Genomic DNA, 57,671 nt, shown 5'->3' with positions numbered 1-57,671 from the left:
ACAATGCGTTTGCCTTCAACAGATTGAGTGGTGGTAATAATCATAATGGCCTCTTGTAAGCTTGCTGAGTTGTTACTTGCTTATTGATTGATAGTTTGGTCTTGTTCTCGAATGTCATCGTTCAGTGCTGTCTCTGAGCGTGTGAATTCATGCCTCAACCATGTTCTCAGTTTTAGCACACTTTCTTGTTTTAATTTGTTTTTTGGGCAAACAAAATAGAAATCTTGGTGTGGGTTCGCGACGGGTTCACCCAGCTCCACTAGCATCCCATGGCTGATGTCATCTTTCACAAACAAGCGATGTGTTACCAACACACCTAATGAACGAATCGCAGCTTGAACTGCTTGAATAGAGACATCGAACGTCAAGTTACTGTGGAACGTCGGCATTGGTATTTGGTAATGATCACACCACACCTGCCAGTCGTGTTGTCGCCTGAGGTTAAAAACGCCAATGGTCGGGTTTTGCTTGACGAGTTGTTGGACGTTTAATCCGGTCTGGTTTTTCAATAGAGCAGGGCTGCAGACTAAAACCAAATCATCGTCGCCGAGCTTTTCGCTGTAATATTGTTCCCATTCGTTTGGCTTGCCATGTACGAGGGCAATATCGACACCTTCTTGTTCGATATCGAAAGGGCCGGTTAATGTCGAAATACGGATATCAAGTGAGGGAGCAAATGCTTGGAATTCGGGGACTCGAGGGATCCACCAGTGCATCGCGAGTGAGTTCACCATGTTGAGAGTGATACGGTGATCGTTAGGTGTTCTGGCAAGCTCTTCGGTCGCCTCTATCACTTGCTCAAGTGCGGGAGCAACTTTGCGGTAATAACGCTTACCTGCGGCATTAAGAACAACACGACGGCCGACTCGTTGAAACAAAGGCTTGTTGACCAGTTGTTCTAACGACTTTATCGCTTGGCTTACCGCAGAGTGACTGACGTACAATACCCGCGCGGCGTCGGTCATGCTGCCAGTCTCAGCAACAGCAATGAAAGCGTAAACGGATTTAAGCGGAACGAGTTTTTTCATTGGTAAGTTTTCCTTACAGTTATAGTTAATATTACTCGCTATTTTTCATTACGTCACGCCTCTAAAATAGATGTCATAGGAGGTGATAATTATGTCTGATATTACCAAGGCGACGACTTTCATGTTGTTGTCGACGTTCAGTTTGTCTTTAAGCGGCTTAATGGCCAAGTATCTATCTGAAGTGATGCCCACTTCGTTGCTCAGTTTTGTGCGTTTTTTGTTACCCAGTCTGTTTTTATTTCTTTTTCTGACTTTTTACAAAATCAGCAAGCCGACACGAGAAATGTGGAAACCTTTGGTGATGCGAGCGATCTTTATGGTGGCGTGTCAGTGGTGTTTCCTTACTTCACTGCAAACCTTAACGCTGGTTGAAGGGGTTGTGTTATTCAGTACGGGTCCTCTGTTTATTCCATTGTTAGAAAAGTTAATATTTAGAACCAAGATTCATACAACGACGATCGTGTGTTTAGCTGTCACTTTTGTTGGCGTAGTGATGATGGCGGGGGATTGGTCGCAGTTTGAGTTGGGTTCTGAGTTCTTTAGACCTGCGCTTCTGCTTGGACTTCTCGCGGGGGTATTTAATTCTGGCTCGCAAGTGAGTTTGTACCGAGCGTCTAAAACTAGCCTGACACCAGCAGAGCTTAACGCGTGGACCTTTTTAGTTGCGGCAATCATTGTGATTCCTATGGTTGTGTTTACTTCAGTGTCTGCGGTTCCTGATGTAGTTGAAAACTCAGGTAGCTTATCGGCGTTGTGGTCTTTCGATGACTTACGTTGGATTGTTCTCGGAGCACTTGGTCTTGCAATGTTTACCATCAATACCCAAATCTTCCGTTCCAAGGCGTATAAGCTTGCAGACAGTGGCTCCCAGTTGGCACCTCTGATTTTTACTAACATGCTGTTTAGCGCGCTTTGGCAGGGCTTGTTCTTTGATGATGTGTTTTCTACACAGCAGATGATTGGCATTAACCTGATTGTCGTGGCGAGCATCACCAATACATTGCTGGCAAAAAGACACAGCAAGGCGAAAGCCAAACAAAAACCGCACACCACAGTGGCTGTAGCGACTGTAGTGGACGTTGCGGTATTGGACTCGGCAGCTAAAAGCTAACCATTGAGTTATGGCTTATCCTCTGAATGGTTAATTTAAAACTTAGAACAATGAGCGTATGTATTCTTTTACTCGGTCGATGTGTTCGTGCGGGTCAATCTCGCAGCGTTGGTTCATTTCTAGGAATCGCTCAGCGTATTTATCGTAGATTTTGTTTTCCAAAAACAGCAGATACAACCTGGGATCGATATGACCGCTGGTGGCCATGTCGGTCATGATGTTGAGTGATTCGCTTAAGAGTTTACCTTTCTTATAAGGGCGATCACTAGAGGTGAGCGCTTCAAAGACATCAGCAATTGCCATTGCTCTGGACGGCAGAGGTAACTGGTCTTCGTTTAAGCCTCTTGGGTATCCCTTACCGTCGATACGTTCGTGGTGTCCGCTGGCGATATCCGGAATGTTTTGAAGGTAAGGCGGGTAAGGCAACTTGTTGAGCATGGTGAAGGTTTGGATAATATGATCGTTGATCATGAAACGTTCTTCATCGTTTAGCGTACCACGGCGTACTTTCAAATTGTGCAGTTCACCTTGGTTGTATTTAACTTCTCCGGGCTTAAGTACAAACGCTTCTTGCCATACATAGGCAGGGTTAAAGCCATTGTCCCAAGGTATTTTATGCTCCGGTTTGTCTGCAAGCAGAGGCTCCATGACAGGCAAACCCTTTTCCTGACTTGTTGGCTCAGTTCTCTCTTTCTCAACCGACTCTTTTTGGGTGTTAAATCTCTCTTTTTCAGACCAAGACAAACCCAATTGATCATCCAGTGTACGTTTCCATTGGCGTTTGGCTATTTGATCTAAGCGTTCTAGCTGCTCTTCCGTCATAGATTCGCCGCCAAGATTACACTCAGCAACGAAGGCAAACTCCTCATCCAGTTCAGACAGGCTTTGTTCGAGTATTTTGAGTTGTTCTTCTTGTAGTGCACCGTTCGCCATCGCTTTCCAGTAATCGGTTTCCGCTTGCTGTTTCAACAACTCAAAACGCATTCGCACTTCGTGGATTCGGTCGTAAATGGTTTCCAGTTTTGTTGCCTTATCTACCACATATTCAGGCGTGGTCACCTTGCCGCAGTCATGAAGCCAAGCGGCGAGCATCAACTCTTCCCACTGTTTACTGTCCAATGAGAATTGCGGGTAATAGCGGTCATCATCTATGGTTGCTTGAGTTAGCCATTTGGTGAGCTCAGGCACTCGTTGGCAATGCCCGCCCGTATAAGGTGACTTGGTATCAATCGCCGATGCAATCAGCTCAATAAAGGCATTAAGCATGTCTTTTTGTTGCTGCATTTGGTCGATGTTGTCTTTCGCTATTTCCGCAAAGCTGAGCAACTCTCTTAAAAAGGCGTGCTTGTCTGCCTGCATCTTGGTAATTGGTCTCTCATAGCCAATTGCCACAATCCCTACCAACAGTTTCTCTCGGTTTAATAGTGGAAATAGGTACAGGTCTGAATTGAAGATCGAATCTTGGTAATAGTTGAGAACATTGTCTTTTCGGTTCAAATGGATCGTCTCACCAGACTTAAGCTGACACAGCAACCAAGGCGTGTGTTTGATGAAGTCATTGATGTCGGCTTTAAAAGGGAGAATGGCAAGGTTAGCTGCCGTATCAAACACGTCTTTCTCTTTGGACTGAGTGAAAAGGACAATGGTTTCTGCTTTGGTGATTAAATAGCTTTGATGAGCAATGTTCTTGGCTAAGATCGAAAACTCCTGATTCCCGGCGGTGTCTCGAAGTAGGGTAATCAGATCATGAAGCGTGTGTTCCATTAGCTCAATCGAGTGGGCAAGGTTAGCCACTTCTTGAATCATGCTTTTGGGATAATGAGTACGCCTGAAGTCAAATCGAGCGATGTTGTCGGTGAGTTGCACCAGCGTATTGAGTGGCTGAGACAGTCGATTAGCAACAAACCATACGATAGCGAAGCAGATGAACAACATCCCAATCGCGACCGCAACTTGCTTGTCTCGCATCGAGATAAGATCAGCGAGCAGCTCATTGTGTGGCGTCGCTTCTGCCAAGTGTAAGGTGACATTTTGAGTCAGTTGAACCGGCGTTAGCGTTAGTGCCCAAGTGTTTAAGTTGTACTCAACGTTTTTTAGATTGAGGTTAAACTTCTCTTCATCAGAGATAAGCGGCGCAATAACGGACGCTTTCAATGCTTCCATCTGTTCACGTTTGGGCACATTAAAGAAGCTTTGGTCTTGCTCACTGCCAGAGAGATTCCCCGTCGTTTGGTTGTTCGTTTGCTCAGTTTTACTTGTGTCATCAGATTGGGAGTCAGGCTTGGGTACTGATAGCTCAAGTTGATGCTGACCGAGAAGATTAAAATGTTGATCGAACAAGGCGAGTCGGGTTTGCGGAGAATAAGCTAATTCACTGATCTGAGAAGAGAGGGAACTCAACGTAAAGTCGGCACCAACCACATGCTTGCCATCGGCAGAACGCCTAGAGAGTGTAATGCCATTGGTTTGCAGGAAATAGAATAGATAGGGCTCAGAGAGTTGTATTGAGCCATCAGGCTTTGCGTTACGAAACCAAGGACGAGTTGTGGGGTTGAACTTACTCTCTGCTTGTCGAGTACTGATCACTTGATGTGCGCCATCAAGATAGGTAATAAAGTTTTCACCGTCTAGATTGGTGCTGCTGACCATCATGGTCGCTTTAGCGGGCGCGCTGTTTTCGGCTCTCTGTTTATTGGTGCTTAATGGACGAAAGATTCTGAAGTCACCATCTTCAGAACCATAAAATAGAGCGACCAAATTGGTGTTTTGCTTGAAGATGATATCGACCGAAGCAAGCCAAGAGTCTTTTTCGACAGCGGAAGCTTGATGAGCAACAAACGGGCTCACCGCCATCACATTTAAGGTTGTGATAACAGGGGCAATGGCTTGTTTAAATACTGATTCCAGTTTGTCGCGGTGCTCATTACTGATCTCGCGCACTGTGCCTAGCAGCAGCTCTTGGGAGTGCCGATAACTAATCGAAATCAATACCGCACCGACAAGTGTTGTCAAAATTAGGAAAAGGCTAGTGATGTGGATACTCAGCGGATATCGTCTTCTTCTCATCTAACACTCCAGTTTGTAGGCTGGTTTAAGTATTGACGAACTTGGGTAGGTTGCAAAAAATTGGCGCAATTACCGAGTGTGTGCGGTTCGACTTAGATAAGACCAAGCGCTGGCTGGCTCTGGTTAGCCACGTATTCCCGTGTCGTGTAAATGAACCAGTAATAAACCTTTATGTTTGGGTGCTAATTGTCACTTTCAGCTGATAAACTGGCCGAATTGTTGCCATTAGGCATTCATTTTCTGAAGTATTCTTTTCCTGAAAGAGATTCAGAGTTACTTTCTGAAAAACGTATTTTGACCGAGCGAAGAGGGCATTGATTCATGGAACTCAAAGTAGATACTCACACCCACACATACGCAAGTGGTCATGCTTACAGCACATTGATCGAAAACGCCAAGTCGGCAAAGCAAAACGGTTTAGCCATGTTTTGTACCACTGACCATTCAGAATCAATGCCGGGCGCGCCACACTATTGGTTCTTCAGTAACCAACGTGTACTTCCTCGTTTTATCGAAGAGGTTGCCATCATCCGTGGTGTTGAGTCGAACATCATGAACACTCAAGGCGAAATCGATATCCATCCGAGCGTTGATAAGAATCTGGATTGGGTGATTGCCAGCTTCCACGAGCCCGTTTTTCGCCCATCGGATGTCGCTACCCATACAGAGGCTCTCGTGAATGTGATTAAGGGCGGTCGAATTGATGCGCTTGGTCACTTAGGCAATCCTAATTTTGATTTCGATTTTGAAGCCGTTATTCAATGTGCGGTTGAACATAACGTGGCGATTGAGATCAACAACACCACACTCAAAGGCAATAGCCGAGTTGGCAGTGTTGACCGCTGCTATGAGATTGCAAGAATAGCGAAAGCGAAGGGGGCATTTATTACAACAGGCAGCGATGCGCATTTCTGTTTAGATGTCGGTGGCTTAGACTTAGTCGCAGCATTGTTAGATGAAGTGGGTGTCGATTCGAGTAAAGTGATTACCCATTCGCCAAAGCAGTTTCTAGCCTTTTTGGCTTTGCGCGGTCGTAATGAAATCCCAGAATACTCAGCTCTTGTTTAAGAGAATGTCGGCGGGTTTGCATTTCGACACAATCAATTTTTGTGCCTGACAGATTTTTGTATACACTAGCCGAAAATAATAAAGTCGAAGCGCCACAGTAATGATGGCTCTAACTTCAAAGACACCGCTTCACTTGGAGAAACAATGAAAACTCGCTCAATCCTTTTATCTGGTTTAATCGCTGCTTCAGTATTGTCTGGCAACGCATTTGCTAATGTAGACCTTAAGAAAAACATGCAAGAAATGAAGCTTGCGTTCAAACAAGCGGCAGAAGCTCAAAGCATTGAAGAGATGCAAAAGCCTATCGTTCGTTTAGATACGCTGGTGGCAGAGCTGAAAACGGGTGTTTACCCAGTCGAGAAAGAAGACAACTTCATGGAAGGCTTCAAAAAGATCAGTGCATCACTGGATAGCATTGAGCAGAAGCTAGACCAAGGTGACTTAGCGTCTGCGCAGCAAGAACTTCGTACTATTGACGGCCTTCGTGAAGAGTACCATGAGAAGCGTAACCCAAGCATCTGGAGCAAGATCTTCGGTTAATTCGTTAATCATGAACGTTTGCTAGATAGGTAACAAAGAACAAATCTCAAGATTCGATTTCTAAAACGCTGCCTTACATTCCCCTCTTTCGAGGACGGTGTAAGGCGGCGTTTTTTATTGTCTCTTTTATTGAAAGCCTAATGCAAAGTGTTGTAACCAGTATTTAACGAAAAAGAGTGTGCGTTAGCTTCAATTTTTTAACTTGCTGTTAATCTTTACGTTTACCTAAATTCCAAGTCCCTCATAATAAGGGAAATTTATAAAGACTTGGAATAATGCGCCGAACCTCGTTCAACTTCTCCATGTTACTTGCAACAGCATTAAGCTGGGCGCTAGTGACATTAATGCCTGTTATCAATGCTCATGGTAATAGTGCGGGAGTGTGGGCGTCGTTATGTACGGTCAATGGCTTTGAATTGGTTCAAATCGAAGAAGGCGAACCTAATACTCATAAAGGAAAGCCGTGTCCGTTTAGCCATTTTTCCACGTTTCACCAAGACGAACTTCCCACTACACTACTGACAACTCGACTGAGTTCTATTGTCTCCGACAGCTACGCTTTTTTGGCTCTAAGCGAACGCTATATGAGGCAAGCCCCGCGCGGCCCTCCCTTTGATATTGCTTAAACCTAACCCACTAAAATAATTAAAAATAAAGTATTAAGTAAAGTTAAACATGCTCAGATTACTTTCCGATTTTTCAGAAGGTATGTTTGCGTGTGTCAAAGGAAATAATAATGTTGAGAAATGAATCTCAAACCCCTGCGAAAGCACAAGCTATTTCGCAGTCTAAAAGCAGTGCAACAACCGGTTCGAAAACCAATATAAAAAGCAAAGACCGCAATAAAACCCTCTATTTCCTCACATGGCGCTGGCACTTCTATGCTGGGCTATTCGTTATCCCGTTTATGTTAATGCTGAGCATTACAGGCTTGGTGATGCTGTTTGATGATGAAATCGAGTTAGCTTTTCATCACGATGCGATCGAGATTGTTGCATCGGGCGACCCAATTAAAGTGTCACAACAGTTAACTGCAGTGCAGAATCAATACCCACAAGGTTCGGTTACCCAGTTCGTTCCGAGCAAAGCGCCTGATCTCGCTAACCGCTTTTCGGTAGCACTTGAAGATGGCACTTCCGTTTTCGCCACTGTGAATCAATACACTGGCGAAGTGGTCGGAGAGATTCCGCGTAGCGACAGCCTGTACCAACTGGCGAATGATATTCACGGCACTTTGTTGATTGGTGATTGGGGTGATTACCTAATTGAAGTCGCAATAAGCTTGTCTATTCTGTTGCTCGTCAGTGGCATTTACTTATGGCTACCGATAGACAACGCGAGCCGCGCTGGTTTTCTTAGGCTTCGATTTGGTTCAGGAGCGCGTATTTTAATGCGTGATCTGCATGCGAACATCGGTGGTACTTTATCGCTTATTCTGTTGTTGTTTATTCTGTCTGGATTGGCATGGACAGGTTTTTGGGGCGGTAAGCTTGTTCAAGCATGGAGCACTTTCCCTGCTCAAATGTGGGACGATATTCCATTGTCAGATAAGACGCATGCTTCCCTCAACCATGGCTCAGAAGAAGAGCTACCTTGGAACTTGGAGCAAACACTATTGCCTTTGTCTCAAGATAAGCCAACAGAACACGTTCATCATGTGGAAGAGGCTACGGAACCTCACGACCATTCTAAGATGGGTGAAGATCACTCTCAACATATGTTGTCAGCAAGCAACTTCAACATTGATGACGTTACTGAAAAAGCGTACTCACTTGGCTTTACGCAATACAAGGTCAATTTCCCGCGTTCAGAAACGGGCGTCTACACGGTCACAGCCAATACCATGGGCGGTGACATCATCGATCCAACGCAGGATCGTACCACACACCTCGACCAATATTCAGGTCGTATTCTTGGTGAGGTGACATGGCAAGATTATAACTTCATTGCCAAGACTTTAGCTGTGGGTATTTCATTGCATCAAGGTGACATCAGCATCATCAATAAGCTTCTAAATACCTTGTTTTGCTTGGCGTTCATTGTTGTGTCTGTGACTGGCGCTATGATGTGGTGGATGCGTAGACCTTCAGGACAAAGAAAGCTTGGTACGCCACCGAAGTTTGGTGATGCAGGGCTTTGGAAGGCAGGCTTGGTGACGGTCGTGGTTATTTCAGTACTGTTTCCGCTTGCGGGAGCAACGATCGTGACAGCAATGCTATTGGATTGGTTACTGTTTTCACGTGTTGAGAAATTCAAGACCGTATTGAGTTAATTGACATGCAAACGGACTTTCTCTACTTGAGAAGGTCCGTTTTATTAATCAGATGAGCTCTTCTTCTGTGAGGAAGACTTTTAGACTTGATTCAGCTCTAGATCTGATAAAGCTTTAGATCTGATACAGCTCTAGCGGCAGGCCGTCTGGGTCTGCGAAAAACGTAAATGATTTCCCCGTAAATTCATCAACTCGAATCGGTTCGACTTCAATGCCTTGTTCTTCCAAGTAGCTTTTGACATGTTGAACGTCATCAACACAAAAGGCCAAATGTCTCAGCCCTTGAGCTTCCGGAAAGCTTGGTCTTTCTGGTGCGTTAGGGAAGCTGAATAGTTCTATCTGAGCACCATTAGGTAGCGCTAAATCAAGCTTGTACGACTGGCGAGCCTCACGATAATTCTCTGCAATGATCTCAAGTTTTAAAATCTCAGTGTAAAAGTGTTTCGACAATTCGTAGTCTGAACAGATTATGGCCGCGTGGTGTATTCCTTTCAGCATCAGTTTATTTCTCCTGCCAACTTGTCACCTAAGTGCTCCATGGCGTAATCAATGAATACACGCAATCGAGCGGGCATGTACTTGGTTTGAGCAAACTGCATCGCAATCGCACCATGGTAATTACTCTTGATGGTCCAATCTTCCAACACTTGTACTACAGACCCTTCAGCCAACGCATCTTGAATCACGAAGTCATGGAAAATACCGACGCCTAGACCTTCTTTTACACCTTTTAGTCGCATCTGCGAGTGGTTAACTGCGTAACGTCCAGTGACGGGTACCGTGTGAAATTCATCATCTTTAAGAAAATCCCAAATGTGATCTTTGTCTGTCTCTGCAAGATACAAACAGTCGTGTTCAGACAGCTCGGTAGGGTGGTGAGGAATCCCTTTGGCATCTAAATAGTCAGGGCTTGCACACAACACTAGGTTAGTTTTGCCTAACTCTTTCAATACTAAGCTTTCGTCGGGCTTATCGGTCAGGCGGAAAGCGATGTCGATGCCTTGACGCAAAATATCGATGTCGCCGTCAGCCGCTCTTAACTTAAGTTGAATCTCTGGATACTGATTTAAGAAAGGCACAATAAAAGGCTGCAAAACCGAATTCAAGAAGGCTTCAGGCGCCGCTACCGTTATCGAGCCTGCAGGTTCGGTATGGTCGGAGGTAGACAGTTCAACGGCTTGTTGCGCTGCGTTGATCATCACCACACTCTGATCATAAACCAATTGACCCGCTTGCGTAATGATAAGGGTACGAGTGGTACGCTCAAACAGTTTCACTGATAGCGCTTTTTCCAAGCGGGTGATGAGCTTACTCAAGGCTGATGGTGTCACGCCTAACTGTTTTGCTGCAGCCGTAAAACTACCTTCGTTAACCACCAAAATGAACGAGGCGAGATCCGGAAGCAGGGCGATGAGTTTTGGGTTAATCATAAGTATCCAGTTAAGCTAGTTTCAACGATGAACTTAATGGTCATTGTGAGCGATTTACTTTGATTTGTGAATCAATTTCATTAATTGATTGACGTGATTGCTCTGATAGGTTGTTGTGTTTGAAGCTCATCTGTATAGCGGCGTTGCTGCTGCGCATTCTGAGATGAAAAATTGAGATTTGATATGAAAGCGAAATTAGACGGAAATTATAGCTAATTTGGCGTTTAAAAAAGCAGGTGAAGGGCGTTAATGTGCCCTATGTCACTGGGATGAACTATTATTAGTGCCTGTGATTCATTAATGTTTTTCCAACTAAAGGGATAATCGGAACGGGGATGTTCAACTAGAATATAGGCATAAGTTTTACAGTGTAAATGATCGTGTTGAGATCGTTTACATCCTACATAAAGCGGCGCGCGATGCTGCTAAATTATAACTAGGAAGGAATGAGACAATGTCTTCTGCATTTTACCAACAGATTCAAACTCAAATCGAAGAAGTTCAAGAAGAAGGTCTTTACAAGTCTGAGCGCATTATTACTTCTGCACAAAAAGCAGCGGTTTCTATCTCGACTGGTGAAGAAGTACTAAACTTCTGTGCAAACAACTACTTAGGTCTTGCTAACCACCCAGCTCTTATCGAAGCAGCTAAAGATGGTATGGATCAGCACGGTTTTGGTATGGCTTCAGTACGTTTCATCTGTGGTACTCAAGATTCTCACAAAGAACTAGAGCAAAAGCTTTCTACGTTCCTAGGTAAAGAAGACACTATCCTTTACACATCTTGTTTTGATGCAAACGCTGGTTTGTTCGAAACAATTCTAGGTAAAGAAGACGCAATCATCTCTGACGCACTAAACCACGCATCTATCATCGATGGCGTTCGTCTGTGTAAAGCAATGCGTTTCCGTTACTCGAACAACAACATGGAAGAGCTAGAGCAGCAACTTATCGCTGCTAAAGAAGCTGGCGCTCGTCACACACTAATCGTAACTGACGGTGTGTTCTCAATGGACGGCGTAGTGGCTAACCTTCCTGCTATCTGTGACCTTGCAGACAAGTACGATGCACTAGTAATGGTTGATGACTCTCACGCAGTGGGCTTCATGGGCGAAAACGGAGCGGGTACTCACGAGTTCCACAACGTTGTAGACCGTATCGATATCATCACTGGTACTCTTGGTAAAGCAATGGGTGGCGCTTCAGGCGGTTACACTTCTGGTAAGAAAGAAGTGATCGACTGGCTACGTCAGCGTTCTCGCCCATACCTATTCTCTAACTCTGTTGCTCCTGCAATCGTATCTGCGTCTATCCGCGTTCTAGATCTTCTTGCGGAATCTGGCGACCTACGTACTCAACTATGGGAAAACTCTGCTCACTTCCGTACTCGCATGGAAGAAGCTGGCTTCACTATGGGCGGTGCAGACCACGCAATCATCCCAATCATGCTTGGTGATGCAAAAGTAGCGGCTGAGTTCGCTGAGCGCGCACTAGAGAAAGGCATCTACGTTGTAGGTTTCTCTTTCCCTGTAGTACCAAAAGGTCAAGCTCGTATCCGTACGCAAATGTCTGCTGCACACTCTCGTGAGCAACTAGACCGCGCAATCGATGCGTTCATTCAAGTTGGTAAAGACATGGGTATCATCTAATTTTAAAGGGGTGCCACGAGCATCCTTTAATTAGATAGAGCAACACCCAGTAGAATATATAGATTTTTGATTCTCGCCTTACAGTTAGGCGAGATGAACTAGGTAACATTATGAAAATTAAAGCACTTTCTAAGCTAAAGCCTGAAGAAGGCATTTGGATGACCGAGGTTGAAAAACCTGAAATGGGTCATAATGATCTTCTTATTCGTATTAAGAAAACCGCAATTTGTGGTACTGACGTACATATCTACAACTGGGATGAGTGGTCACAAAACACAATCCCAGTACCTATGGTAGTAGGTCACGAATACGTGGGTGAAGTTGTTGGCATTGGCCAAGAAGTTCGTGGTTTTGAAATCGGCGACCGTGTATCTGGCGAAGGTCACATCACATGTGGTCACTGTCGTAACTGTCGTGGCGGCCGTACTCACCTTTGTCGTAACACAACAGGTGTTGGTGTTAACCGCACTGGTGCGTTCTCTGAGTTCCTTGTGATTCCTGCGTTCAACGCATTTAAGATCCCTGCAGAAATCTCTGACGATCTAGCTTCAATCTTTGACCCGTTTGGTAACGCAGTACACACAGCACTTTCTTTCGACCTAGTTGGCGAAGACGTGCTAATTACTGGTGCTGGTCCAATCGGTATCATGGCTGCAGCTGTTGCTAAGCACGTTGGTGCTCGTCACGTTGTAATCACTGATGTAAACGAGTACCGCCTAGATCTTGCTAAGAAAATGGGTGTGACTCGCGCAGTAAACGTGATGGAAGAGAAGCTTGAAGACGTAATGTCTGATCTTGGCATGACTGAAGGCTTCGATGTAGGCCTAGAAATGTCTGGTAACCCATCTGCGTTCAACAGCATGCTGACTAACATGAACCACGGCGGTAAGATCTCTCTACTAGGTATTCCACCATCAGACATGGCAGTAGACTGGAACCAAGTCATCTTTAAAGGCTTGGTTATCAAAGGTATCTACGGTCGTGAGATGTTCGAAACTTGGTACAAGATGGCTTCACTAATCCAATCAGGCCTAGATCTAACACCAATCATTACTCACCACTACAAAGTGGACGACTTCCAGAAAGGCTTCGACATGATGCGCTCTGGTATGTCAGGTAAAGTAATTCTTGATTGGGAATAAGCTTTAGCTGAGTAACAAGATATTAGAAAGGCGACAGTTTTTACTGTCGCCTTTTTTACATCTCGGAACTCAAGAAAATGGGCGATATGATCAAGGTTCAGTTGCCCATTTTTTACAGCAATGAGTTGTTAACCCAATGCAGCAGCCTGCATGATGAGGCCACATATGTAAGCGCCGTATGTACCGAGAGCGTAACCCAATACCGCCATTAGGATACCTACTGGAGCTAATGCTGGGTGGAACGCTGCCGCTACGATAGGAGCCGATGCAGCACCGCCGACGTTAGCTTGGCTACCTACAGCCATGAAGAACAATGGTGCACGAATTAGCTTCGCCATCATAATCATCAGAAGGGCATGGATAGTTAACCATGTGATACCAATGAAGAAGTAACCAGGGTTGTCAAAGATGGCTGTAACATCCATTTGCATACCGATAGTTGCAACTAGGATGTAGATGAACGCTGAACCTACTTTAGACGCGCCGCTGTGCTCAAGGCTGCGCGTTGATTTAAAGCACGAAGCGATCAACGCGAACGTTGTTACCATAACGATTAGCCAGAAGAAGCCAGATGTAAGGCTGTATTTCGCAAGTTCTGGAGCATTCGTTGAGATCCATGGTGCGATTAGGTCACTGAAGAAGTGAGCAAGGCCTGTTAGACCAAAGGCAATTGCAGCGATCTTCATTAGATCGGTAGTAGTTGTTGGTCGAGCGTTCTCTTCTTGGTATTTAGAAACCGTCTCTTTTAGCTCTTCGATAGCTGATGTGTCTGCTTTTAGCCATGCATCAATCTTCTTCTGACGACCTGCCATGACAAGTAATACGGCCATCCAAATGTTTGCACAGATAACATCAACAGTAATCATTGCAGAGAAGAGTTGGTCATCAACCTCGAACACTTCTTTCATGGCGGCTTGGTTTGCACCGCCGCCGATCCAAGAGCCAGCTACTGTTGTAAGGCCACGCCATACATCGCCAGATACAAGGTCAGGGTTGACTTGGTCGATAATCAGAATCGCCAAAGGCCCACCAATGATGATGCCGACAGTACCCGTTAGGAACATGATGACGGCTTTTGAGCCAAGGCCGAAGATTTTGCGTAGGTCTGCTGAGATGATCAGTAGAACGAGTGCACTTGGTAATAGGTAACGACTCGCAACGAAGTACAGCTTAGAGTTTGATGCGTCGATGATGCCTAAACTGTTCAATAGAGAAGGAACAAAGTAACAGAGCAATAGACCCGGAACGAACGAGTAGAATTTTTTCAGTGCGCTATTTTGGCTACTTTCCGTGATAAATACACCGCCAAGAATAACAGCTAACATGCCCATTATTACAGCATCATTAGTAATCATTATTATATCTCCTTTAAGGTGAGCGCAGAGGTCTCACTTTTTGAATTGCAGGACTATACCGACAACCGCCATTCGTTACAAATTGTAACGCTAGACATACTTTGAAATGTTTGTGTTAATTTTGATGGTTTGAATTTGTGAATGTCGTGCGTTAATTATTTGATTGGTGAATAAATCTGTTAGGGCTTTTGCGGCGTATTTCGATATATGCAATGTAATTCAAGCCTTAGAGAGTGGTCGCTAAGAATTGGGTGGGTGCTTGAATGGTAGGAATGAGTGCATATATAGCCATGTTTATGGTGTGGTTTATGCAGGGGTGGAATGTTTAAATAATGTAAAAATTGAATCCACTTTTGCTATGTGGTCAGAAATTAAAAATCTTAGCTAGATCACACAAATCTCTCGGATTACGAGTGTCAGCACCTGATACTTATGCTCATTTGAGGTTTTGTCGGGGTTAAATGAAAGAAAAAGCGGCTTAAATAGCCGCTTTTGATGCTTGAATAGCATGGTTATCTAGAGCTGTAGTCTAGATTCTGCTTAAGACTCTTCTTCCTCAAAGCCATCTGCATAACCTTTCGGTGGAGGTGTCCAACCACGTTCAGAACGAGAGTGCTTGTCTGAACGGTCTTTTTTCATATCTTCTTTCATTGCTTCTTCAAGGTGAATGAAGATTTGTCGGTAGTTGTTGTCGTAGCGCGGGTTCTCTTCCGCTTCAGACCAAGCTTGGTAGAGCTTTTCAGACTTACGGCTTTCAACACGTTGATACGTCGATTTCTGTTGTTCAACGAAGAATGGGTGATGACCCAAAGAACGCAAGGCTTCTGCACCCATTTCAAGAGCAGAATGGTAGGTCTCTGATTCCACGAAGTCTGCACCTGCTTCTCTTAGGCGATAACTATGACCACGGTCGAATGCACGCGCTAAGATTTTCACTTTAGGGTAGTTGTGTTTAACGTATTTGACCAATTCAACACTTGAGTCTTGGTTGTCGATAGCCACAACCAACATTGCGGCTTCTTCGATACCAGCGGTATGTAATAAATCATGACGAGTCGCATCACCAAAGTAAGATTTGATGTTGATTGAACGTAGCAAGTCGACTTGATTAGCTTGATGATCCAAAACCACAGTATTGACATCATTCGATACCAATAAGCGGTTAACAATCTGACCGAATCGGCCAATGCCCGCAATGATTACGGTGCCTTTCTCTTCTATGGTATCTTCTTCGCGGTCGTTAGATTTTTGTTCGTAACGAGGAAGAATCACTTTATCAAATAGAATGAACAGCCCTGGTGTTAGGAACATTGAAAGTGCCACAACCAGCGACAATGTTTGGACGATGTCAGCAGGTAATACGTGGTTTTGAGCTGAGAAGCTTAGTAGTACAAAACCAAACTCACCGGCTTGCGCCAAGCTCAGTGTAAACAGCCAACGGTCACTGTTTTTGATTTTGAATATCAATGCCAACGTAAATAGCACCAAGGCTTTAAGAAGCATAACGCCAAGGGTGAGGCCAATGATCAAACCAAAGTCGTTGAATAGAACATCAAAGTTAATGCCTGCACCTACGGTGATGAAGAACAAGCCAAGTAGCAGCCCTTTAAACGGGTCGATATTGGACTCAAGTTCGTGGCGGAATTCACTGTTCGCTAAAACCACACCCGCAAGGAAGGTACCCAAAGCCGGAGATAGGCCGACTAGGCTCATCAGTGCAGCAATGCCAATCACCAACATCAGTGCGGTTGCAGTAAAGATTTCACGCAGGCCTGAGCTTGCCACGAAGCGGAACAATGGACGACTCAAGAAGTGTCCGCCGACCACAACAATCGCAATAGATGCTGTGATCACAAGGCCATAAGCCCAACCGGGTAGGCCAGCGACGAGGCTTAACTCTTCATGGTGATCAGAAGCCGAAGCAACCGCGCTTTGTGCAGCTTCAATTAATTCTGGCAAGGCTAATAGAGGGATAAATGCCAACATAGGAATGACGGCAATATCTTGGAACAGTAGGACTGAGAAAGCGTTCTTTCCGCCTTCTGTTTTGGATAGCCCTTTTTCGTTAAAGGTTTGGAGTACAATCGCGGTAGATGACAGTGCGAAGATCAAACCGATAGTCAGTGCGATCGTCCAAGGCTGTCCAAAGAACAGAGCAATACCCATTACAATCGCGGTAGTACCACCAACTTGCAGGCCACCCAGCCCCATAAGTCGGTTCCTCATTGCCCAAAGCATCTTAGGTTCAAGCTCAAGGCCGACTAAGAACAGCATCATAACCACACCGAACTCGGCAAAGTGTTGGATCGTTTTGGTCTCTTCACCTACCAGACCAATGATTGGGCCAATCACAACACCAGCAATGAGGTAACCCAATACAGAACCAAGGCCAAGTCTTTTGGCAATAGGCACGGCAATAACTGCTGCGACTAAGTAGATAAATGCTTGTAGAAAATATCCCGTCATTATTTAACCTCTGCCATTAGTTCTTCTACGTAGTGGTTGAGTTTTTCTGCTTTGCTGGCTTTCTTGATATTGATCTTGCCAGCAACTAACGCCTCTAACAGCACTTTATAGCTATCGACATGCTCTTGAATGCGGTTTTCTTCCAAAGCGGTACGCGAGCCAAATAACGCAAAGGGCGAGAGATAGTTCATCCCGCACAGAGAAGCGGTTTGTTCGATTGGGTGAAGCAGTTCTCGAATCGTGAAATGGTTGTAACCATCACTTTGGTAGGCATCTTTTTTACCTCCTGCAGTAATGCTACATAACAATTTCTTACCCTGTAGTTCATTGCCTTCGGCGCCGTAGGCGAAGCCGTATTCAAGAACAAGGTCTTGCCACTCTTTAAGAATTGCCGGTGTTGAGTACCAATACAAAGGGAACTGAAAAATGATGATGTCATGGTCTAACAGGCGTTTCTGTTCACGGTCGATGTTGATTTTAAATGTCGGATACTCGGCATAGAGATCGACACAGGTAACACCGTCAACGCGTTTGGCTTGTTCAAATAAGGGTTTGTTTGCTTCAGAACGATGTTGAGAAGGGTGAGCGAATAGCACCAAGACTCGATTTTTCGACATATAGCCCTCTTTGTCCATTAACGAATAATATTTATTGGAATTATAGATATACAATAATAGAAGAATGGTTGAACAACAACGAATTAGCCCATATTTATCTATCTAGATGCGTGTGTTTTTAGGTACTTAATTATATAAAACATCCGTCAATTTGAGTATTTCTGGCACAAGCCGCCGATGACTGAGTAAAACTAATTATTCACGAATAGTAAAAGCGAATATGGGCATTTTATGTCACCGTTGGTGGGTAACGTAAATAATCCAATAACCCTACATAGAACGATAATGAATAAAGGAAAAACTATGAGCATGGACTTGCGTCAACAATGTGATTTGTTGCTTTCCGGTCACCTAGAACCGACTCCAGCACAAACATTCGCTCAGATGGCTGAATGGTGTGAGACACACAATGTGAGCCATGATAGCTACGGCGATGGTGAGTTTATCGAGAGCTTCGAAAACAAAGTCGCGGAACTGCTAGGTTATGAAGCGGCTGTATTTGTGATTACTGGCACCATGAATCAACCAACAGCATTAGAAATTGCGTGCCAAGAGAAAAGAAACCCAGTAGTGGCGATGCATGAATCGAGTCATATTATGCGTCATGAACGCCAAGGGTATCAGATCCAAAACCGATTCAACGTACTTCCCGTTGGCAACGTATTTCGCACTTGGAATGTTGATGACTTAAAGGCGTGGCCTGATGAGATTGCAGCCGCTCTATATGAATTACCCATGCGTGAAATCGGCGGCCAATTACCAGAATGGGATGAGCTTGAAGCGATCAAGCAGTACTGCAAAGAACAATCAATTCACCTTCATATGGATGGTGCGCGTTTGTGGGAATGCGGCGCCTATTACCAAAAGTCATACAGCGAGATTGCTCAGGGCTTCGATAGTGCTTATGTTTCGCTGTACAAAGGTCTCAATGGCCTTGGTGGTTCGTTATTGTTGGGCGATAAAGCCTTTGTAGCGAAAGCATCTGCGTGGATGAAGCGCCAAGGTGGCAATGTTTATCACCGAACGCCTTATGTGGTTTCAGCAGCAATGCAGTTTGATGAGCGATTAGAGTTGATGCCATCACTGTTTGAGCGAACAAAACAGATCTACCAAATCTTATTAGACTATCCTCAGTTCACTGTTAATCCGCAGCAACCGCAGGTCAACATGCTTCACCTATATTTACCTGTGAGCTATGAAGACGGCATTATTGTGAGAGATAACATAGCGAAGAAACACAATATTTGGATAGGAAACCCAGCGATCAGTGAGTTGCCAAACCAATGTAAGATTGAATGGTATGTAGGGGATAACCTACTAAATTTGCCTGATCATGAGCTGATAGACATTCTAGATTTGATTAGCGAAGAGCTGATTTGATTAACGAAGAGCTGGCTGAAGAAGAACTGATCTAATTGGAACTGAAATGGATACAGGAAAGGGTTCTTATATCCATTTATATAGCTAGGATGTCCGGCTCTGTTACATATACTGGTTGATGTACACATCAACTAAGAACATGAACACTGGAACAGTGCTGAGAAGTCCGAAGAAGACGATTGGCACCCAGTTTTTCATTTTCTTTTTAGGTTGCTCAGTGTTATTCATAAATTCGGCCTTAAATTCGTTGTTGAGTCTGTTTAGCTTTTTGGTACTAAAAATCTAAGTGTATGGTATCAAATAAATGGGTTTAGCCCTATGTAGATTTAGAGAACCGTGGTGTATATCAATCACATAAAATGTAAGTGATTCATAAACGGTTCATAAAGGTTCAACAATAATGAACCTATTACAACAATCATTGCCTTACTCGGCATATTAAATAAATAGCATTCAAAGATTTGGAGAATACAGAATGAAAACAATAGGAAACATCATTTGGTTTCTGTTCGGTGGCGTATTTATGGGACTAGCTTGGTGGTTCTTCGGACTGCTCGCATTCCTAACCATCGTTGGTATTCCATGGGGTAGAGCATGTTTTGTTATGGGTAACTTCTCATTCTTCCCATTTGGTCAGGAAGCGATTTCGCGTGATGAGCTAACCAATGAAATGGACATCGGCACGAGCCCGCTAGGTGTGATTGGTAACGTTATTTGGTTCTTATTTGCGGGGATCTGGTTGGCGATTGGTCACATCATGTCAGCAGTAGCGTGTTTCATTACTATTATAGGTATTCCGTTTGCGATTCAGCACCTTAAGCTCGCGGTTATCTCATTGGCGCCAATCGGTAAAACCGTTGTCGACAAGCGTGAAGCAGAAGCGGCACGAGTAAGAAACTACAAGGGTTAAGACTACAGTTTAAGCCTTATATAGAACTGAAAAAGCACATCACATGATGTGCTTTTTTGTGCCTCGTTTTCTATCTAACGATGCCCCAATCTCACAAACACTCACTAGACATTGTTGAACAAGACTTCAAGCCTAAGGGTGATGTTGGCTTCTTCCGTGTGTTTCTCGTAAGGCTCTCGTTCCCACTGGTAACGCGGGGTGACCTCGTAAAACAGCCATTCCTTCCATACATTTTCTCTATACGTTACCGACACTTGCGAATATTCGTTGTGGTTATACGGTTCGCTGGTCGCGGTTATCGTGGCGCTGTATTACAGAGCTTGGTCTTGAGAAAGGTAATGGTACAAGGTAATGCCCGTACCATACTCCCAGCCTTTGAGGTCATCGTTATAGCCAGCAAAGTTAGACCAACGCGCTAAGAAATCGTCACTCAAAGAGAGGTCAAAATCGATATCAGTGATCTCTCCCGTCTCTTTCTTCTCTTGATACACACGTTGGGTTAGCCGGAATACTGCATCTGTGGTGAGCGGGTAGGTAAAACGATAGCGAGCCTCTATTCTTGGGCGTAATGTCGCTTTGATATTGAAACTACTGTAACCCTTGGCATAGGCGTCATAACGAAGGCCAAGTGCATTTTCTAACTCTTCAGAATCTTGTGGGAAGAAGTCTAAGAATTCTTCATCGCCAACAGACTCGTAGATTAGCTTAAGCCTTTTGCTGACAAAGGGTAAATGCAGGCGTGCGTTGAGCTTGGTGGAATAATCCACGTCACCGCCCTCAGAATAGATGAAATCATTATACCAACGTACAGAGGTTCCGGCTCTGGCGTCCTCGGTAATACGGTCATCCACAAAGAAGTTATCGAACCATATTGCGGGCTGACAAAACTTGCTGTTTAGGTAGTGGTAAGCTTTTTCGACGCGCGTGTCTTCTAACGGTTGGCTGTGACACTCATCCTGTTCCTCCGCGAAGGCAGAGTGGGAAACGAGCGATGCTAATAATGAAGAGTTAACTATCCAACGACTCAATGGAACCTGTTTGTCATTCTATGTATCAATAGTTTGACTATAACTAAGCAGTTATGACAATGCGACTTTTAAAGAGATTTATCTTAATCAGTGGCTATTCAAAACAGAGACTTGAATAACATATGGCAGGTAAAGAAAACGGGCTCAGTAGGTGAGCCCGTTTGTCGATAAGTTTATAAGTGACTTAATGGCAGATTACATTGCCGCTTCGAAAATCGCAGAGATTTCTTCGTGGGTCGCTTGTTTAGGATTAGTAAAACCACATGCGTCTTTCAGTGCGTTGTCAGACAGAGTAGGGATATCTTCTAGCTTCGCACCAAGTTGCGCGATACCTGTTGGGATGTTCACGTCATTTGCTAGTTGAACAATTGCTTCGATCGCAGCTTCTGCACCTTGCTCTGGTGACATACCTTCAACGTTAACGCCCATTGCTTTTGCAACATCACGTAGACGCTCAGGACAAACTTGCGCGTTGTAGCGTTGAACGTGTGGTAGCAAGATAGCATTACACACACCGTGTGGAAGATCGTAGAAGCCGCCTAGCTGATGCGCCATCGCATGAACATAACCTAGTGACGCGTTGTTGAACGCCATACCCGCCATGAACTGTGCGTAAGCCATTTGTTCACGTGCTTCAATGTCTTCGCCGTGCGCTACTGCCGTTCTTAGGTGAGCTTGTACAAGTTCAATGGCTTTAATCGCTACAGCGTCTGTAATTGGTGTCGCTGCGATAGAAACGTAAGCTTCGATTGCGTGTGTTAGCGCATCCATACCTGTTGCAGCAGTCAGTGATGCAGGCTTAGCAAGCATTAGTTCAGGATCGTTTACTGAAATAAGCGGTGTTGTGTGCTTATCAACGATAGCCATCTTAATGTGGCGCTCTTCATCAGTGATGATGCAGAAACGTGTCATTTCTGAAGCGGTGCCCGCAGTCGTGTTGATAGCGATAAGAGGCATCATTGGCTTTTCAGATTGATCGACACCTTCGTAGTCTGCAATCTTGCCGCCGTTAGAAGCAACCAGAGCAATGCCTTTTGCACAGTCGTGTGGAGAACCGCCACCTAGAGAAACAACGAAATCACAATCGTTGTCAGTCAGCAATTCAAGACCATCGTTAACGTTCGTGATGGTTGGGTTTGGTTGAGTGCCATCGAATACAACTGCGTCTACGCCTCGCTGGCTAAGAAGGTCTTGTACCTGCTTAACTACACCAATTTGATTCAAGATCTTATCAGTTACGATCAGACCTTTTTTAAAGCCTTGAGACTGAATACTATCAGCAGCATCCTTCAGACAGCCAGTACCCATGAAGTTGATTGTAGGGATGTAAAATGCAGTAGACATTGGAAAACTCCGTTAATTATGATTTTTAATTTCCTACATGTTGTCGGCATTCAAGTGGTCGACCATTGATCTGGAACAACTTTGAATTCGAACTACCACTTTGTGGCTAGTCGTTGTGATAGGGCTCATATAGCAATCGTTTTCATGGTTTTTGGCTGTGTTGATTGTCAGTAATAGATCGCGATAAATCGACTAAATTAGAGACAGTATGGAGCTCTATAACAATGAAAAATAGTGTTTTTCATTGAAAACTCTTCTAGTTAGGCTGGTGTCGACGTTTTATCTGAGTCATCGCTGCATTCAATTTCAGCTTCTTGTGACTCTTCAGAATCAAGCGTGTCTTCTGACTCCTCGTCATAGTATTTGACAAGAAAAGGGGTAAGCATGACAGACGATGGTAAAAAGTGCTTCATAATACCTCCCGGTACTTAAATGTATTTCTTGTATGGTATTGGTTTAATATGTGGCAAAATTTGCGATACATCATGACTTGCTGCTTGTTTTCTATAAATTATTAGATTTATATACAGGCTCACAGATTTACGAGTAAAGTGATTGCCAGCCTACAAGGCGAAGAGAAAAATTAAGCAAAACTACGATAAAAACAAACACAGCACTGCTCAACAACGCGAATAACAGGACAGAAAATGAAGTACGATTGGATATTCTTTGATGCGGATGAAACCTTGTTCCACTTTGATGCTTTTCAAGGAATGAAGCTGATGTTCTCCCGTTTTGGTGTGGATTTTAGTGAACAGGATTATTCGGTTTACCAAGAGGTTAATTTACCACTTTGGGTAGATTATCAAGATGGCCGCATTACGGCAGCTCAACTGAAGCACGCGCGTTTTGAAAGCTGGGCAACAAAGTTAGAGACAACAACAGCAGAACTAAACAGTGCATTTTTGACCGCAATGGCGGATATCTGTTCTTTATTACCAGGTGCACAAGAGTTGGTGGAGTCTTTAAAAGGCAAGGTGAACATGGGCATCATCACTAACGGTTTTACAGAGCTGCAGTCAATCCGTTTAGAGCGCACAGGAATGACGGATTACTTTGAGCACGTGATCATTTCTGAAGAAGTTGGGGTAGCCAAACCGGATGCCGAGATTTTTGAATATGCGCATAAGCTGGTTGGATTGCCATCTAAGCAAAGAATATTGATGGTCGGGGATAACCCACATTCCGATATTCTAGGTGGACTCGATTTTGGCATCGAAACGTGTTGGTTAAACAGCCAAGAAAAGGCAGCGCCAGCGGGTATCAATCCTCACTACCAAGTGAAGTCTTTGGCTGACTTGCAAGCTCTACTGCTGGCTTAGTTAATAGTTAACAACTGACCGCCACTAGCGAATACACAATCATAATCGGTGATTTCTTTAATCGACCAATGCTTTGTAAATTGATTGGCGTTTCGTTAATTGACCAATGATTTGTTAATTGATTGATGCTTCGTAGATTGATAGATACTTTGTAAACAAAGTGTTGATGGCCGAGTACGAAAATGTACTCGGCCAATTATTTTGAACTTGGTTTTACCATAGAGTGACCATCAAAACAGATAAAGGAAAAGGTGTGCTGAAATCTCATCGTTATAGCTGCTACGGTATTATCGCCATTTTACTATGGAGCGGCTTGATTGCTCTGTCTCGTAGCGTCTCAGAACAGCTAGGTCCAATTGGTGGTGCGGCCAGTCTTTATACGGTGAGTTCGCTGTTGTTGGTCTGTGTTATGGGGCTACCTAAGTTTTCACGCTTTTCTAAGTCTTATTTGCTGATTGGCGGCACCTTGTTCGTTTGTTATGAGATCTTCTTGGCTCTGGCTTTAGGAATGGCAAACAATAGACATCAAGCCTTGGAAATGGCTGTCATCAACTACTTATGGCCAGCACTGACGGTGTTATTTGCGGTGCTGCTGAGCGACAAGAAAATTAACTGGTTGGTTTACCCAAGTATCTTCTTGGCCTTCTTTGGCGTCGCTTGGAGCATCAGCGGCGATCAGGGGCTTTCTGTTGAACAAATCGCTGCCAATGTTGCTACTAACCCAAAAACTTATTCAATGGCGTTTTTCGGCGCGATTATTTGGGCGGTTTACTGTAATTACACTCAGAAAGTGGCGAAAGGGCAGAATGCGATTGTGTTGTTCTTTATCGCAACGGCAATCACCTTGTGGATCAAATACGCATTGAGTAACGAAACCGACATGGTGATGACAACCAGTGCTGCGATCGACTTAGTGTTGGCAGGCGTGTGTATGGGCGCAGGTTACGCGCTTTGGAATACAGCGATACTTGGCGGCAATATGGTCTTCTTGGCGACCATGTCGTATTTCACGCCTATTTTTGCGACCTTACTGTCTTCTATTATTTTGGGTTTGTCATTGAGCATGACGTTTTGGCAGGGCGTTTGTATGGTAACGATTGGCTCTTTAGCTTGCTGGTGGGTAACCAGAGACAAAAAGCCGACGGTTACGGCGTCGGCTTCTAAAAAGGTTCAATCAGAGTCTTAGTCAGCGAGAGGTTGATTGGTTAGCTCTTGGTTCTTAACTCTCGACTCTTAACTCGCGATATTGAGATTCAATTGAAGCTCATAAGGCATCTTCGATAAGCGTCGCTTAAGTTGGCGGCGCGTACGTTCAATATCATCGACCGCAATCGCTTGTTGGTCGTTGGTATGAATATCAACATTGATTCGTAATTCTGGACCAACCTTAGTCACACCCATCAGCTCCAAATCTTGCTCCGCTTCTTTGTCTACCGCGACAACGTTCTTATCTACCGCATCACAAATATCTTTGTTTGCCGACATCATAAGCAGTTCGCGCATGGCTTCACGTAACATGTCGAAAGGCACTTTGATGAAGTAGAAAGACATTAGCAACATCATCATTGGGTCGGCATACACTGCGTATTCTGCAAGCGGAGAAAAAGTAATTAACCAAGCCGCTACGAAACCCGCTGTTACCGCTACACTCAGTAGTGTATCCATCTGCCACTGCTTAGATTCAGCCTGAATCAGACCTGAAGAAATACGTTTGCTCTTATTCGCGATGTACCACCAAGCGTAACCACAACCCAACACGTTGAAAATACCAAACAGAGTTGCAATAGAAGCATCAACTTCACGGCCACCCGTCATTAGGGCACCAATCGCAGAGTAAAGTGAATAACCAACCACAAGAAGAATCACAACGGCTTTGATGGCAATAACAATCGGTTCGATAATTGCTCGACCAAACGGGAACTCAGTGTCCGAAGGGCGATTGATGTATTTCGAGGCAGCTAGTGACAATAAAGTTAACAGTAAGCTGATAAGAGAATAGACACCGTCAAATACTATGACCAGAGAGCCAACGAGAAGACCCAACACCAATCCGCCAATTGCGAAGCCTGATGCTAAAAGGGCTGAGAACAATAGTACTCGATTTTCGTTTTGGCTTTTCCTATCACACATAATATTTTCCAGATGTTTTTGATAACTTCATTGTTCTAATAATGAGCTAACTTTACAAACTTTATCTGATGATGTTTATATGTCTTATTTAATTCGAACATATAAATCAATAAAATTCAGTGACTTAAGGTCAGTCCGTGGTGTCAATAAAGTTGACGTTGAGTGTTTTTTGGTGATGGTGTGCAACTGAAATAGGATCGTTTATGATTAATAAAACACATTAGTCGCTAAGGTCTTATTGGTCTTCTAGATTTGACTGCGACTGCGACTGCGACTGCGATGGACAAGGAGTGAATCAATATGAAGTTTGACGATATCAGTGATAATGAGTTGTGGGCGATTGCTAACCCGATCATGGATAATCTGATGGATGGTTCAACTAAGGTTGATCATGAACAGCACTGTCGAGATTTTACTCAAAGGATGAAAGACATTGTTACGCCAGAATATTTAGAAAAGGTGTGTCACCATTATCAGCACAGTAATGGCTTTTTTGCTGAGCGTGAGCAAGTTGCTTTATTTAGACGTTCAGACTCCATCGCCTTTGTGTGGAAACAAGCTTACACCATCGCCAAAGGTGAGTTTGTCGCTGAAATGGTATTGGTTGAAGAAGACGGACGCTATTTAGTGGATCACGTGATGGTCTTTTAGGAGTAGTGCTGTTTGTGGTTTTTCCCTTTGTTATCGACGATAAGCAATAAGCGCGAACTAGAAATCAAACAAATAATCACTAAGCTGGTCGGCCAACCAATTCATTCCTGGGTGCTCTGCCATGCCAGCCGCGGTAAACATACAGTAGTCTTCTTGTGTTAAACCGTAGGTGTGTTTGATCACGGCAAGCTCTTGTTCACGCAGTAAATGGCGAATCAATGGCTCAGGCATTACGCCCCATGCTTCTTCACGTAGAATCGTATCCAACATAAAGTCGAAGCTAGAGAAGCCAATGTAACGACGCGAGAAGGGCTCAAGCTCAGGATTATCCTTTTCATTAAGATAAACCATGGTTGCTTGCATCGAATTTCTCAGTACTTCATCAGACACTCGTCGCATAGCACTCAAATCATGTCCTTTCTTACATACAGACATCATTCGAATCTTACCAAGCGGGTTGTAGATAATTCTTGGGTCATCGACGCGTTCGTAATCGACACCAAATGCGAAGTCGACTTGCTGAGTTTCAACTAGGTTAGCTAAGTCACCGCTCGATGCGAGAACGAAGTTGAATGAGGTAGAAGGGTACTTGTTATTTAAGGCGTGAGATAAGTCCTGCCACATTTCATCGGGTAGGGAGTCATCTCGTGCTATCCAAATTTCTGCGTTGAATTCGCCCGAAACATGCAAGCAGGTTTGTTTAATACGCGCGGCTGTCACCAACATGCCTTCGCAATCTTTGTAAATCGCTTTACCCGCTTCTGAAAGCTCAACGTGGTTTCCGCTGCGGACGAACAGCTCGACATCTAACTCTTTTTCCAAGGCTTTAATCGACATGCTGAGTTTGGTTCGGTTGCATTCTAACTGGCGTGCAGCTTCAGAAACTGATCCTAAATCAGCAACGGAACAAAAGGCTTGGACTTGAGAAAGGTTCATTTCATTTCCATATTGAGCGGGGGTTGGTGCATATTATCTGAATATTGTGCTGACTATCTTAGAAATAGTCCATCTTTGCATGATAACTCTATGACGAATTGACTAATTTGGTTTACTCTGGGGAAGTTCCGAACCTACAAGAAGTAAAGATGGAGGCCATGATGGCGAAACAATGGGACGAATACGCCGTTGATTGGGATAAAGATCCCGCAACTGCAGTATTCGCACAATCCGTATTTGACCAGTTAACACAGCTCGTTGATTTAAACGGAACCCGTGTCCTTGATTTTGGTTGTGGTACAGGACTACTCAGCCAGAAAATATCTCCTTTAGCAAAAGAGATCATCGCACTTGATATCTCTGAAGGGATGATTGAAGAGTTAGATAAGAAAGAGTTACCTAACGTTGAACCGGTAGTTGATATTTTATCGCGCGGACTTGCAGCGCAGCATCCAGCATTCAGAAACCAGTTTGACCTAGTGGTAGCCTCTTCGGTGTGTGGTTTTATCCCGAACCTACAAGACACAGTCAGTCTGATTTACACGCTGCTTGAAAACGACGGTACGTTTGTACACTGGGATTGGTACTTGGAAAGCGACGGTGAAGACTACGGTGTAAGCCAACAGCGCTCAGAAAATGTATTGAGTGCAGCGGGCTTTGCAGTAGTTGAAGTCTCTACACCGTTCTCGATTGACACTCCACAAGGAGAGTTAAAGGTATTAATGGGTGTTGGACGTAAACAAGCGCTTCCAGATCTGTAATCGTGTGTATGCCTTGAGCTAGCATTCAGAATGCTCATTTAAACTACTAAACCCACATTAACGACTCTAACGTCAGTTATGTGGGTTTTCTCTTTTTGGCGCTATCGTTTTAAACAGAACGAATTAGCGCTTTCTCATTTCTTCACTACTAACTCTGGTTTCTCTATTTCTCTGTTTCTCATCTCGCTCATAGAAAACTCAACACCGCTAATTTACAAATTATTTATTTCCATTTTGGAAATGTAGTCTTGCATACATTTCATTAGTGGAAATATAACGGTGAGATATAAAATAAGCCCATAACAACACTAAGGGTTTAATCATGAGCCACCAATCTGCGTCATCTACTTCTTCACCACTTTCAGAGCAACAACAACGCTTTAGCAATATCATTTCAGATGCCAACCTGTCACCAAAACAGAAGTCGAGCTATCTTGCCTTAGAAGCTGAAGCCAGCTTACCGTATATGCCGGTAAGCAAAGAAGTAGAGCAAGCCTTACAACAAGGTGTGCTGTGTGACATGTTTGAAGGGCACGCCCCATTTAAGCCGCGCTATGTACTTCCAGATTATTCTAAATACTTACATCAAGGCTCAGAGTATTTAGAGCTTAGCGCGGCAACCAACTTCGATGAAGCATTGAACATGCTTACCATCCTTTACCACCATGTTCCGTCTGTCACTTCAATTCCGGTTTACCTAGGTCAGTTGGATGATGTGTTGATGCCTTTCGTGGGCGACTTAACAGAAGAGCAGGTATACCAAAAGCTTAAGCTGTTTTGGATTATGTTGGATCGCACACTGCCAGACGCGTTTATGCATGTGAACATCGGCCCGACAGACAACATTCTCTGCCGTACGATTCTACGTGTAGACGCTGAATTGAAGCAGATCGCGCCAAACTTAACCTTTATGTACGACCCAGCCGTGACCCCTGATGATCTACTTCGTCATGCGGTGAGCAACATCTGCGAATGCAACAAACCACATATTGCAAACTATCCAGCGCATGCCGAGGCTTACGGCGACAAGCGTTTTGGTATTGTGAGCTGCTATAACTCTCTGCCGTTAGCGGGCGGTTCAAATACCTTGGTGCGTATGAACCTAAAGCAAGTGGCGTTGAAGTCTGAGGACAGTGCTGATTTCTTACAACAAGTACTGCCGAACTACAGTGGCATCATGGTTGAGTTGATGAACGCTCGTAGCCGCTTCTTGCATGAAGAGTCTAACTTCTTCGAAGGTTTCCTGACCAAAGAAGGCCTTATCGAAGAAGATCGCTTTGCGCCAATGTTTGGTATTTATGGCATGGCGGAAGCAGTCAACATCTTGATGGAGAAAGAGGGCCAAGCAGGGCGCTATGGTCACGATGAACAGGCAAATCAGCTTGGTCACCGTATCTCCGAAAAACTGGCTGAGATCGTTGAACGCTCTGAAGTGAAATATGGATTAGAAGGTAAAGCTCTGCTGCATGCTCAAGGCGGTATTAGCTTAGATGAAGATGTGACGCCGGGTGTCCGTATTCCTTATGGTACCGAACCGGATCCTGTCTCTTACGTTCGTGCAACCGCGGGTCACCATAAGTTCTACACCTCGGGCATCAGTGACATTCTGACCATCGACGAAACAGTGAAATCTAACCCTGAAGCGATGTTTAACCTGTGTAAAGGCGCGATTCAAGCGGGTTACCGAGAGTTCACGGCTAACGTTGCATCAAATGATTTGGTTCGTGTCACGGGTTACATGATTAAGCTATCTGACATTGCCAAATATGACGAGCAAGGCTCACGCACCAATACCACCTTTTTAGGTGCCGAAGCTGCGAAGAACACGGGCATATTAGAGCGTAAACCACGCGTGGCGAGTTTAGAGATGTCGCCGACATACGAATAGCTTTAACGTGCGTGCGTTATGTGTATGGTGCGTTTCGAATACGAACAATGTGAATTATGAAAATTTCTGATCTAACAACTCAAATGGCTAGGGTTAAAAATAATAAGGCAGAAAAACAAGCGAAGGTCAGCCGTGTGCTGACCTTTTCTTGTGTTGATGGCCCGGGAAACCGCTTGGTGCTGTTTCTTCAGGGCTGCAATTTTGATTGTATTACTTGCCACAACCCCCACACAATCAATCACTGTAACCATTGTGGTGACTGCATTAGCGGCTGTCCAAGCCGTGCTTTAAGCATGGTTGATGGCAAAGTGAAGTGGGACCCAGCAGCTTGCACCAACTGCGATAAGTGCATTGATATCTGCGACCATAAGTCGAGCCCGAAAATTACCACAATGACGGTCTCAGAGGTTCTGGAGCTTGTCAGGCATAATCAGCTTTTCTTGAGTGGCATTACCGTTTCTGGCGGTGAAGCGACCATGCAGTTGCCGTTTATCATAGAGCTATTTCAAGCGATTAAAAGCGATCCGCAATTGGCACACTTAACGTGTTTTATTGACAGTAACGGCTCGTTGCCTCAACAAGGGTGGGAGCGAGTATTACCTTACCTTGATGGCGCGATGATTGACCTAAAATCATGGCAATCTGAAACACACCAATGGCTAGTAGGTAGAGGAAACCATCGAGTATTTGAAACCATTAACTACTTAACAGATAAAGGAAAACTGCACGAAGTTAGGTTGCTACATATCCCAAATAAAAGCGATCTTGAGGACGAAATTGAACAAGTGGGGCGTTACTTGAAGACTCTACCAAGTGATATTCGAATTCGGCTGAATGCGTTTCAGCATCATGGTGTCATTGGCGACGCGTTAGATTGGCCGAAATGCACTGAAAAACAGATGCAGAGCTTTCACGATAAGCTCTACACCATAGTTCAAAGACCGATGCAAACTCCTGAGGTTTATACCTAGTCTTTAGATTTCTTAGGCGGTCAATCAGGCTTCTAAGAACGTTAACTTTCTAAAGATATTAAGTCTCTAAAAATATTAAGCTTCTAAAAACAGGTCACACAACCATTTGATCGCTTGATCATTCATGTTGGGTTTATTCCACACCAAGCTGTACGCCACCTTACCGTAATCAAAAGGCAAGGGCTTGCTCACTAAGCCCTGAGCTTGTTTAGCATGCTCAGCCCACTGTTTAGAGCAAGTGAACAGGAAAGGTGTGTGGTGACACAACACAGCCGCAGCGCCGAAGTCCGCGACCGATATTGCCATCTCTCTTGGTTGGTGGCATTGAACCAAGTTTTGTTCAAAGTAAGGCTGAGACAGTTCGTTATCTAAAATCCCAATGTGCTTGTAATCTAAGTAGCCTTCTACCGTCAGTTCTTGCTGAGCGAGAGGGTGGTGTGCGCCCATCAAACAAACCATTTCATCTGGAAGAATTGTTTCCCAAACCAGCTCTTTGTTATCGGTCGGCGGCTGAGATATATCATGAGGCAACAAGATCAAATTGACCTTGCCACTGAGTAAAGCATCGAAGCCGAGCTGTTGTTTCGAATAGATGTTGAGCTTCGCGTTTGGCGCCAGTTCAGTAGTGATTTTACTTATCTTAGAGGCAAATACTTCGAAGGTACTTTCACGCATCGAAAGTGAAAAACTGCCTTGGTACTCTTGAGGGGTAAAACTCTTTTGATGAAGCAGTCCATTCATGCTTGAAAGAATTGCGTGAACAGTTGGCGCTATCTTCAGAGCAAAGGGAGTCGGGATAAGCTTGGTACCATCTCGATAGAAAAGCTCATCATTCAGGATGTCACGCAACTGAGACAGGGTTTTGCTTACACTCGAAGGGCTGACACAGAGTTGCTCTGAGGTCTGAGTGACGCTGTGGGTGTTCAGCATAATATGAAGCGCAGTGAGGTGCTTAAGGCTCACCCTAGATAAGTGTAAGTAATCCATTTATGACTCACGCATTCAGATTGGCTTGTGATTTTGCATGAACGACAAAATCGAACAAGCCAAATTGGATAAAGGTTATTTACGAGCTAGCTTATGGTGCGCTCGTGAAAAGTGGCCTGCGCAAAATGCGCCCACAATCGATAGTTCACCCGCTAAACACAGTGCAGCACAAACTTCAGCTAGGGCTTGTGATTTACCGTTACCATGCAGCCCAAGTAAATCTAAACAGGCTTTTTGACTTGGCAAGCCAGTACCACCGCCGACAGTCCCAACCATTAAGTTAGGCAGTGTCACGCTAGCGTATAAACCGCCTTCTTTGTTGAGTTCCATACGCGTCATACCAATCGCTGACTCGGCGACACAGGCCGCGTCTTGGCCACAAGCGATGTAAAGTGCCGCCAGTGCATTCGCATAATGGGCGTTGATACCGATAGTGCCGCTCAAAGCGCCACCGACTGTGGTCATTTGGCCAAACTGGACCATCTTCTCTGGTGTCGTGTGTAGGTACTTCGCGACAAGCTCTGCAGGGATATTAACCTCAGCAGTTACCTTTTTGCCACGAACGCTGCGCAAGGTTTGGGTATTGGCTTTCTTATCGCCTGACAAGTTGCCATCAAGGAAAGCATGGTCAGGCTTAACTGGCGTATTTTCGATGATGTACTCAAACACGGCATTGGTTGCGATGGTCACCATATTCTGACCAGAAGCGTCTCCGGTTAGAAATTCGAACACCAAGTAAACATGGTTACCTTCGATGTTGATATTAATGTCGGTCAGCTTGCCGTGTGATGTTGTTGATTCTGCCAAGATCTTGAACTGGTCATACTGAGTCACAGCCCAAGCCACAAACTGTCCGGCTTCAACTAATCCTTGAAATGCAAAGCCAGGAGTACGTGTTACGCCTTCATTGAGCAACATAGCACTTGCGCCACCACAAGCCGTAATCAGCTTAGAACCACGGTTATAAGACGCGACAAGCGCAGCTTCTGTGGTCGCGAGTGGTACGAGGTAATCGCCCGTAGCAAATAGGCCATTGACTCTTAAAGGGCCAGATATTCCCACAGGGACTTTAACGGTGCCAATAAAGTGCTCAATGTTTTTCTCATAAGCTTGGAACTGACTTTGTGTATGAGGGTCGAGCAGTTCTTGCTGTGAATCTGCATTATCGAGCGCTGTCCAGCGACGTGTGAGATTCTTTTCTGTCAGGTAGGGGCTAGGTGTCAGCTTATTTACTGGCTTTTCAAAATGAGGCTGAAGCTTTTTTTCTAATTCGTCTGCGGAGATGTCGCCTCCTAAAATAGAAACATAGTCACGGCGATGCAGATTTAGTTTTGGCATAAATAGTATGAAGTAAAGTTTGTGCAGCAAATTGGTTTGCGCTGATTCTACCGAGTAATAAACCAGAAACAAGCGCCTGATATAATGAGTTACAGTTTGTGTGGTTGTTGAAGCAAAAAGCAGCGAAGTTTCGCGAAATATAGGCTGTATTTGAGCGAAATTTAGATATGAATGTCGAGAAGGCTACCGATGGCTTCGTTTTGACGATCAACCACACTTGCACCAACGCGGTTATAACTTGCGCTTTGTGTCAGTTTAATCAGGGAATCGGTTGAAGATGAAGCAGGTTCAGGTTCTTTGTCTTTAAAGGAAATGGCTTGTTCAGGCTCTATTTGATTAAAGCTGAGATCGCTAGCTTCGAAAGTGTCGTCGGATTCTAGAGCGTGTTTGGAGGCTTGGTTGAGCTCGATTGCGGCTTCTTCAGCCATGTTGGTGGATTGCTGAATAATGGCGTAACCAGATTGAATACCAGATATCGACATATCAGAACCTTTTATTGACGTATGGAATGAGTCTAGGCGGACGATATTTTGAGCGCAATGGTGAACAGATGAAATTTACGGTGAAAATGTGAACTTAAGCTAAAATAGTGATGTCTGTCTATTAACTGAACAGGTCATTTAGCGCGTTTAATTCTTCATCAGTAAGCAAAGAAGGCTTCTCTGTTTCGAGGTTGCCGTCGATCTCACTCTGAAGTGCTTTTAATTGTTGTGGGCTAAGAAGCTGTATTTGCTGCTTAAATGCTTCAAATTGCTGTGTATTCATAGTGTGACCTTTGTTCAAATCCATATGCTCTTTAGAGCATAGTCTACTGATTCAGGAAATCAAACAAGATTAAGTGAATTTTAAATGATGTTTGAAGTTTCTTGAAACTAAGACAACTATAAATTCCTGTGGTCGTTTTTTGTCCGAGAAATGTAAGGAAAAGTTAAGGCTTGGTCAATCAAAGTCAGAAAATTCCTACAATGTAAAAACGCCTTCAACCCTTGTGGCACAAGGGTAGGTAAGTAATTGCTCTACCCAATTAGGGGTATGGGTAAAGCAATGTATAAATATTTGTGATGATCAAAAGATGAGCAATTGGCGTTATCTTTTTGTTTTTACGGTATTTTGTTTGTTGCTCAAGAAGCTTCTGTTTCAAACGACTTGTCGATCTTAACCTTAACTGCAAACTTGGTCGCTAAGGTATGCAGTTCTGGAAGCATTCGATAGATCAAATGGAGCTGTTGTAGAACCATTTTGACAGAATTCTCATCTTCTTCTCGCCATTCACTCAAACGTTTATCCAGCTCCGGGTCATAAGCGTTTTTCACTTCACAATGCTCTTTATGAGAATAGAGTTGATCATTTAGAGCGTCGAGATGCTGGTGGATTACTCTGTGCGCATCTAGCACCAGTTTGTGTGTCGCTTCATCATCAATACGCGTTCTGTGAGCACCCAGAGCCGAGATATAGCTAAGTAGAGCATGATTGAGTGTTAAGAATCGGAAGCTCTCATCTTCAGAGGTGCGGTACTTACCCGGTTCAACCAACATGCTACTGATCGCGGCAGTCAGGTTTGCATCATTATTATGCGCACTACGTCGAGCGATACGATAGTTTAGGCTATCTTTCTTACCGACACGGTATTGGCCGATGATCTGAGCGAGATAGTTCTTGTTGGAATCGAGCGCATCCGCCATCACTTTGTGCAGTCGCTTCGATTGCCAATCAGGCAACACATAAATGACAGCAAGCACGGCGAGAGCACAACCAATAAAGGTATCCGCTAACCTTGGCAATACTACCGCGTAGCCTTCACCTAATTGGTTAAAGCAGAAGAGCACAAGCAGTGTGATAAAGCCGGTCGCAAACCCGTAATTATTGATTCGAAACGCAAAGAACATCACGCCACTGATCACAATGAACACCAATTGGCTCTCTTGCGACGGGAAGAAGGTCAGTAAAGGTACTCCGATCAACAAGCCTGCGACCGTGCCAATGACACGTGCCGTCAGTTTTTGACGGGTTGCACTGTAGTTTGGCTGACACACAAACAGCGTTGTCAGTAGAATCCAGTAACCTCTTTCAATATCAAACCCTTGGATAATCCCATAGCCCAGCGTCAGAGTGATCGCCATACGAATCGCGTGGCGGAATAGCATAGAATCGGTGTGCAAGTTAGCTTTGATCTTGTGCCACATTGCCGTCAAAGTATGAGGGTTGGTATCGTCCAATACACCTTCTTCAATCTTCTCTGCATCTGGGTTGCTGATATTCGAGAGCTGTTTTTCAACGGTTGCTAGGTTATTGAATAAGTAATCCAACTGGTTCAGCAGTGATTTCCATTTAGGATTATTCTGTTGGTGCAGATGATTGAGCGAAGACATCAGCTCATCGAGTGCCAATACAGACTTGTCACCATGCTGGTATTCAGCGCCAACTTTCAATGAGCTCGCCACTTCTTTACAAGCTGTTGCCTGCGCTTCCAGTAGATACTTAAATCGAAACAACACGTCAGAGCGTTCAAAGTGTTTTGCTAGCTCTTGATAACGATAGTGGCTAGAGCTGACGCGTTCATGAATATCTTGTGCGATGAAGTAGGTGTTAAGAAATCGGTCACTAGGGCCGTCAATGTGTCCGCGCTTAGAGCGATTAAGCAGCGTCGCTTTACACATGTTGAGTGCGTTAACGGTACTCGCGTTGAGTTTGGCTTCAATGATTCGGTGTGGCTGGGGAATCAAGTCAGAAACGGGGTAGAAGAGTTCCGCTTTTGAATCGATGTAGTTACCGATTTGATCGAATACCGTGGCTAAGTTTTGCTGCACGGGTTGCATTGGCCACACTATCTGCCAAATCATCGACATGAAGTAGTACCAAGCGGCGCCAGTTAACAGTAGAAGCGGTTGAAACCAAAGGTTGGTGCTCTCGTGTGCACCAAGCATGGTATAGATGGCAACCAAGAGAGAACCAAACGCGATACTCGCGTATTTAGGGCCAATTGCCCCGAGAATGATAAAAGAGAAGGTTGAAACAAAAAGCCCGATCGCGAACAGCCAAGGCGTATCGAAGAGAAGCTCAATAGAGAAAGCCGCAACGGCGAAACAGATAAAGGTTAGCGTGAGTGCTTTCAAGCGCCCGGTAAAGCTGTCATCACTTTCCGCAAGAGCCGCAGCAATAACGCCTAAGATCAAAGGCGTGATCAGTGTGTTTTGTCCATAATACCAAGCAGGCACCACCACGCCGAGCAGAGTGATGAGAATTAATACGCTGTAATTTATGGTTTTATTCGCCCAATAGAGGCGTAATTTGGCTGAAAAGTCCACAGTCGCTCACTTGACACACTAAAAACCATAATCCTAACAGAAATCAAGCACAAGAATTTGATACTTATCCATAATTGCCCGCAGGTGGTCATGAAAGCGTCGATAAGATATGAGATATTATTAATTCTCATTGCATCATGATATAAATTCAATATTCCCAATTAAGAGCACACTCCAATGCAGCTAAGCGCTAACAAGACTGCACAGTTTTTTATTCAAAATGAATATCATCAGGTTGAACTTGATGGTCCACGCTTGCTGTTATCTTCAGTAGGCAGTGAAGAGCGTATCCCATTTACTATTTGGAGTGGCAAGATCGCGATAAAGCGCGGATTGTTCTGGGGATCGCTACAATTTTTTGCTAATCAACAAGATGGAACACAGCGCAGTTGGTTAGTACAAGGCTTACCTTGGGATCAATGCCGTCAATTTGCACGCGCGTCAGTTAGTGCTTATCAGAAGTGGCACGACACTCAATGTGAACAATTGGCTGAACACGTACCTCAGTGGGAAGCTGAATTAACACGTCTTGAGCAATTACCAGCCTTTCTACCGCATTCTAAGGTCAACACTTGGGTTGATATGGTCAACTCAGGCTTAGAGAGTATGACAATGACGCTAGAAGAGGCCGCACAACGCATGCCAAACCGAATCGCAAGAATGCAGCCATGGTTATCTGAAACGGAAATCAAGCAAGCTGAAAGAAACCAGCAATGGCTAGAGACCGAGCGAAAAAACTGGGAAGTGTTGTTTGCGCAATGTGAGTCGTCACCACTGAACTTATCGCAGCAATATGCGGTGTTGATGAATGATGATCACAACCTTATTTTAGCGGGTGCAGGCTCGGGTAAAACCAGTGTTCTAACGGCTCGCGTCGCGTATTTACTGCAAAGCCATCAAGCTCAAGCTGAAGAGTTGCTATTACTCGCTTTTGGTCGTGAAGCGGCAGAAGAGATGAAGCAACGTCTCGACAGCAAAATTGGTTTATCAGCAGAGAAGGTGCAAGTCAGCACTTTCCACCAGTTGGGTTTAAAGATACTGAATCAAGTTGAACCCGAACGTGTGGTTATTTCTCCTTTAGCGCTCGATGACAACCAACGCCAAGCATGGTGCATTGATTGGTTGAAGAAGCACTGGATGACACCGACCAACTTTAAACGTTGGCAAAAGCATTTGTCTAAATGGCCAATCGCTTATTTAACCGGTGACGATGAGCTTGGTAGCCACGTTTCAAACCTCAAATTGATCGGTTGGCTTGAAAAGCAGCTAGAACAGTTGAATGCGTCGGGTTTAACCAAAAAAGAAGTACAGCAACAGCTGATTGATCACCGAGACTATGCGCGCCTCAACAGCGAGCTTTCACTGTGTTGGCCATGTGTAACCGCGTGGCAAAAGGAGCTGAAAGAACAGAATCATATCGACTTCTCAATCATGATCAGCCGAGCGACTCAGTATGTCGAGAAGGGCAAGTTTATCTCACCTTGGAAGTTCATCATGATCGATGAATACCAAGATATCTCACCTGATCGTCTTGCCTTGGTTGAAGCACTGTGTAATCAGTCTAAAGCCGAGCATCAAGCCTCTATTTTTGCAGTAGGCGATGACTGGCAGTCGATTTACCAGTTTGCAGGTGCGGATGTGGATTTGACCACGGGCTTTAAGGATCGTTTTGAAAGCTCGACCATTCATCACCTAGATACGACTTACCGCTTTAACAATCAGTTAGGTGCGGTGGCTAATCGCTTTGTACAAGAAAACCCAATTCAGATTCCGAAAGAACTGAACAGCTTCAAGCAACAGAAGCAGAAGGCGGTGTACAGTGCGCCAAGTAAAGAAGTTGAGAAGATTCTTGATCAACTGAACCGTCAATCCAAAGGCAAAACCAATAAATCGGTGCTGCTACTTGGACGTAATCATTACCACAAGCCAGAGTTGTTGGAAGACTGGAAGAAGATCTTCACTTCCATTGATATCAAGTTCATGACTTGCCACGGCAGTAAAGGTAAAGAGGCGGACTTTGTCATTATTCTTTGTGTTGACGAAGGACAGTTCCCGACCAAGAAGAAACAGCTGCATATTGATGGCGCATTGACTGAATCATCAGACGCGTTCCCTTATGCTGAAGAGCGTCGTTTATTCTATGTAGCAATGACGCGGGCAAAAGAGAAAGTATGGATCACGCACAGTGGCGACGGCTCTGGCTTTGTGCAGGAGCTGCATGGTTCTGATTACCCAGTTGTTCGTAAAAAGTGATGTTACTTGACTTGATTGTCTAAGATTAGATCTTCAATCCCTGCCTTAATATCACAAGGTAGACGCATAAAGCATAAGGAATTTGCTATGGAACACGGCTCTATTAACTACATTGAATTTGCTGCGAAAGACATCTCAGCAACTAAGGCGTTTTTCAGCCAAGTGTTTGGTTGGAGCTTTGAAGACTATGGCCCTGAGTATTCTGCGTTTGAAGGCAAAGGCTTAATGGGCGGCTTCTATTTGGCGGATCTGGCGTCGAATACGGATAATGGCGCGGCGCTGATGGTTTTTTATAGCCAAGATCTTGAGCAAACCGAGCGCGATGTAATTGATGCTGGTGGTCAGATAAACCGTGAGATCTTTAGCTTTCCCGGCGGCAGACGTTTCCATTTCAGAGAGCCAAGTGGCAACGAGATGGCAGTGTGGAGCGATAAGTAGAGAGACTCTCGCACTGTTTTATGATTGAACTGTTTAATGTCTGAAAACGAGACATAAAAAAGCCTGCGATAAAATGCAGGCTTTTTAGTCTGTTCAGTAGAGAGCACATTTAACGTGCGATTACGTGCGCTCAGCTAGGTACGCTTCGTAGTCTGGGATCTCGATGATTACTTCTTCTTCAAGCAGTGAAGAGTTAAACAAGAAATTAGCGGTAGCGCGGTTAGTGGCCACAGGAATGTTCCAAACACTTGCGATACGAAGCAGTGCTTTTACGTCTGGGTCATGTGGTACAGCATTAAGTGGATCCCAGAAGAAAATCAGCATATCGATCTTGCCTTCAGAGATAAGCGCGCCAAGTTGTTGGTCACCGCCCATAGGGCCGCTGATCATGCTCTTGATTGCTAAGTCTGTCTCTTTACTTAGTATAGAACCAGTCGTGCCCGTTGCGTAAAGGAAGTGCTTTTGTAGTTTTTCTTTGTTCTCTTTGACCCATCTTAGTAGCTCAGGTTTGAAGTGGTCATGAGCGACCAAAGCGATATGCTTATGTGTTGGCATAGTACGCGTTGTTTTTTGCATGAATGTTCCCTAAATTGTTGTTTCGTTTTTATTGTTTTGAGTTCTTCAGCCAATATAGCACTATGGATTCACACTGAATACCGGACGAAACTCAGAAGGTGACAATGAGTCGGCGATAATTTGATCTTTGAGAGTTGCAGGTGTCAGCGCTTCGATAATCGGTGCGCTGTGTTGCTCGTAAGGTTGACCGCGTAAGTAACTCGTGGCTTGTTTTACCGACAAGCGACCTTGCTCAACCATTTTATCTGTTGGCGCAAAAAGTACCTTGTTACGGAGTAAACCACGGTAGGTTCCGTGACTTAAGTAACTCGAAATTAACCCAATCTCTTCGGTTTTATCGGCCGCTCGTAGCTCACTGATCGCTGCTTCAATCGCGACGGCACTTCCGACTATATATTGGATATCAGGTTCTTCTATCACCTGCTGTACTAGATTTCTTTGAAGTTCTTTATCGTTATCTGCCCAATAGCTGATCGCAATTTTGATATCACTCGACTTGATCGCATCATAAAACCCCAGTGCTACAGGCTTAGTGCCGCCACTCGCTTGTGGGCCAAGTAACAGGGCGATAGGTGTTTCGCCTGATCCTTTCGGGTGTCGTTTCGACAAAAAATCTCCGACTTGGTATCCCATTTGGTACCAATCGACACCGACCGTACCTTTTAATACCTTCTGTTGTTCTTCATTGACGGTTAACTCATTTACCGTAGCAAACACAGGCGTCGAGCCAACCCAATCGCTGAGATTGTCATGATACGCATCGGGTGAAACCGTACCTAAAATAATGGCATCGGCTCCCCATTGCGTGCAAAGCACCAGTTGCGAGGCTTGTTTGGCCACGTTGGGGTAACCGCCAGCTTCCAATACTCTTAGCTCAACTTGCTGCTTTTCTGCTTCAGAGATCATTCCATAGTTTACCGACAACCAATAAGAGTCTTTGAGGTGCGGATAAATGGCACAGATTTTCTCTTTTTGTGATGTGGCTTCGGCTGGTTTTATTGGGCTCAAAGGCTCGCTAGCCCCTGAGACAGTGGTTACTGAGCACAGTAGTGAGAGAAGAATTATTGAAGCGAAAGGTCTAGATAGCATGAATTGCCGTTTTATTGGTTTTAGATAAGAAACACTGCAAAATATAGCGTATTCTGCATGGGTAAAGAAGAACGTTTTAAGGTTTAGAGTTTATGTTGTTAGCTTCAGCGAGTATTGGACGCAAGCTGCTGGCCTCATTCTTAGTGATGGCACTGTTGGTTCTATTGTCTGCATTGATCGGTGTTTCTGGTTTTAGCTTTGTAGCCAAAACGGAAAGAAACGTCGTTGATTCGGCGCTTCCTGCCATGATCGAAGCTCGTCAGGTTTCTGAGTTGAGTAACCGTATTATTTCGTCAGTACAAACACTTTCTAATGCGAGAAACGAAGCTGAAAGAAAAGAGGCTGGCACCGTACTGTTTGACCAACTTGAGTCGCTTCTTCAACATATCAAAGAGCTTGGTGTCGACAGTTTCGATTCTCAGCTCCTCAATAAACTCGAAAACAATGTTCAAAGCGTTATTAACACACTGGCTGAGTTGGGTGTGTCGGTTGAGCGTAAGCTTTGGTTAAGCAAAGAGTTGTCGTCTCGTGTCGAAGAGATGCGCCTATTGGCCGAAGAGCTAGAGCAGTTGACGCGAACCCAAGTTTTGAACACGGCTACCATTGCGGTTGCTAACGTCACGCATATCTATGACCTGCTAGAAACCAAAGAAACGGATAAAGCCTACCAAGCCTTAGATGCGCTTGTAGAGGTTGACCTTGATTTGTCTGAGCGCCTACACGAATTGCATTTGCTGGCGTTCAAAATGCTTAACCAAATTGAAGAAACGCAAACCGTTACCAACGTAGAGCGTATTCATCAAATCCAATCAGAATTTGAATCCAACCTAAGAATCATGGCGCGCCGCGTTAAAGCGGTCGAAGATCCTACTCGTTCAGCGCAGATGTCTCAGCTTCTAGAAGAGCTCAGAAAACGCCAAGTCGTGTTCGATATTTCATTAGAACAATATGAGAACACCAAAAAGTCAGAGTTTCTGATGCAAAATACGTTGGAGCTGTTCTCTCAGCTGAATACAACGGTTAACCAACTGGTTGATGATTCAAACCGCAGTACCAAAAAAGCGGTTGATGAGCTGACCAGCACGTTGAATTTGGCTCAATGGTCACTGTCTGTGATTTCGGTTATTGGTTTGGTTATCGTTGCATTTATCGTGTGGCGAGTGGTGTATATCTCGGTTGTTAAACGTCTTACTGAATACTCATCGGCCTTGATGTCTATCGCACAAGGTCGCCTGAATATTGATATCTCGGTAAAGGGTAATGATGAGCTGGCTCATATGGGCGAGGCGATCATCACTGCCAGAAACACCGCGCAGGCGCTACAAGTGGTTGCGGTGGGTGAAGCAAAGGCGAAACGCGAACTTGAAGAGCACAAAGAACACTTAGAAGAGTTGGTCACAGACCGAACCTACCAGCTGCAAAAGACCAATGAGAAGCTGAACATCGAGGTAGGGAACCACGCTAAGGCTCGTAACGCCGCAGAACAAGCAAGCCGCGCAAAATCCGCTTTCCTTGCGACGATGAGTCATGAAATACGAACGCCGATGAACGGTGTATTAGGTACTGCAAGATTGCTCAAAGATACCGGGTTAGACCCGCTGCAATCCGGCTATGCAGACATCATTAACCGCAGCGGTAAGAACCTACTCGCGATTTTGAATGACGTGTTGGATTACTCAAAGATTGAAGCAGGGCATTTAGAAATCCGCACTGCTTCGTTTGATCTTCATCAGATGGTTCAAGATACCTACCAATTGATGGAAGGGCGTGCCGCTGAGAAGAAGCTGAACTTTGATTTCCATATTGAAAGTGATGTGCAACGCTATTGGCGTGGTGACGTAACGCGAATCAGCCAAATCTTGAATAATTTGGTCGGTAACGCGATTAAGTTTACGGAAAGTGGCTCGGTCGATATCTTTATCAGCTTAGATATCGAAGATGAAAATCGAGTGATGTTTGAAGTGTCAGATACAGGTGTCGGTATTGATGCTAGCGAACAAGCTTGTCTGTTTGATGCCTTTACCCAAACCGATAGCGGTCGCAACAAAACCGGCGGCACAGGGCTTGGATTAGCGATCAGTAAAAGCATCATGTTGGCAATGAACGGGGATATTGGCGTTCATTCTGAAGAAGGCGAGGGTAGCCAGTTTTGGTTCTCACTGCCACTTGAAGCCGGTGAGAAGATAGAAACGAAAGTACCGGTCATTGAAGCGTGTATTCGAGCTAAAGTACTTCTGATTGAAGATAACCCCGTAAACTGCATCGTTGCTGAAGGCTTCTTGCATAACTTGGGGCACGAGGTTGTGATTGCGACAACCGGACAAGAAGCGAGAGCCATATTCAGTGAGCAAGAGTTCGATATTGCGCTGGTGGACATTAACTTACCCGACTGCGATGGCGTCGAGTTAATTCAACAACTCAAAGACGATGCGCTTCAGCATAAAAGTGAAGAAGACGTAATTCGAAAAGTACCCCCAATGATCGCAGTATCGGCTCATGTGTTTAACGAAGAAGTGGAAAGCTATTTGTCGTCTGGCTTTGATGGATTCTTACCTAAGCCGTTAGAGAAGGAAGCATTATCGGAATTGATTGTTGAGCAGTTGGACGGTCACACGCTGTTGCTGCCTCAGCCGGATCCGTCAGATGCTGTTTGCTGTCAGCTAAACTCTAAACCTCAGGAAACCGAGCTAGACTTATCAGCATTGGCATTTGCAAGCTCGACACAACGAGCAAACCAAGACGCGGAACATAATCAAGGAGAACCGATTGTGCAGATGATTAACCCTAAGATTATCAAAGACGACTTGGCCATTCTCGGTCGAGAAAAAATAGTGCAGATTGTTGGGTTGTTTGACCAAAGCAGCCAAGTCACTCTCGATGAACTGATTGTGGCAAGTGCCGCTGACAACGCTCGTGAAATTAAGTCTTTAGCTCATAAACTGAAAGGGTCTGCCGGCAGCCTAGGATTATCTGCACTGTTTGCTTTATGCCAGAGCATTGAAGCGAGCGAGGATCCATTACTTCAATATCGCGATAATGCAGACTCATTACCTGAATTGGTGAAAGACTCGTTAGCAGCGCTCCGAGAGCAACTATAGAGTGGCTATTGGGCGGAAAGCCCCAAAATAAGAACAGAAAACAAAAAGCAGGCTATTTCTCCGTTTTAATATGAAGAAGTGACCTGCTTTTTTATTGTCGAATAAGAATCTAAGTAAGGCTTTCAAGGAACGGCTCTAAGCCATCTTGATATGTCCAGCAGCTTTGATCTTAACGTGAACCATATTGCCTTGTAGGTAGCTTAATGGAATCTCGCTGCGTTCAATGATCGCGACATTATCGCTGCATGCGCCAGCTTCAATCGCCAGTTGCTTTGATTGCGCTTCCAAGCCCTTTAAGGTCTCTTCACGTGATGCTGGGTCAATCGGTACGATCTTATCGAATTGACCTGATATTTCACCCAACGCAACACCAATCGCATTAGCCACTTCAAAGTGCTCAGGACGAACCACTTGGCTCACGCCTTCAAAATGATCTGGGAATAGGGCACTACCACCACCAACCATGATTACGGGTACACTCGCCGCAGAGGTCTTCATCTTATCGATGCCTTCTTCAACATCCGTGACCATTTGTTGATAAATCTTGCTTGCTTGTTCGGCTGAAACACCAATCTCATCACTCAGTTGATGTTCTGCCTGCCACTGCATTTGTCCTGTTTTGAGTGCAATATCGGTGAGCGTAAGTTCATCACCACCAAAGCTACGCGCCGTTTGCGTCAAGGTATGGCCAATACTTTCTGGGCCTAGCTCTATACGCTGCTGTTCAAAGCGAACCTTGGTACCACCACCAATGGCTAACGCCAAAATATCAGGCATACGGAAGTTGGTTCTCACTTCACCGATTTCTACTGCTAAGCTCGATTCTCTTGGGTAGCCGTGAGTCAGTACGCCGATATCAGACGTAGTGCCGCCCACATCGACCACAATCGCGTCTTTTAACTTAGTTAAGTGACTCGCTCCACGAATCGAGTTTGTTGGCCCACAAGCCACGGTAAGAATCGGGTACATCAATGCGAACTGCTGTGACATCAGTGTTCCGTCGTTCTGACCGAAATAAGGCGTGGTGTGGATTTCATGATTGATGAGTGCACTGCAAAAGCCGTCAACGAATCGTTTTGCTGTCCCTTGCAGAGCCGCATTGAGGATAGTGGCGTTCTCACGCTCTAAAAGCCCTAAACTGCCCACTTTATGGGATAACGATAGGTTCACGCCCGGAAGTTCTTGTTGAATCCATTCTGCTGCTTGAAGCTCCTGGTCGCCGTTGACGGGAGAGAACACTCCGCAGATAGCAATGGAATCCACTTGGCCTTTCATTTTCTGGCAAAGCTCGCGGATCTCAGACTCTTGAATGTTGGCAATCAACTGGCCGTCATATTCATAGCCGCCGTGTGCTTGGTAGAAGTGCTGACCAAGCAGGTTTTGCCACGCTTCACTCCAACCACAAAGGGGCGGGACGCTATCACCACTGGGAAGCGCTAAGCGAATCATGCCGACTCTGTCTAAGCCTTTTCGTTCAACGATTGCGTTGGTGCATTGAGTCGTGCCAAGCATCGCGTGTTTCACTTGCTGACCATCAATGTTTGCTTGGTTTAATAGCGCAGAAATCGCGTTGTCGATCCCTGTTGAAACATCATGTGTGGTTGCGGTTTTTACTTTGGCAATCACATTTAAGTCTGCGTCGAGCAGCACACCGTCGGTATTGGTGCCACCTACGTCAATACCAAGGCGGCAGTAATCAAGCGTAATGTTTGTCATGCGACTACCTCTTCAATGCAGACTTTAATTGTTCAATGGTTTGATACTCGACTGTGTAGCCAAAGTAACTCGGGCCCGCGACTTCAATACCTTTGTCAGTGCGCCATTTGGGGTCGCAAGGGTAAGCGATAAGGTCGATGCGCTGCCCGTAACGAAGTTGTTCGGTTGTGATTGGCTTACCCGTTTCATGATCCAAGATCGAAATAAGATCCGGTGTTGATGCCAGCAGGTTATCTTGGCTCATGTCTGCGCGGCTTGTACCTTTGTGCGCGAGAAGTAATTCGTTTTGGAACTGCACAAACACGTTATCGACGCCGGTATCTTCAAACTGAGCCAGCTTTTCAATCACGACACCGCCTGTTGCAAAGCCGCCATCGGTTTCTCTTTGAATATCTACAATCTTGCCACTGATGATGGTATGGCCGCCGACAATGTCTAAGACGGCCTGTGTGCCACTCTGATTGTTGTCGTTCGCCATTCTAATCGCTTCACCAATTTTCATCGCTTGGGTCAGTGTTGCGGGCAGTGCGCTGCGTTTTAGGTTCTTACCGTTCATTGGGTAATCGCACATTGCTGCAGAGCCACCCATCTGTTCGGTAATTGGTCTCGCAAACTTTTCAGACCAAATACCGTCAATTGGGTAAAGTGTGACGACATTGCCTCGCTCATCGGCCAATGTGTTTGGAGCAGACGGGAGACCATCAAGAAAGAAAGTCACCATTTGAGCTTCTGGGAAAGCACGTCCCATCGCATCACAATCGATCACAGGAATGTTCTTTTGCGCTGCAACGAGAATTGGAATCAATGAATTAAAACCGCCCACTTCGATAGGAAACGTTGCCGCCAACTCAGTGCCGAGCGCTTTTTCCATCGCTTCGAAAGCAATCAACATTTGATCTTTCGAATTGAGTTTCTCTACTGCGACGGTTGGTGCGCCAATCATTGAAGAGGGCACTGTCATCCAATCGTCTTGCACGTCTTCTAAAGGAATCATGCGTACGGGTTGTTTTGCCGTTGCAATGGCTACTTTCGCCATCAAGGCACCGCTGTATGGGTCACCGCCGCCGCCAGTACCTAATACCGTCGCACCAAGCGCGATATCATCAATCATTTGTTCAGTAATAATCACAACTACTATTCCTTATCACTTGAAGGAGAAAGCTTCATTAGGGCGAGGTAAATCACACCAGCGGCAAGAATGCCGTCTAACGCCGAGATACTGGTGAACGAAAACAGGTTGAAAAACTCTGGCGCGGTACAAGCGCTGAATGCAGTACCAAATGCCCAAGAAGCCAAGCCTCTAAACATCCAAGCTGGAACTTGCTGGATGTTCTCAAAGCTCATTTTTGTCGAATCTAAAACATAATATTGAACGATGTAGACACCTGCCGCAGGCGCAATGGTTACACTGAGGAGCATTAAGAAATCAGTAAATTTGTTCACCATGCCGAGCTGAGCAATGCCAATACCGACGATGGTCATGATCACAACCAGAACAGGGCGCGGAATCTTAGGTAGAACCATCGACATGCATAAGCCGCCAGAGGTTAGGTTGCTACTGTTGGTGGTCCATTGTGCGAATACCAGTACTATAATGGCCGCCATGCCTAAACCTAGGGTGAAGAAGACTTCGACTAGGTCGTCGGTGCCGGTCATTTTGGTCAAGATCAATGCGATAAGAATGATGGCACTGTTGCCGACGAGGAAACCGATACCCGCTCCTAAAATAGCATCACGGCGTGTTTTGGCGTAGCGAGCAATATCAGGTGCAGCAACCGCAGCTAGAATCCAGATAGACATAACAAAAGAGATGGCTTGGCCAAGCGTCAAAGGATCTTCAATCGATGGCGCTGCGCCACCTTGATAATCAGCAGCCATAAACAAACCGATGGTAATCAACGTCACCATCAATGGAACAGAATAGGTACTGAGTTTGCCTAAAGCACGAACGCCATAGATAGCCGTCATCATCATTAACACACTGCCGCCAATAAGAGCGCTGAGGTGTGAAATTATGATGTCGTATTTCGCCAGTGCATCGACCATGATGAAAGCGAAGAAATCAGCCTGGAATGCGAACCAGCCGACTAATGAGATGCCGTTGATGAAGCCAAGAATTTTACCGCCGTTACGGCCAAATACCGCGCTGCTCACCAGCGGGGTAGACACGCCAGCTTGAAAGCCAATGTTGGCACACAGCATCGCGATGATCGCCAATAAGCCTGAACCAATAAACGTGGCAAGCAGTGCGTCTTCAAAACCAATACCGCTGCTTAGAATCGAGCCGAGAAACAGTCCCGAAATGTCGATGCCGATTGCCAACCAAATAAGGCTGATGACCCACCAAGATCGTTTGGCCTTCTCGGGAACAGGTTCCAATTCGAAGTCATCTATCTTTTTGTGGCTGTGTGTTACTTCGGGTTTATTCACGTAAGTTTCTGCCGCCATAGTGCCATCCATGCATTGTTATTCCATAAGTGTGAATAAAGCATACTGATGTATTTATTGTTAATAAATGAATATAATCAGATGCAAACATAATAAAAAACAAATGTAAGTGGCAAAATGAATTCAAACAATAAGTTAGATAAAAGAGACCTGCGAAGATTAGAGATTTTTTGTGAAATCGTAGAGCAAGGAGGCATCAATCAGGCGGTCGCAAGCACTGGGATTAGCCAACCTGTGCTGAGTAATCAACTTATTGCCTTGGAAAAAAGCTTAGAATTAACATTATGTCAACGTGGAAGAAGGGGTTTTAAGCTGACTCATGAAGGTGAGCAAGTGTATAAATATGCGAACCAACTAAAATCGACCTTAACCGACTTCGCTTATAAGTTACGAGGTGTACAGACAGAACTCTCTGGGTATGTGCGAATTGGATGTTTGGATAACACCGTCACTTTGCCCTATAACCCACTTCCCAAAGCGATCGAGACGTTTTACCAACGCAGTAACAGTGTTGAGGTGAGTGTTGATGTTGGCGATTTCACCCAGTTGAATGAGAAGCTAGCAAAGAGCCAGATCGATATGATGATAGTGGTTCTAGGGTCACATCAAAAATCAGCGTTTCAACATAAATACCCACTGTTTGAAGAGCACAGTTATCTGTATGCGCGTAAGGATCTGGCCGAGAAGATCATGGACAAAGATTTCTCATTGGATGGCTGTCGTATCAACATGGGCGGCTATGCCAAAGATGAGATGTTCCGACTACTGAATATTGAGCAGTACGATTCCGTAAAGCCTTTTGATGGCTGGCATGTCGAGTCGGGTGTAATTTTAACCTTGGCGGGCACACACCTGAGTTTTTTACCGTCTCATTTAATCGACCGTGGCCATTATGACCAAGCCTTGATTCCGCTTCAGCCCGAGAAGTGGAGCCTTAAGAGTCAGTTTTATGTGGTGTTGAAGCAACCTGTAGATTCCCTTTCCCCCGCCGCGCGTGCGTTTTTTGATGAGCTACACCAACCGGAAGCATAGGATTCAATATAGAGAACTCGTCGCTTCTCAATAGCACTTAAGATACTTTCTCATATACAAAAAATCCTCTACCAAGACAGAGGATTTTTGCTTTTATGCTTTATGAGTGAAAACTAACGGTTCTCGAAGCGGTTGTAATCCAACAATCCGAACTCGATCGGTTGGTCTTGTTGATACCAACGATGCACGCGATCACTGAATGGCCAGAACTCGCTAGAACTGCGTCGTACCGCAAACTTATCTAGCAGCGCCACGTAGTCTTCTTCTGTGCTTAAGTTTTGCAGCGTTTTAACCAGAGTAGGAATCTCGCTCTCGGTTAATGATAGGTAAGCCGCAGGGTAGCTACCGACAACGCCTCGTACGAGGGTAAGGTCATCATTGGCGTAATCACGGTTACCTTCTTCATTAAACAAGCTAGAAATGTTGCTGTGCGCGTTATTGTGAATCATGGTGAACAGTTGCTCTTCGCCGTTTTCGCCTTCAATCATGATCATCACTAATTGAGGTACATGACGTAACCCTTCACCTTTAATTAGGCTTATTTGTTTAAGCAGTGCTTGACTGTTTTTAGAAAACCCTGTTTCAACAATATCAAAGCGATTATTGAGTACAGGTTCGAGTCTGTCTTTCAGCATAGTAAGCAGTTCACGCTTTGGATCGTCGGTTTTGTACACTATATTAGTTGGCTGATCAAAGTGAGCGATATTACGCTGCAAGAAATCACTTAGCTGAGTACTTTGATTTTGGTACCAACTAGAGTGTTCAATGTGACGAACGTCTTTAGGAAGAAGGCTTAAGAAGTTACTCTCACCTTCAAGACGCAAGAAGTCCATGAACATGCGTGTAATCAGCTGGTGGCCAAAGTTGCCGTAAACATCGAAGCCTGCAACGAGAAGATAATGAATACGCTCTAAAAGCGCATAATCTACAATCCATGCAGTTTTAGGTTGAGGGCCAACCAGACCTTGGACAACAGAGGCACTATCAAAGTGTCTGAAGATCGTTAATGCTGCATTTGGGTTGGTGCCATTTCCGTCCCAAATGAGATCGGTATTTAGGTGTTCACTATTCTTAAACCATTGATTCGTGAAATTTGATTTGGCATCGAGGTATCGTGCTTGTTGTTTTGAGTAGTGTATCCAGCTAGTTATTGGGAGTGTATTACTGCTGAGCTCACTTGGTAGCTTTAAGTTTTTTTCTTGGTTCTTAAAGAAGGTGTTTATCTCTGGTAGATCCGCTTTTTCAGGATCAGCAAAGAAGACCCAAAAACGGTCATTAATGACATTTAATGCAAGCTGACCACGACACACCGGCCCTTTGATAAAGGCCATAATGGTATTCTGCGCATTATCTAACATGAAGTTGAAGCGCGAGTTTACTGGCAGTGCTTCAAACGAAGTCATTGGGTTAGCTGAAACATCGATGTCGTAACTAGGTAGTTGTTTTACTTCGTAATTTACGTCGACAAACCAGGTGTTCCACTTTTGTAGACGCTCTTTATTAAGTGCGAAAGGCATGTGCGTTTTGTCGACGATAGTGCCTTGTTCTGGAATCAGACGGTAGTAAACACGGTCTACTTTTGGATCGTCATAAGGGCGACGAGTCGTGATGCGCTGTACCGCTTCACCTGGTGGTGTTGCAGAGCGAACAACAGTAAAGAAACGCGTTGGTTGAGCTAAATCAGAAAAATAGACATGAGATAAAAACAGGTGCTCGTAGATATAACGTGCTGAAAGTTGACTCTTATTGTCGCTCTTGTTTAAAAAGCTTTCGTAGACATTAACGAGCTCTTGTTCTGCATCAGTCAATGGAATGTGGTCGTTCATTAACGCGCCATTTTCCAACCAACTCATTAAAGTCGCGTATTCGGTTTTGTCTAAGTTTGGCATCCCATAAGGCATTCCCCAAGTTGGGTAATCTTTTTCATATTTGGCATACTCCTCAATGGTTGGGCACTGTTGGTCACGGTCTATTGAGAAATCAAAGCCTTCGAGCTGCGTTTGATCAGGAAGAGGGTGGTTTTCTTTTTGCTTCAGCATACGAGAAACAAGCCCAGCATCGAGGTTGGCGGTTGGGTTCTGGATACGTTCGTTAAGTACAGGGTGAAAATCCGCATCGCGCCACTCTTGCGTGGTTAACGCATCTTCAAACAAGCGAGTAGGGGCTGATGCCGTTAAGCGGGTGCCTTGATAAACGAGTGCCTTGCTCGCGCCTCGGTCTATACCTTCCACTGAAGACATTTTGAGTTGGCAAGGGGCGTCATAACAAGCGTGACAAACCACGCATCGGTTATCAATGATGGGCTTTACTTCGTCAATGAAGTGCTGCGCTTGAGCTGAAAGAATAGGTGCTTGGCGATCACGTACTTGTTGTTCACCAAACAGTTCGTCGAAGTTTAAACCCGCGTAGACGGCACAACCTGAGAAGACGCTAACAAAAGCTAAAATGAAGAGTTTTTTCAAATTCATACGTATTTAAATATTAGGCATTTTCTATAATTATATCGAAAATGATTGAAAATGCTCATGTTCTAACAATTTTGTAGACAAGATCTTGATGGGACGAGTGACTTGTCGATGCGCGTCACTCGCTAGTGCTCAGAAATTGGTGTTTAGACTTAGCTAGATTTAAGTCCCAAGAGCTAAAAGCTAGCAGTTAAGAGTTAAGAGTTAAGAGTTAAGAGCTAAGACTCATTGATTGACGTAACAAACAGAGAAGGGGGCAGACAATCGCTCAAACTCTTTGATCCAGCGCCATTGGTTGTCTTGCAGTTTATCGCCAGGGCCTTTGACTTCAATCCAATGAAACTCATCGCCCTTGAACGCAATCAAATCCGGCATCCCAGTTCTAAATAGCTTTAAGTCACTCAATATCACTTTGAAGAGGTCTACAACCAAGGCATTTGGAATTGAAGCCATGCCGTGTTCGATGAGTGCTTTAGGAAAATAATTCCAATGAACAAAGGGGTTCGCGATACCTTGCTTTTCATCGTAAGTATCAAGAAAATGGTTCAGCCCATGTTTGGATATCGTTTGAAACACGGCTTCAATCTGTTCGGCTCGCTTGTCTACGAAATCTGAATGGTACAGATCCAATGGTCGATGTTGGTAACGATTGATAAAGGCGCCTTCAACGTCTGCGAAAATGACATCCCAGAAAGCCAAACCAAACAAGCCACACAGAAAACTGTTTTCTGAAAAGTAGACGTCCCAACCTTGGTTCTCAAAATGCTGCTTTACCGCAAGCTCGACTCGAGTTTGGCTGAGGTCTAATTCCAGTTTTAACTCTTTGCAGCTCGGCTTTATGGTTCGTGAAACTTTGTGCCCCTGTTTCCGTAGCAGCCGGTCTTCAAGCTTAATAGCGACTTCCAACTCTGACACATCCGATGGAGTAGCTTTCATTTGCGTGACAATGTCACACATTAAGTCTAGCGTGCCTTGCTTATCATAGATGCGTGCAAGTCGTTCTCTGCTCGGAGGAAGTGTAGATTGTCTGAACCAAAAGATAGCTTGGTCGTTTAGATTAAGCCTTTCAAGATCGCGAGCAACATCATTGATCAAACGCGATCGTTTTCTGGCAATACTTCTGTGTTCTGATTCTTCAGGAATCGCATTTAAAAGCAGTTCCAGAAACTCGCCATCTTTGCGGTCACCTTCTGAATACAAGCGTTGAATATCGCGCATCTGGATTAATTGATTGAGCTGATCCCTAGAGGTGAAGAAGCGGCGTTGCTTGCTTAATGGGTAGTTCTCAAAGGTGTTTAGCCCAAGGTCGCTTAACACGAACTGACTTAAGTCTTGATAGGTGTTGGCAAAGAACAGCAACAGTAATACATCAATCACTTGAGATTCGATGACGTAAATACAGTCGAAAGAGAGGTTTTGAAATTGGTCAAAAGGTTGCTGATCAAGCCGTAACAACAGCTCGTCTTTCTTGGCGTTTCTATGGCTCTTAAGGGCGGGGAATACACTCAACAGCTCTGGTTTGGTGAGCAAGTGCAACCCGAGCTCGACCTCACTAATGGCGAGGTCATGCTGTTCTTCGGGATGACTCAACCCAATGAAGCCTGAGCTGTTTAGCTCTTGCAGTACGGTCTTTAGATCTGGGATCTCAACATAGTTGAGTTTATCGCTGCGAAACCAACGGCCTTTACGAGAAAGCAAACGAACCATTAGGCATTGGCTTGAAACAGAAAGACGTTTGTATGCGGACAACCAACGACATTCGTCATCACTCAGAAGATCGGGGTAGAGCGTTTGAGCGTGTTCAACCAGTCGATTGAAGTTGTCGAGATAATAAGTGGGGGAGAGCTGAAGAGTGGTTTCGGTCGTCAATGGAGAAGTCGCTTGATACAAAAAGAGCCTAACCCTAAGGTTAAGCTCTTCAGTAACAAATTCAATCTTTTCTGTTGATTAAGCTTGTGATGCTTTTAGTTCAGCAACTTTAGCTTCAGAGATTGGTTTAGTGATGATTGCTAGAACAATACACACTGCCATCATAACCGCAGAGATTGTGTAAGCTAGGCCGTAACCTTCGCCGTTTGACATTGAGAAGCCAACAACTGCTGCACCGATAGCGCCGCCGATACCCCATGCCGTGTAAAGCACGCCGTAGTTAGTACCGTAGTTTTTCAGGCCGTAGAACTCAGCAGTTAGTGTTGGGAATACTGCTAGAAGCGTACCGTAACCAACCGCTGCGATAGCCGTACCAATGATTAGCGTGAATTCAGAGTTGAACGTAGCGAATAGAGCCATGTTCGCGCCTTGAAGGATGAACGCTAGAAGTAGAGTACGTACGCCACCGATTTTATCTGCAAGCATACCCGCAGCAACACGGCCGCCTGAGTTGAATACTGCAAGGATAGACGCTAGGTAAACTGCGTTTGGCAGGTTAGCTTGAACGCTAGCAATTGTAGTGATGTTACCGATGATCATTAGACCAACAGATGCAGCGAATGCGTACATGATCCATAGAGAGTAGAACTGAGGAGTCTTCAGCATTACTTTCCAAGTTAGGTCTTCAGTCTTCTTAACCGCTTTAGGAGCTTGGCCTGCTTTTACTTTAGGCTCAGCTGGCGTGTAATCCGCTGGTGGGTTGTTGATTGTTGCTGCTAGAGGTACTGCGATTGCAAGTACACCAACACCAAGAATCATAAAGCTAGTTTGGATACCCATGCTGTCGATTAGCGCAGAAGTTACTGGTGCTAGGTAAATAGCCGCAAGACCGAAGCCTGCTGCGATAAGACCGTTAACCATACCTTTCTTAGAAGAGTGGAACCACTTCATTGCTGATGGAGACAGACATGCGTAACCGAAGCCGATACCTGCACCTGTTATAATACCGAACGTGATGTTCAGCATCATAGGCGTTGTAGCGAAACCAGAAGCAATCATACCTAGGCCTGTAAGCGCTGTACCTAGGATAAGGATCTTACGTGGACCCATACGGTCTTGTAGGATGCCCGCAACAAGAAGACAAACAGAGAATGTGATAGTTGCAATAGCGTAAGGTGAAGATGCTTCAGCAGCACTCCAACCAGCTTCAGTTACTAGCGCTTTGTTAAATACACTCCAAGCATACAGGATGCCAAGACAAAGGTTGATACAGAAGCCTGCTAGCAGGATACGTGTTGCTTTATCAATCTTGCTCATTTTTATTCTCAGTTTTGTCATCGGTTAGTGGAGAGCCACTTAACTAAAGACGGGTTATTGTGATTGTTTCTTCAAAATTAGTTTGCGTTTATCAACAGATAGCGCAAAAGAGCGCGGATTATAACCAATTGAAATGTGATTGGAATCTCTTTTTCCATTTTTGGTAAATTAAATTCAATTTGTTAATAGGTTGTTTTTCATTGGTTTTTGAAATGTTTTTAACACCTCTCTATTTTGTTCTTTTTCGCTCTGTCTTCTTATTATTTCAGGGATTTTGAGGTGATGGTTTTTGAATAGACGCGTATTGCGTGCGGATATCACAGAGTTACAAATAATTTTAATTAATTTCCAAGGTTAAATTTGTGTAACAAAATAAATCGTAACAGCGCTTTGTTCATATGAGACAAGGAGTAACGGAGTTTTATTAAAAACAGAATGTTAAGCAATTGTTAAGGGTGATTTTTGTTAGTACTTTTGCTTACATTTTGTTCGATTGGAGGGGTTGTGTTGTCCGTAAAAAGTGGGAAAATAGTATGCAAACTGAGATTCCAAATTTGAAAGGATGCGTTTCCAACTTATGGTGAGGCGAGTATTATGAAACTGTTTTTAATTTTATTGATGTCAATTTCTGGTGGTGTAGCGGCAGCTGACCATATTCACTCTTTCCTATTCGGCTTCTATGTTGCGGCTCTAGCAGTTGGTAGTTGCTACTGGCTTGCATTCCGCAGTACGCGTTTCCCACAGTTGGCATTAGTGCTATTGATGTGTGGCTTTTTTGCGAAAATTGCAGTGACTGTTATCGGTGTTTCTTGGGGTATCTCGAACGATATCATTCAATCGCCGTTCATTTTCTCATTGTCATACCTGTTCTTCTTAGTGGTTGTGTCTTACGTTTGGTTTGCATACCGCGATAAATTGACGCTAAAACAACGCGCTAAGAAGGTAGAAGAGTCTCGCAAGCAAGCGGCAGCATAATTCGATTTGATTCTTAAAAAGCCTTCTTCGGAAGGCTTTTTTGATCCTGCCTACCTGAACTCTATTATTTGGTTATGACGGCAGATAAAAGAAACCCCAGTATGGTGACATACTGGTGTTACTTGTTATGTATCTATTATCTAGCAGTTACCATCTACCAAAGACTACTCTGAAGGTGTGTTATTTCTTCATCATCTTAGCGAGATCGGCGAACGGGTTGTGTGTCGCTGACTGATGATCATCTAAACTCGCTTTTGCATCCACACCATAACGCTCATGGTCAGTGTATTTTGAATGCTCATGATCGTGACAGTACAGGCACAGTAGCTCCCAGTTGCTGCCATCTTCAGGGTTGTTTGTATGGTCGTGATCCACGTGGTGAACGGTAAGCTCTCGGAGGTTTGAGTAAACAAATTCGCGCGCACATTTACCACAAACCCAAGGGTACAGTTTTAGTGCTTTTTCGCGGTAGCCTTTCTCTTGGCGAGCATACGCTGCACTCGAACCTGTGAAATCAGAAGACATTGCCAAATCCTTATCAATTGTAATATCCCGATTTTATCACAGCTTTCTTGAAGCTGTCGGTATGTCGTTCGTAAAATCATTGCTAAATGATGCAGTGGACTTATCGATATTAGATTGAAGTTTGAATACAGACTTACCTTCTACACACTAACGCTTAAGCGGGTTATGTCTTTCTGGAATAAGCCATGCTTAACAGTTTGAAAATAAATCGTATTCAGGGGTTTTAACCGCAGGCATGTGACCTAATATCAGTTTGTGAGACCCTATATTAATAAGGAAATATCATGTCAGAACAATACACTCCGCCAAAAGTTTGGGTTAACGATACTGCTGGTGGTAACAAGTGGGCAAACATCAATAGTCCTGAATCTGGAGCTCGCTTTGATAAAGAGCTTCCTGTTGGTGACCATGCTTTTCAATTGTATTCTCTTGGCACACCTAACGGTCAAAAAGTCACTATCTTGCTGGAAGAGTTGTTAGCGGCGGGTGTTAAAGAAGCTGAATATGATGCGTACTTGATCAACATTGGTGAGGCTGATCAGTTCTCTTCTGGCTTTGTTGGCGTGAATCCAAACTCCAAAATACCAGCACTTGTCGACAAGTCTGGTGACGAAGACGTGAATGTATTCGAATCGGCATCTATCTTGATGCATCTAGCAGAAAAATTTGGTCACTTCTTACCAAAAAAAGGGGCAGTAAGAACGCAAACCATTAACTGGTTGTTCTGGGCACAAGGCTCGGCACCATTCCTAGGCGGTGGTTTCGGCCACTTCTACGCTTACGCGGATGAAAAGCAAGAGTACCCAATTAACCGCTTCGCAATGGAAGCTAAACGTCAACTAGATGTGTTAGACAAGCAACTTGCTAACAGCACTTTCGTTGCGGGTGAAGAGCTGTCTATTGCAGATATCGCGATTTGGCCTTGGTACGGTAACTTAGTACTTGGCAAAATTTACGACGCAGCCGAATTTCTACAAGTTGAGTCTTACACCAACGTTGTGCGCTGGGCGAAGCAGCTAGAAGCGCGTGAAGGTTTCCAACGCGGGCGAGTTGTTAACCGTTCATTTGGCGAAGAGTGGGAGCAAGTACCAGAACGCCATTCCGCAGAAGACATCGACCGTGTTTTAAAACTACGCCCGTAGTGATTTAAAGAAATCGGTGTTTTTCAAGGTAGTT

General features: G+C 44.6%; 48 protein-coding genes and 1 pseudogene (1 of these 49 running past the window's edge). 21 read left to right on the top strand and 28 right to left on the bottom strand.

The features are described 5' to 3' along the window. Together AB4583_RS11390 and AB4583_RS11385 are read right to left on the bottom strand one after the other, a co-directional pair. A protein-coding gene (locus AB4583_RS11390; RefSeq protein ID WP_004730185.1) for a heavy metal-binding domain-containing protein crosses the window boundary here: on the bottom strand, positions 1-44 show its 5' end (the start). Its footprint begins 277 nt before the window's first position; the window shows 44 of its 321 coding nt (coding positions 1-44); the start codon lies at positions 42-44; its stop codon lies beyond the left edge, outside the window. A 36-nt stretch (positions 45-80) separates the two neighbouring features. Beyond that, on the bottom strand, positions 81-1,028 hold the full coding sequence (locus tag AB4583_RS11385; protein WP_017069420.1) for a LysR substrate-binding domain-containing protein: 948 nt from the start codon (positions 1,026-1,028) through the stop codon (positions 81-83). A 91-nt stretch (positions 1,029-1,119) separates the two neighbouring features. Here AB4583_RS11385 and AB4583_RS11380 point away from each other — a divergent pair, with 91 nt between their 5' ends. Then, positions 1,120-2,139, top strand: coding sequence for a DMT family transporter (locus AB4583_RS11380; RefSeq protein ID WP_372051135.1), 1,020 nt, complete (start codon positions 1,120-1,122; stop codon positions 2,137-2,139). Between the two features lie 42 nt (positions 2,140-2,181). Here the strand turns inward: AB4583_RS11380 and AB4583_RS11375 are convergent, their stop codons facing one another. Beyond that, positions 2,182-5,205 (bottom strand): HD domain-containing phosphohydrolase, encoded by a 3,024-nt coding sequence (locus AB4583_RS11375; RefSeq protein ID WP_372051134.1) that lies wholly within the window; start codon positions 5,203-5,205, stop codon positions 2,182-2,184. 321 nt (positions 5,206-5,526) lie between these two features. Here AB4583_RS11375 and AB4583_RS11370 point away from each other — a divergent pair, with 321 nt between their 5' ends. The 4 genes from AB4583_RS11370 to AB4583_RS11355 all read left to right on the top strand — a co-directional run bounded on the left by AB4583_RS11370 (position 5,527) and on the right by AB4583_RS11355 (position 9,085). After that, positions 5,527-6,273 carry a phosphatase gene (locus AB4583_RS11370; protein WP_372117361.1) on the top strand — a complete coding sequence of 249 codons (747 nt, stop codon included), beginning with the start codon at positions 5,527-5,529 and terminating at the stop codon, positions 6,271-6,273. 144 nt (positions 6,274-6,417) lie between these two features. After that, complete coding sequence (locus AB4583_RS11365; protein ID WP_017059534.1) at positions 6,418-6,813, top strand: cytochrome b562; 396 nt, start codon at positions 6,418-6,420, stop codon at positions 6,811-6,813. A gap of 275 nt (positions 6,814-7,088) precedes the next feature. Beyond that, on the top strand, positions 7,089-7,439 hold the full coding sequence (locus tag AB4583_RS11360) for a hypothetical protein (RefSeq protein WP_065677752.1): 351 nt from the start codon (positions 7,089-7,091) through the stop codon (positions 7,437-7,439). Positions 7,440-7,549: 110 nt separating this feature from the next. Beyond that, positions 7,550-9,085, top strand: coding sequence for a PepSY-associated TM helix domain-containing protein (locus tag AB4583_RS11355; protein ID WP_372117358.1), 1,536 nt, complete (start codon positions 7,550-7,552; stop codon positions 9,083-9,085). A 114-nt stretch (positions 9,086-9,199) separates the two neighbouring features. Here the strand turns inward: AB4583_RS11355 and AB4583_RS11350 are convergent, their stop codons facing one another. Both AB4583_RS11350 and AB4583_RS11345 read right to left on the bottom strand, forming a co-directional pair. After that, positions 9,200-9,583: a VOC family protein gene (locus tag AB4583_RS11350; protein ID WP_065677750.1), complete on the bottom strand. Its 384-nt coding sequence runs from the start codon at positions 9,581-9,583 to the stop codon at positions 9,200-9,202. Continuing rightward, positions 9,583-10,515, bottom strand: a complete 933-nt coding sequence (locus AB4583_RS11345; protein ID WP_050633112.1) for a LysR family transcriptional regulator — start codon at positions 10,513-10,515, stop codon at positions 9,583-9,585. Before AB4583_RS11345 ends, AB4583_RS11350 begins: the two co-directional genes overlap by 1 nt. Before the next feature lie 454 nt (positions 10,516-10,969). Between AB4583_RS11345 and AB4583_RS11340 the strand changes: the two genes are divergently transcribed. After that, the gene (locus AB4583_RS11340; protein ID WP_372117356.1) at positions 10,970-12,163 is read left to right on the top strand and encodes a glycine C-acetyltransferase; all 1,194 of its coding nucleotides are present in this window, start codon (positions 10,970-10,972) and stop codon (positions 12,161-12,163) included. 110 nt (positions 12,164-12,273) lie between these two features. Next, positions 12,274-13,305, top strand: coding sequence for an L-threonine 3-dehydrogenase (tdh, locus tag AB4583_RS11335; RefSeq protein ID WP_017059546.1), 1,032 nt, complete (start codon positions 12,274-12,276; stop codon positions 13,303-13,305). A gap of 128 nt (positions 13,306-13,433) precedes the next feature. Here the strand turns inward: tdh and AB4583_RS11330 are convergent, their stop codons facing one another. From AB4583_RS11330 to AB4583_RS11320, 3 genes are all read right to left on the bottom strand, one after another. Further along, positions 13,434-14,660, bottom strand: coding sequence for a DUF819 domain-containing protein (locus tag AB4583_RS11330; protein WP_372117355.1), 1,227 nt, complete (start codon positions 14,658-14,660; stop codon positions 13,434-13,436). A gap of 540 nt (positions 14,661-15,200) precedes the next feature. Continuing rightward, positions 15,201-17,126 (bottom strand): monovalent cation:proton antiporter-2 (CPA2) family protein, encoded by a 1,926-nt coding sequence (locus tag AB4583_RS11325; RefSeq protein WP_017069426.1) that lies wholly within the window; start codon positions 17,124-17,126, stop codon positions 15,201-15,203. After that, positions 17,126-17,743 (bottom strand): NAD(P)H-dependent oxidoreductase, encoded by a 618-nt coding sequence (locus AB4583_RS11320; protein ID WP_372117353.1) that lies wholly within the window; start codon positions 17,741-17,743, stop codon positions 17,126-17,128. Before AB4583_RS11320 ends, AB4583_RS11325 begins: the two co-directional genes overlap by 1 nt. Before the next feature lie 303 nt (positions 17,744-18,046). On the opposite strand from AB4583_RS11320, the gene AB4583_RS11315 reads away from it, so the two are divergent. Next, positions 18,047-19,123: a low specificity L-threonine aldolase gene (locus AB4583_RS11315; protein WP_372117368.1), complete on the top strand. Its 1,077-nt coding sequence runs from the start codon at positions 18,047-18,049 to the stop codon at positions 19,121-19,123. 102 nt (positions 19,124-19,225) lie between these two features. Here AB4583_RS11315 and AB4583_RS11310 read toward each other — a convergent pair whose 3' ends face one another. Then, positions 19,226-19,351 (bottom strand): hypothetical protein, encoded by a 126-nt coding sequence (locus AB4583_RS11310; RefSeq protein WP_017060906.1) that lies wholly within the window; start codon positions 19,349-19,351, stop codon positions 19,226-19,228. Between the two features lie 247 nt (positions 19,352-19,598). On the opposite strand from AB4583_RS11310, the gene AB4583_RS11305 reads away from it, so the two are divergent. After that, positions 19,599-20,033 (top strand): YccF domain-containing protein, encoded by a 435-nt coding sequence (locus AB4583_RS11305; RefSeq protein WP_004730224.1) that lies wholly within the window; start codon positions 19,599-19,601, stop codon positions 20,031-20,033. 104 nt (positions 20,034-20,137) lie between these two features. Here the strand turns inward: AB4583_RS11305 and AB4583_RS11300 are convergent. The 3 genes and pseudogenes from AB4583_RS11300 to AB4583_RS11290 all read right to left on the bottom strand — a co-directional run bounded on the left by AB4583_RS11300 (position 20,138) and on the right by AB4583_RS11290 (position 22,818). Next, positions 20,138-21,061: pseudogene (locus AB4583_RS11300) on the bottom strand (hypothetical protein). Between the two features lie 195 nt (positions 21,062-21,256). After that, complete coding sequence (gene yiaY, locus AB4583_RS11295; RefSeq protein WP_017069430.1) at positions 21,257-22,405, bottom strand: L-threonine dehydrogenase; 1,149 nt, start codon at positions 22,403-22,405, stop codon at positions 21,257-21,259. 260 nt (positions 22,406-22,665) lie between these two features. Next, on the bottom strand, positions 22,666-22,818 hold the full coding sequence (locus AB4583_RS11290; RefSeq protein ID WP_372117351.1) for a hypothetical protein: 153 nt from the start codon (positions 22,816-22,818) through the stop codon (positions 22,666-22,668). Positions 22,819-23,052: 234 nt separating this feature from the next. Here AB4583_RS11290 and yjjG point away from each other — a divergent pair, with 234 nt between their 5' ends. Both yjjG and yddG read left to right on the top strand, forming a co-directional pair. Continuing rightward, positions 23,053-23,727, top strand: coding sequence for a pyrimidine 5'-nucleotidase (gene yjjG, locus AB4583_RS11285; RefSeq protein ID WP_017066573.1), 675 nt, complete (start codon positions 23,053-23,055; stop codon positions 23,725-23,727). A gap of 253 nt (positions 23,728-23,980) precedes the next feature. Beyond that, entirely contained in the window at positions 23,981-24,913 is a 933-nt protein-coding gene (gene yddG / locus AB4583_RS11280; protein WP_372117349.1) for an aromatic amino acid DMT transporter YddG, read from the top strand. A 47-nt stretch (positions 24,914-24,960) separates the two neighbouring features. Here the strand turns inward: yddG and AB4583_RS11275 are convergent, their stop codons facing one another. Then, complete coding sequence (locus AB4583_RS11275; RefSeq protein WP_017064786.1) at positions 24,961-25,857, bottom strand: cation diffusion facilitator family transporter; 897 nt, start codon at positions 25,855-25,857, stop codon at positions 24,961-24,963. 300 nt (positions 25,858-26,157) lie between these two features. Here AB4583_RS11275 and AB4583_RS11270 point away from each other — a divergent pair, with 300 nt between their 5' ends. After that, positions 26,158-26,508 carry a hypothetical protein gene (locus AB4583_RS11270; protein WP_017060899.1) on the top strand — a complete coding sequence of 117 codons (351 nt, stop codon included), beginning with the start codon at positions 26,158-26,160 and terminating at the stop codon, positions 26,506-26,508. Between the two features lie 57 nt (positions 26,509-26,565). Here the strand turns inward: AB4583_RS11270 and AB4583_RS11265 are convergent, their stop codons facing one another. Continuing rightward, positions 26,566-27,444: a LysR family transcriptional regulator gene (locus AB4583_RS11265; protein ID WP_016797108.1), complete on the bottom strand. Its 879-nt coding sequence runs from the start codon at positions 27,442-27,444 to the stop codon at positions 26,566-26,568. A 161-nt stretch (positions 27,445-27,605) separates the two neighbouring features. Between AB4583_RS11265 and AB4583_RS11260 the strand changes: the two genes are divergently transcribed. From AB4583_RS11260 to AB4583_RS11250, 3 genes are all read left to right on the top strand, one after another. Beyond that, the gene (locus AB4583_RS11260) at positions 27,606-28,205 is read left to right on the top strand and encodes a class I SAM-dependent methyltransferase (RefSeq protein WP_372117366.1); all 600 of its coding nucleotides are present in this window, start codon (positions 27,606-27,608) and stop codon (positions 28,203-28,205) included. Between the two features lie 322 nt (positions 28,206-28,527). Further along, the gene (locus AB4583_RS11255) at positions 28,528-30,093 is read left to right on the top strand and encodes a YjjI family glycine radical enzyme (protein WP_372117347.1); all 1,566 of its coding nucleotides are present in this window, start codon (positions 28,528-28,530) and stop codon (positions 30,091-30,093) included. A gap of 56 nt (positions 30,094-30,149) precedes the next feature. Next, positions 30,150-31,064 carry a YjjW family glycine radical enzyme activase gene (locus AB4583_RS11250; protein WP_372117346.1) on the top strand — a complete coding sequence of 305 codons (915 nt, stop codon included), beginning with the start codon at positions 30,150-30,152 and terminating at the stop codon, positions 31,062-31,064. A gap of 75 nt (positions 31,065-31,139) precedes the next feature. On the opposite strand, the gene AB4583_RS11245 is transcribed toward AB4583_RS11250, so the two are convergent. From AB4583_RS11245 to yccS, 5 genes are all read right to left on the bottom strand, one after another. Continuing rightward, positions 31,140-32,051, bottom strand: coding sequence for a LysR family transcriptional regulator (locus tag AB4583_RS11245; RefSeq protein ID WP_017060895.1), 912 nt, complete (start codon positions 32,049-32,051; stop codon positions 31,140-31,142). 75 nt (positions 32,052-32,126) lie between these two features. Further along, the gene (locus AB4583_RS11240) at positions 32,127-33,389 is read right to left on the bottom strand and encodes a hydroxymethylglutaryl-CoA reductase (RefSeq protein WP_029235254.1); all 1,263 of its coding nucleotides are present in this window, start codon (positions 33,387-33,389) and stop codon (positions 32,127-32,129) included. Between the two features lie 161 nt (positions 33,390-33,550). Next, a complete protein-coding gene (locus AB4583_RS11235) occupies positions 33,551-33,871 on the bottom strand; it encodes a hypothetical protein (protein WP_017060893.1) in 321 nt (106 codons plus the stop codon). A 121-nt stretch (positions 33,872-33,992) separates the two neighbouring features. Then, on the bottom strand, positions 33,993-34,178 hold the full coding sequence (locus AB4583_RS11230; RefSeq protein WP_065584591.1) for a hypothetical protein: 186 nt from the start codon (positions 34,176-34,178) through the stop codon (positions 33,993-33,995). A 332-nt stretch (positions 34,179-34,510) separates the two neighbouring features. After that, positions 34,511-36,694 carry a YccS family putative transporter gene (yccS, locus tag AB4583_RS11225; protein ID WP_017060891.1) on the bottom strand — a complete coding sequence of 728 codons (2,184 nt, stop codon included), beginning with the start codon at positions 36,692-36,694 and terminating at the stop codon, positions 34,511-34,513. 177 nt (positions 36,695-36,871) lie between these two features. On the opposite strand from yccS, the gene helD reads away from it, so the two are divergent. Together helD and AB4583_RS11215 are read left to right on the top strand one after the other, a co-directional pair. Then, a complete protein-coding gene (gene helD / locus AB4583_RS11220) occupies positions 36,872-38,947 on the top strand; it encodes a DNA helicase IV (RefSeq protein WP_017067022.1) in 2,076 nt (691 codons plus the stop codon). Between the two features lie 87 nt (positions 38,948-39,034). Next, positions 39,035-39,385 carry a VOC family protein gene (locus AB4583_RS11215; protein WP_017060889.1) on the top strand — a complete coding sequence of 117 codons (351 nt, stop codon included), beginning with the start codon at positions 39,035-39,037 and terminating at the stop codon, positions 39,383-39,385. Between the two features lie 120 nt (positions 39,386-39,505). Here AB4583_RS11215 and AB4583_RS11210 read toward each other — a convergent pair whose 3' ends face one another. After that, positions 39,506-39,961, bottom strand: coding sequence for a methylglyoxal synthase (locus tag AB4583_RS11210; RefSeq protein ID WP_372051123.1), 456 nt, complete (start codon positions 39,959-39,961; stop codon positions 39,506-39,508). Positions 39,962-40,021: 60 nt separating this feature from the next. Further along, the gene (gene torT / locus AB4583_RS11205; protein WP_372051122.1) at positions 40,022-41,050 is read right to left on the bottom strand and encodes a TMAO reductase system periplasmic protein TorT; all 1,029 of its coding nucleotides are present in this window, start codon (positions 41,048-41,050) and stop codon (positions 40,022-40,024) included. Positions 41,051-41,142: 92 nt separating this feature from the next. Between torT and torS the strand changes: the two genes are divergently transcribed. After that, positions 41,143-44,148, top strand: a complete 3,006-nt coding sequence (gene torS, locus AB4583_RS11200; protein ID WP_017060885.1) for a TMAO reductase system sensor histidine kinase/response regulator TorS — start codon at positions 41,143-41,145, stop codon at positions 44,146-44,148. 135 nt (positions 44,149-44,283) lie between these two features. On the opposite strand, the gene AB4583_RS11195 is transcribed toward torS, so the two are convergent. From AB4583_RS11195 to AB4583_RS11185, 3 genes are read right to left on the bottom strand one after another with little or no spacing between them, the layout of a single operon-like run. Further along, positions 44,284-45,864 carry a hydantoinase/oxoprolinase N-terminal domain-containing protein gene (locus tag AB4583_RS11195; protein ID WP_372051121.1) on the bottom strand — a complete coding sequence of 527 codons (1,581 nt, stop codon included), beginning with the start codon at positions 45,862-45,864 and terminating at the stop codon, positions 44,284-44,286. 4 nt (positions 45,865-45,868) lie between these two features. Next, complete coding sequence (locus AB4583_RS11190) at positions 45,869-46,993, bottom strand: DUF917 domain-containing protein (protein ID WP_372051120.1); 1,125 nt, start codon at positions 46,991-46,993, stop codon at positions 45,869-45,871. 5 nt (positions 46,994-46,998) lie between these two features. Further along, positions 46,999-48,324 carry a cytosine permease gene (locus AB4583_RS11185; RefSeq protein WP_372051119.1) on the bottom strand — a complete coding sequence of 442 codons (1,326 nt, stop codon included), beginning with the start codon at positions 48,322-48,324 and terminating at the stop codon, positions 46,999-47,001. Positions 48,325-48,429: 105 nt separating this feature from the next. Between AB4583_RS11185 and AB4583_RS11180 the strand changes: the two genes are divergently transcribed. Beyond that, entirely contained in the window at positions 48,430-49,344 is a 915-nt protein-coding gene (locus AB4583_RS11180) for a LysR family transcriptional regulator (RefSeq protein ID WP_372051118.1), read from the top strand. Positions 49,345-49,457: 113 nt separating this feature from the next. On the opposite strand, the gene AB4583_RS11175 is transcribed toward AB4583_RS11180, so the two are convergent. The 3 genes from AB4583_RS11175 to AB4583_RS11165 form a co-directional block, all read right to left on the bottom strand. Further along, positions 49,458-51,812, bottom strand: a complete 2,355-nt coding sequence (locus AB4583_RS11175) for a fatty acid cis/trans isomerase (RefSeq protein WP_372117340.1) — start codon at positions 51,810-51,812, stop codon at positions 49,458-49,460. 222 nt (positions 51,813-52,034) lie between these two features. Further along, positions 52,035-53,699, bottom strand: a complete 1,665-nt coding sequence (locus AB4583_RS11170; protein WP_372117338.1) for a VRR-NUC domain-containing protein — start codon at positions 53,697-53,699, stop codon at positions 52,035-52,037. A gap of 57 nt (positions 53,700-53,756) precedes the next feature. Further along, positions 53,757-54,995, bottom strand: coding sequence for an OFA family MFS transporter (locus tag AB4583_RS11165; protein ID WP_017067032.1), 1,239 nt, complete (start codon positions 54,993-54,995; stop codon positions 53,757-53,759). A gap of 594 nt (positions 54,996-55,589) precedes the next feature. Here AB4583_RS11165 and AB4583_RS11160 point away from each other — a divergent pair. After that, entirely contained in the window at positions 55,590-55,970 is a 381-nt protein-coding gene (locus tag AB4583_RS11160; protein ID WP_017064770.1) for a hypothetical protein, read from the top strand. 180 nt (positions 55,971-56,150) lie between these two features. Here AB4583_RS11160 and AB4583_RS11155 read toward each other — a convergent pair whose 3' ends face one another. Then, positions 56,151-56,495, bottom strand: a complete 345-nt coding sequence (locus tag AB4583_RS11155) for a YajD family HNH nuclease (RefSeq protein ID WP_017060876.1) — start codon at positions 56,493-56,495, stop codon at positions 56,151-56,153. 284 nt (positions 56,496-56,779) lie between these two features. On the opposite strand from AB4583_RS11155, the gene yghU reads away from it, so the two are divergent. After that, the gene (yghU, locus tag AB4583_RS11150) at positions 56,780-57,637 is read left to right on the top strand and encodes a glutathione-dependent disulfide-bond oxidoreductase (protein ID WP_372117336.1); all 858 of its coding nucleotides are present in this window, start codon (positions 56,780-56,782) and stop codon (positions 57,635-57,637) included. The last annotated feature ends 34 nt before the right edge of the window (positions 57,638-57,671 follow it).

It is taken from the genome of Vibrio sp. 10N.222.49.C12, assembly GCF_041475025.1.
GTDB classification, from domain to species: Bacteria; Pseudomonadota; Gammaproteobacteria; order Enterobacterales; family Vibrionaceae; genus Vibrio; species Vibrio crassostreae_C.
This window is presented reverse-complemented; position numbering and strand designations above follow the sequence as displayed.

Excerpts from the sequence above, each read along its gene's own strand:
- AB4583_RS11235 (WP_017060893.1), bottom strand. The coding sequence starts at position 33,871 with ATGTCGATATCTGGTATTCAATCTGGTTACGCCATTATTCAGCAATCC.
- AB4583_RS11265 (WP_016797108.1), bottom strand. The coding sequence starts at position 27,444 with ATGAACCTTTCTCAAGTCCAAGCCTTTTGTTCCGTTGCTGATTTAGGA.
- AB4583_RS11340 (WP_372117356.1), top strand. The coding sequence starts at position 10,970 with ATGTCTTCTGCATTTTACCAACAGATTCAAACTCAAATCGAAGAAGTT.
- AB4583_RS11370 (WP_372117361.1), top strand. The coding sequence starts at position 5,527 with ATGGAACTCAAAGTAGATACTCACACCCACACATACGCAAGTGGTCAT.
- AB4583_RS11325 (WP_017069426.1), bottom strand. The coding sequence starts at position 17,126 with ATGACGGGATATTTTCTACAAGCATTTATCTACTTAGTCGCAGCAGTT.
- AB4583_RS11165 (WP_017067032.1), bottom strand. The coding sequence starts at position 54,995 with ATGAGCAAGATTGATAAAGCAACACGTATCCTGCTAGCAGGCTTCTGT.
- AB4583_RS11275 (WP_017064786.1), bottom strand. The coding sequence starts at position 25,857 with ATGTGTGATAGGAAAAGCCAAAACGAAAATCGAGTACTATTGTTCTCA.
- AB4583_RS11250 (WP_372117346.1), top strand. The coding sequence starts at position 30,150 with ATGAAAATTTCTGATCTAACAACTCAAATGGCTAGGGTTAAAAATAAT.
- AB4583_RS11245 (WP_017060895.1), bottom strand. The coding sequence starts at position 32,051 with ATGGATTACTTACACTTATCTAGGGTGAGCCTTAAGCACCTCACTGCG.
- AB4583_RS11175 (WP_372117340.1), bottom strand. The coding sequence starts at position 51,812 with ATGAATTTGAAAAAACTCTTCATTTTAGCTTTTGTTAGCGTCTTCTCA.
- AB4583_RS11160 (WP_017064770.1), top strand. The coding sequence starts at position 55,590 with ATGAAACTGTTTTTAATTTTATTGATGTCAATTTCTGGTGGTGTAGCG.
- AB4583_RS11255 (WP_372117347.1), top strand. The coding sequence starts at position 28,528 with ATGAGCCACCAATCTGCGTCATCTACTTCTTCACCACTTTCAGAGCAA.
- AB4583_RS11195 (WP_372051121.1), bottom strand. The coding sequence starts at position 45,864 with ATGACAAACATTACGCTTGATTACTGCCGCCTTGGTATTGACGTAGGT.
- AB4583_RS11210 (WP_372051123.1), bottom strand. The coding sequence starts at position 39,961 with ATGCAAAAAACAACGCGTACTATGCCAACACATAAGCATATCGCTTTG.
- helD (WP_017067022.1), top strand. The coding sequence starts at position 36,872 with ATGCAGCTAAGCGCTAACAAGACTGCACAGTTTTTTATTCAAAATGAA.
- AB4583_RS11215 (WP_017060889.1), top strand. The coding sequence starts at position 39,035 with ATGGAACACGGCTCTATTAACTACATTGAATTTGCTGCGAAAGACATC.
- AB4583_RS11320 (WP_372117353.1), bottom strand. The coding sequence starts at position 17,743 with ATGTCGAAAAATCGAGTCTTGGTGCTATTCGCTCACCCTTCTCAACAT.
- AB4583_RS11355 (WP_372117358.1), top strand. The coding sequence starts at position 7,550 with ATGTTGAGAAATGAATCTCAAACCCCTGCGAAAGCACAAGCTATTTCG.
- AB4583_RS11180 (WP_372051118.1), top strand. The coding sequence starts at position 48,430 with ATGAATTCAAACAATAAGTTAGATAAAAGAGACCTGCGAAGATTAGAG.
- torT (WP_372051122.1), bottom strand. The coding sequence starts at position 41,050 with ATGCTATCTAGACCTTTCGCTTCAATAATTCTTCTCTCACTACTGTGC.
- torS (WP_017060885.1), top strand. The coding sequence starts at position 41,143 with ATGTTGTTAGCTTCAGCGAGTATTGGACGCAAGCTGCTGGCCTCATTC.
- AB4583_RS11365 (WP_017059534.1), top strand. The coding sequence starts at position 6,418 with ATGAAAACTCGCTCAATCCTTTTATCTGGTTTAATCGCTGCTTCAGTA.
- yjjG (WP_017066573.1), top strand. The coding sequence starts at position 23,053 with ATGAAGTACGATTGGATATTCTTTGATGCGGATGAAACCTTGTTCCAC.
- AB4583_RS11230 (WP_065584591.1), bottom strand. The coding sequence starts at position 34,178 with ATGGATTTGAACAAAGGTCACACTATGAATACACAGCAATTTGAAGCA.
- AB4583_RS11155 (WP_017060876.1), bottom strand. The coding sequence starts at position 56,495 with ATGTCTTCTGATTTCACAGGTTCGAGTGCAGCGTATGCTCGCCAAGAG.
- AB4583_RS11385 (WP_017069420.1), bottom strand. The coding sequence starts at position 1,028 with ATGAAAAAACTCGTTCCGCTTAAATCCGTTTACGCTTTCATTGCTGTT.
- AB4583_RS11310 (WP_017060906.1), bottom strand. The coding sequence starts at position 19,351 with ATGAATAACACTGAGCAACCTAAAAAGAAAATGAAAAACTGGGTGCCA.
- tdh (WP_017059546.1), top strand. The coding sequence starts at position 12,274 with ATGAAAATTAAAGCACTTTCTAAGCTAAAGCCTGAAGAAGGCATTTGG.
- AB4583_RS11260 (WP_372117366.1), top strand. The coding sequence starts at position 27,606 with ATGGCGAAACAATGGGACGAATACGCCGTTGATTGGGATAAAGATCCC.
- AB4583_RS11185 (WP_372051119.1), bottom strand. The coding sequence starts at position 48,324 with ATGGATGGCACTATGGCGGCAGAAACTTACGTGAATAAACCCGAAGTA.
- AB4583_RS11380 (WP_372051135.1), top strand. The coding sequence starts at position 1,120 with ATGTCTGATATTACCAAGGCGACGACTTTCATGTTGTTGTCGACGTTC.
- AB4583_RS11345 (WP_050633112.1), bottom strand. The coding sequence starts at position 10,515 with ATGATTAACCCAAAACTCATCGCCCTGCTTCCGGATCTCGCCTCGTTC.
- AB4583_RS11270 (WP_017060899.1), top strand. The coding sequence starts at position 26,158 with ATGAAGTTTGACGATATCAGTGATAATGAGTTGTGGGCGATTGCTAAC.
- AB4583_RS11315 (WP_372117368.1), top strand. The coding sequence starts at position 18,047 with ATGAGCATGGACTTGCGTCAACAATGTGATTTGTTGCTTTCCGGTCAC.
- AB4583_RS11375 (WP_372051134.1), bottom strand. The coding sequence starts at position 5,205 with ATGAGAAGAAGACGATATCCGCTGAGTATCCACATCACTAGCCTTTTC.
- yiaY (WP_017069430.1), bottom strand. The coding sequence starts at position 22,405 with ATGTCTACTGCATTTTACATCCCTACAATCAACTTCATGGGTACTGGC.
- AB4583_RS11290 (WP_372117351.1), bottom strand. The coding sequence starts at position 22,818 with ATGAAGCACTTTTTACCATCGTCTGTCATGCTTACCCCTTTTCTTGTC.
- AB4583_RS11350 (WP_065677750.1), bottom strand. The coding sequence starts at position 9,583 with ATGCTGAAAGGAATACACCACGCGGCCATAATCTGTTCAGACTACGAA.
- yghU (WP_372117336.1), top strand. The coding sequence starts at position 56,780 with ATGTCAGAACAATACACTCCGCCAAAAGTTTGGGTTAACGATACTGCT.
- AB4583_RS11240 (WP_029235254.1), bottom strand. The coding sequence starts at position 33,389 with ATGCCAAAACTAAATCTGCATCGCCGTGACTATGTTTCTATTTTAGGA.
- AB4583_RS11330 (WP_372117355.1), bottom strand. The coding sequence starts at position 14,660 with ATGATTACTAATGATGCTGTAATAATGGGCATGTTAGCTGTTATTCTT.
- AB4583_RS11305 (WP_004730224.1), top strand. The coding sequence starts at position 19,599 with ATGAAAACAATAGGAAACATCATTTGGTTTCTGTTCGGTGGCGTATTT.
- AB4583_RS11360 (WP_065677752.1), top strand. The coding sequence starts at position 7,089 with ATGCGCCGAACCTCGTTCAACTTCTCCATGTTACTTGCAACAGCATTA.